The organism is Hominimerdicola aceti (genome assembly GCF_025567495.1).
Classification (GTDB): domain Bacteria; phylum Bacillota; class Clostridia; order Oscillospirales; family Ruminococcaceae; genus Hominimerdicola; species Hominimerdicola aceti.
Map to the genome: position 1 here is coordinate 114,754 of NZ_JAOQJZ010000005.1, position 55,215 is coordinate 169,968.

Here is a 55,215-nt window from a genome sequence, read left to right on the forward strand (position 1 = left end):
AATGGTGAAACGCCTTGTGCGGCATCGGCAAAGATGCTTTCCACTCTTGAGCCGCTTCGTGTTATGCCCCATGCGGTGAAAACTTTTCTCATGAAAAGCTTCTCGCTTATTGGTGCTTCGACAGCGATTATCTTTTCGGCTGTTTCCCTTATTTTCTGCTTGTTTTCGGGCTTATAAAAGTCATCAGATGTACCCATTATGCCAATATCTGCGGTCACATAGGGCTGTGCAAAGGCTGATGTGAGGGCGGAAGCTTCTTCTCTTTCAAACTGCGATGTGGAATAGACGGCAGGCTTTGAGGTGGGAACGGTTTCGGCTTCATGCTTTGGTGCGCTGTCTATGGCGGCTTTTATGTTTCCCAGAACTCGGTCCTTATCGTCAAACCAATCGAGCGTCCACACTCTCAGGATATTCCAGCCAAGACCGTTAAGCACGCTTGGCTGTAGGATAAATCTATCCTGTGCGGTTGAGCTGTGGAGAGTGTTTTCACCATCAAGGAGTATGCCCAAGAGATACTCCTTTTCGTTGTCAGGGTCGATTATGCCGATATCAACTTTGAACTCGGAGCTTCCGATGTTGCATTTCACCCCATAGCCAAGCTCTTTTATGGCTTTTGCGATACACTCTGTTACAGTGCTGTCGCTTGTGCTTTTTGTGGTGCTGTGGGCTGTTACGGCAAGCTTTCCACGCTCGGCAAACTCCAGAAAGCCTTTAAGTCCTGCAACGCCCTCGGAACGTGTCCTTGAAAGGTCTATCTGCTCAGGTCGGAGGACAGAGTAGACTATCATGGCTTTTCTTGCACGGGATATTGCTACATTAAGTCTTCGCCAGCCGCCGTCACGGTTGAGAGGACCGAAGTTCATTGAAACTTGTCCCTTTTCGTCAGGACCATAGCCGACGGAGAAGAGTATAACGTCACGTTCGTCGCCCTGGACGTTTTCAAGGTTTTTGATGAAGACCGGCTCTGGTGACTTTCTGTCAAGCTCTTCAAGCTCAGGGTGGTTTGCCCACTCTTCGCAGAGCATATCGTCAATGAGATTTTGCTGAACGGAGCTGAATGTTACAACACCTATGCTGTCATTGCGGAGTTTATCATCGCTCATTCGTCTTATTATCTCGTCAACAACAGCTCTTGCTTCCGCCTTGTTCTGCTTTGTTCTGCCCTTGTCATAGTGACCCTCGGGGTGGATAATGCTCACCTTTGAAATGAGGTCGTTATGGGACGGGAATGTGAGAAGCTTATTGTCATAGTATTTCATGTTGCTGTAGGCAATAAGGCTCTCGTGGCGTGAACGATAATGCCATTTGAGATATTGCTGCGGCATGGAGATAGCAAGGCAATCGTCAAGGAGGCTTTCAAGGTCTTCTTTTTCGCTGTTTTCTTCGTCTATCCGATTTGAGGAGAAGAAGTTTGTTGGTGGGAGCTGTTTAGGGTCGCCCACAATAACAACGTTCTCGCCCCTTGCGATAGTGCCTGCGGCTTCGGCTGTTGGCAGCTGTGAAGCTTCGTCAAAGATAACAAGGTCGAATTTCGGGAATGACGGGTCTATATACTGTGCAACTGATATGGGGCTCATGAGCATACAAGGGCAGAGCTTGCGGAGAAGATTTGGTATCTTATCGAAAAGGCTTCTAAGTGACATCATTCTGCCGTTGCTCTTTATGGCACGTTTGAGTATGCCCATTTCAGAGGTGGAAGCGCAGGCTGAGCCTTGGGCAGGTATTTTTGCGGAAAGACGAGCCAAAAGCTCCTGTATAGTCAGGCGTGAGAATTTATCGAGAGTGTCTTTGAACTGTGTGATAAGGTCGTTTGCACTGTTACTGCTGAACTGGCTAAGACGTTTATCGCTGTTTATTATCATAAGTGCAAGCTGATAATTTACTGTGCAGGAGAATGCTTTTTCTACGTTTTCGCTGTCAACATTGCCTGTGCGGTAGCTTTCGCTGACACCTGAAAGTCCGTTGTCTGAAAGCTCTTTGTCAACGCTGTTGAACTGTGCGGCGTATCTAAGCTTATCGGCGTTTTCGGCATAGGTATTAAGCTTTTCTGTAGATAAGCCAAGCCAATCTGCACTTGCTTCTATGGCGGTCATGTTGGCTGAGAAGCTGTCCTCAAAGGCTGAAAGCTTTTCAAGGAACGAGGAGAGAGCCTGTCCTTCAGAAGTGCAGTTTGCTTTTCCGATAGTCTGAGCCATTTGTGCAGGGTCAGCACCCGCTTTCTGCTTAATGGCATTCATAATGCTGTCGGTTTTTGAAACGGCTTTTTCAAGGACATTCCAATCGGTCTGCTCGTTCATGTAAATACCTGTGAGAAGCGCTGTTACATCTGACGGCAGGCTTCGCAGGAAGTCTTTCTTTTCGCTTATGGTGCAAAGCTTATCGAGAATTTCACCAAGGTTTGCTTTTGTAACGGAAGCAGGGTCTTTGGCGTGGAGCTTTAGGCTTTTTACAAGCTTGCCAAGTTTCATGGCTTTTGGCAAAAACCAGCTTTGCTCTGCCTGCTTATAGAGCATTTTCGATTCTGACGCAGGAAAGTCAAAAATGCTTTTTTCAAAATGGCTGAGGATATCGGTGCAGAGAGCGGTATACTCTTTTCCTATGGCAAGAGTATCTTTGATCTTTTGCAAGGTGATATCATAGTGAGGTGCGCAGAGAAGTCCGTCAAGAAGTTCACCGTCAGCGGTGGAAGCTTTGTATATGTCAGAAAGCATTTTTACTGCTGTCTTGTCAAGGTCGCCGCTGTAGCTATAAGCCTGTGCGAGAGTTTGTGCGCACTTAGAGGAAGCGGTGGCTTTTTGGGCAAGGTCGGCGGCTTCAGTGTGGAACTTGTCACGCTGTTCCATAGAATATGATGTAATGCCGATATCTTTAAGTGGGAAGTCGGCAAAGTCGCCTGTTTCGGCTATGGCTATTGAATATCTATGCACAAGGTCGCTGAAGCGGTCGAGAGTTTCTTTTGCCAGGTTTGCAAAGATATCTTTTGAAACTGATATTTTGTCTTTTTCGGATATACTGCGCTCATAGGCTGATATAGCTTCATAAAGGGTCACACCACAGTTACGCTTTTCGTGAAGTGCGGTTATGGTATCGTTGAGCTGGGCTTTCTGAGCTTTGAGCCTTGCGGCTTCGGCTGAATACTCCTCGGGAGATTTTATTTTGCCCACTTCAAGGGCTTTGTCAAGCGCTGCAAGGACAGTGGTCTTGTTTGTTTTATTTGAGTGGAGTTCAAGGCAGAACGGGTCAAGCCCTAGGTTTGCAAGACGTTTCTGCACCACGTTGAGGGCTGCCATTTTTTCGGCAACGAACAGCACAGACTTGTCATTGTAGAGGGCGTTTGCTATCATGTTGGTGATAGTCTGAGATTTTCCTGTTCCCGGAGGGCCGTGGAGGACAAAGCTTTGTCCGCTTCCTGCTGCGGCAATGGCGGCAAGCTGTGAGGAGTCTGCGCTCATTGGCACTGCCATGTTTTCAAGGTCAAGGTCGGAATCTATATTCTCGGGGGTTATGCTTATATCCTCTGGGGCATAGGTGAGAGAGCCAGCCATAAGGCTGGACACCACCTTGTTTTGGCTTATCTCCTCTGAGCGGTTGCGAAGGTCGTTCCACATTACGAACTGGCTGAACGAGAACAGACCGATGAAGGCATATTCCTCGATGTTCCAACGCTTTTTGCCCATGACCGCCTGACGGATAGTATTGAAAACAAGTGGCAGGTCTATGCCGTGTTCGTCAAGTGGGAGAGGGTCAAGACCTGTGATACTGATGCCGTGGTCTTGGCGGAGATATTCAAGAAGCGTGACGTTTATCTGAGTTTCTTCCTGTCTGCTCCTTATTATATAGCCCTTATTGCGTGTGTTGCGGACGATATCTATAGGAATAAGCACCAAAGGGGCATAGCGTGGCTTTTCGGAAAGGTCGCTTTCATACCAGCGGAGAAGTCCCAGAGCGAGGAAAAGGGTGTTGCTGCCGTTTTCCTCCATGCTCACCTTTGCGGAGCGGTAGAGGCTTTTAAGGGCGGCGTCAAGGTCGGATTCATTAAGGAACGTTCTTATGCGGTTGTTTTTGAACTCGTTCTCGGCGATATTTGTCACAAGGTCCTTTTCGTTCTCGATAGCGAATATTTTTGCGTCACGAGTGGAAACTGTCCACTCGGTAGGTATTTCCATGATACGGAAGTCACTTCCGCTTGCAAGCTCGTCCTCAAGCTTTCCAAGGTCGGCGGTCATAAGCTGCATGGTGTTCTTTGTGACACGGAAGTTCAAAAGAGAATTTCGCAGGCTGAAATCAAGGAGCTTTCTTTCCCATATGCGCATTTTTGTGACGGGTTTATCGTTGCCCTCTGCCACTTTGCCAAGAAGCGAGCTGTTAAGCTCGGAGGGGGCGAGCATCTCTTTTGGCTTGTCGGATTCTTCTGCAAGCTGCATACCTGAATAGGTTTGCTCGGGACGCAGAGGGATAGGTCTTATGCCACTTCCACGGGTGCGGATAATGTCTATGACGCATTGGAATTCCATGTTGCTTATATGGTCTTTGCCGTGTTTCATGGCATGGTCGAAACGCTCGACATCGTGAACATTGCTGTCAACCAAATCTGTACACTCCACAAGGAGCATTTCTTCGGCATTTTCTGCAATGCGCTTTTCAATGGCGGAAACATCGTCAACGCAACAATCTGCGAAAGTTTCGTTTTCAAGCCAACAGCCGCAGAATGCGTGACCTGTCATGAAAAACAGCAGAGGGTGAAGTCCCACCGCTTCAAGGCAGGCGGCATAAAGCACCGCAAGGTCAAGACAAGTACCCATTTTTTGCTCCAAGACCTTATGCGGCAGGCGTATCCTCTGACCTATGACCTCATAGCTTGCAGGGGGATCGTTGTAGACTATTTTCTGCTGAACAAGGGCGGCAAAAATTGCTGCCATTTGAAGCTTCACGTTGTTTGGGTTGTTGGTCTGATAGCCTGTGAAAGAGGGGTCGCCTTTCCACTTTTTCAGGAACGTGGAAGCGTCATGAATAACTGGGGAGAGCGCAGGGTGATTTGGCGTAACAAATGCGGCTATCATCTCAGGCATTATGTTCAAACCGCTCCACTGATCGCAGGCGAGAAGCTCTATAGTGTTCTGATAGGTGAAGATATTTTCACCATTTTGAAGCACCTCAATGGTGATATTGCCCACCATTTTTTCTGTAAGAGAGAAAAGAAGATCTGTGTTGGTAGATATTCTCACGGGGGATATTTCGGCAGAACTTTTTGCGGGGATAGAGCCGATATGATATGTAAATTCCTTTGCAAACTCAGGCTCAAAGGTTATTTTAAGTCCGATATTCTCAAGGGTTTCCTCTGAGTTGTTATTTACTACAAGGCTTCTTATGACAGGGACATAGTTTTGCTGCATGGCAAAGTTTATAGATGCGTTTATGTGTCCGCCGACAGTGACGATATTATCCACTTTTACCCCTCCGACAATAATTTTTTTAATAAGGAACACCGAACAAGAAGCGTGCGGTGCAGTCATATATACTCATTATAGCACAAATAAACACATTGTGCAATATTTTTCCTTAGGACAGGATATGCTATATAAAAAGTAAACCCATTGTTCATAGTATCTTTATTGAATAGGTGGGAGGGTTGTGCTATAATACACTTTGAAATTCAATAGAAAATTTGGAAAGGTGAAAGCTATGGAAAGAATACTTGATTGGAACAAATATCTTGATACTGCGGCGAAAATGGTTTCTGAGGGAATCGTTATGCTCAAAAATGAAAATAATGCTCTGCCACTTGATACAGACAAAGAGGTGGCTGTTTTCGGACGCATACAGTTTCATTATTATAAAAGCGGAACAGGCTCGGGAGGAATGGTGAACGTTACTAAGGTCGTGAACATTCTGGACGGGCTTATTGATAACGGCATAAAGGTCAATGAGAAACTTCTTGACACATACAGAAAATGGGACAAGGAAAACCCATTCGACTTAGGCGAGGGCTGGGGTGGAGAGCCTTGGTCGCAGAAAGAGATGCCACTTGACGAGGGGCTTGTCAAAGAAACTGCAAAAAGCTGTGAAACTGCCATTGTGATAATAGGCAGGACGGCAGGCGAGGAGCAGGACAACAGGCTGGAGGCAGGCTCTTATTTGCTAAGCGATGACGAGATAGAAATGCTCACGGTGGTGAGGGAGCATTTCAAAAAAGTTGTTTTGCTTCTCAACGTGGGAAATATCATTGATATGAATGACATAAACAGAATTGCTCCTGACTCTGTGCTTTATGTTTGGCAGGGGGGAATGACAGGCGGAAAGGGTACAGCAGACGTTTTGACCGGAAAGGTCAGCCCAAGCGGAAAGCTTCCTGACACTATCGCATACAAGGCGTCGGACTACCCTTCGGACGCTAATTTCGGCAGGGAGGAAAACAGGGATATTTACGCTGAGGATATTTATGTGGGATATCGCTATTTTGAGACTTTTGCTAAAGACAAGGTGCTTTATCCGTTCGGATTTGGTCTTTCATACACTGAGTTTGAGATAAAGACGGAAAAGGCTGAGATAACAGAGGGGGCTGTGAAGCTTTCTGTATCGGTGAAAAATATCGGTTCTTACAAGGGCAAAGAGGTAATAGAGGTCTACTGCGAAGCTCCGCAGGGAAGGCTCGGCAAGGCGGCGAGAGTGCTTTGCGGCTTTGAAAAGACCAGGGAGCTTGTACCACAGGAAGAGCAGGTGGTTGAGATAGCAGTGGATATCGCAAAGCTTGCTTCTTATGACGATTCGGGTGTGACGGGCAACAAGTCATGCTATGTGCTTGAAGCAGGGGAATATAAATTCTATGTGGGCAGTGACGTGAGAAGTGCGGAATATGCTTGCAGTTTTGAGCAAGGTGAGGATCTGGTAACAGAAAGGCTCACTCAGTCGCTTGCTCCTGTGGAGAGTTTTGAGAGGATAAAGCCTGTTTGCGAGGGCGGAGCTTTCAGCATTGGCAGAGAGGCTGTGCCTTTATCAAAGATTGACGAGAGTGCAAGGCGTTTGGAGAAGCTTCCGAAAGAGATAGCATACACTGGTGACAAGGGCATAAAGCTTTGGGACGTTAAGAACGGCAAGAACACAATGGACGAATTTATTGCACAGCTTTCAGACTATGACCTTTCCTGCATTATAAGGGGCGAGGGCATGGGAAGCCCCAGGGTCACGGCTGGTACGGCTTCGGCGTTCGGGGGAGTGTCGGAAAATCTCAATGGCTTTGGCATACCTGCTGGCTGCTGTTCTGACGGTCCGTCGGGCATGAGACTTGACTGCGGCACAAAGGCTTTCAGCCTGCCGAACGGCACTATGATAGCTTCTTCGTTCAACAAGGAGCTTACAAGTGAGCTTTTCGCTTTTATGGGGCTTGAAATGGCGGCTAACAAGGTGGATTGTCTGCTTGGCCCTGGAATGAACATTCACAGACACCCTTTGAACGGCAGAAACTTTGAGTATTTCTCGGAAGATCCTTTTCTTACGGGCAAAATGGCGGCGGCTGAGTTAAAGGGCATGGCTGGTGCAGGGGTGACAGGTACGATAAAGCACTTCTGTGCGAACAATCGTGAGACAAACAGGCATTTTATCGACTCGGTGGTATCGGAAAGAGCACTCAGGGAGATATATCTAAAGGGTTTTGAGATAGCGGTAAAAGAGGGAGGAGCTTCCTCTGTTATGACCACATATGGCAGAGTAAACGGCTTGTGGACGGCAGGAAACTTTGACCTTAACACAGTGATACTTCGTGAGGAATGGGGCTTCAAGGGCTTCACCATGACGGACTGGTGGGCGAACATAAACGTTCGTGGAAAAGAGCCTGACAAGACGGATCTTGCAGCTATGGCTAGGGCGCAGAACGATGTTTACATGGTTTGTCCTGACGGAGAAAAGAATGACGACAACACGCTTGTTGCCCTTGAAAATGGCGGTATAGAGAGGTGTGAGCTTCAGAGAAATGCGGCGAACATATGCGGATTTCTTCTTCACACTAATGCTCTTAAGCGTGCGGAGGGTACAGGAGATACTGTCAAGGTGATAAACCGAGAGGACGAGGAGCAGGAGGACGACAAGCCTGTACAGTTTTACAAGGTAGACCGTGACATAACTCTTGACCTTAGTGATGTTGACACAAAGAAAGGCACTTCTTATAGCTTTGCTCTTGACCTATCAAACTTCGGTATTTACAGGGTGATAGTTACGGCAAGCTCTACACAGAGTGAACTTGCGCAGATACCTATGACGCTGTTCAGCATGGGAACTGCGGTGGGTACGTTCACGTTCAACGGCACTGGTGGCAAGGCTGTTTCAATGGAAAAGGAAACGCCTATGTTCTCACGCTTCACAACCTTCAGGATATACTTTGCGCAGAATGGGCTTGACCTGCACAGTATCAGGTTTGAGCTGACGGACAAGGAACGTTGATTTAAGGCTGGCGTTACGTTTTGTGCAAGTGAATAAACAGCAAGATCGGTCAGTAGATCCCAAATGGGATTACTGACCGATCTTTTTGTGGTATTTGTGGGTGATCTGGGCATGAAAAAAGGACTATCAAACGATAGTCCTGAAATTGTATAATTGCTATCAAATTTGCATATTAGTTTATCACCGATATAGACCTGATTGCTTTCACAGAACTAGGTCCCAGTTTCTCAGCGGCATCGTACAGAAAAATGTACAGCATCAATAAATATAATGGAATAAACTTCGTTAAGAGGACGTTTCTGCCAGTCCTCTATCTGCGGAAGGAGGCGGTCTGTGATATCGGATACCATACTCCTCGAGCAGCATTCCGATGATGTTCTTTTTTCCTTCGCTCATTGGTTCTCTTTTTCTTCTTCCCATAAAAAATCAGCCTCCTGTGTTATTTTTATTATATCACAGTTGACTGACTTTTTACAGACTTTTCTTCAGAGGGTCTGTTTAAGTGGGAAATGAGATCACTTTATGAGTAAAAATATGTTCATTTGTAATAATACTTTATATTTGATTGTTTTTGCTTACTATTTTTTTATAAATATACACCTGTTTCTTCATCCCAATATCCAGTTACAGTATATGTTTTAGAAGACATAAAATTATTATTTTCAGCAGTAAGATAAACATTTATATGATCGCCATTATCATTTGCTCTCTTATATCGTGCAGAATCTCCTTGTTTTATAGAATATTCTGAACTTGCACTTCTACCATTTTTGTTTACTATCCAAAAATTTGTAATAGTATGTTGACCTTCACCAGATTTACTCATTTGTACTTTCCAACTATTAGAGTTATCACTTGTATTCCTGAATTCTGACTTAGGAGCTTGTGCATTATCTACACTACCCTGAATTCTAAAAGAAAAACCTATATTATTATCTTTATATGCTGCAAATACACTTGGAATCATTAAAGTTGATACTGCAACAACTCACATACTAATGCTTATAACTTTCTTCTTTAAACTATTTTTCATTTTAAAAGCCTCCCAATTTATTACAAAAACATATTATTACTTACGCTGAAATCTACCATTGGAAACTGATATAACTGTATCGGACAAAAGCGAAATATCCTCTTTATTATGACTTGCAATGATTATAAGCTTGTTTTTTTTCTTTTGTTCTAACAGGATTCTTCTGACATCATTGACACCATCTTCATCCAGAGCGTTTGTAGGCTCATCCAAAAGGAGAATGTCAGGATCTTCAAATAATGCCTGAGCAATACTTAATCGTTGTTTCATTCCCAGTGAAAAAGTTTTTACTTTTTTCTTGCTGTCGGGGTCGAGTCCTACTGATTTTATTGCAGATTTTATCATATTATCATTAGCTGTATTTTTTATTTCTGAAAGCATTTTCAGGTTATCAAAAGCTGAAAAATTAGGCAAAAGGTCTGTATTTTCTATAATTATGCCACAGCTTTCAGGGAAAGAAATATCCTTATGCAACTGCTTGCCATCAATTATTACTTTGCCGCTGTCAGGAAAAATCAAGCCGCAAATGGCACGCAAAAGCATAGTTTTTCCACTGCCGTTTCTGCCAACAAGTCCGTAAACATGACCACTTTCAAAAGTCAGATTTACATTATCAAGAATCTTATTATTCTTTATTGTTTTGGATAAATTCTCTATAATTATTTCAGACATTGCATATCCTCCTAAAAGATATCTTTTTGTTTTATGATTTTCCTGCATAAAAAAATACATACAATAATTGCAAAAGCCAAAATTAAATATAAAATGTATAAATCTACAAAATCAGCTGATATTAAATCTGTCCGGTTTTTCATTGAAAAGTTTGTAGTTAAAAACAGTAACGGAAAATATTGCTCCTTTTCAATAAAGTATCCACCCAGAATTGTGGAAACTATGTAGTATGAAAAAGCTGTAATTACGCCTGCAAATGATGAAAACTTCAGTTCAACCAATATTTGCAGTATACTGATAAAGAACAATGATAAAATGCTTGTGAAAATATAATTTGAAATATCTGCAACTGTAAAATCAATAATTTTTTCGTTGCGGATAAATAATAAAAAAGCATAGATAATTATCCGGGTCAGGCAAAATACACATACTGACAAGAATGATTTCAGAATTATTTTCCCAAGGATTAAAGTTCTTTTTTTATATCGCAAAAGCTCATACTTTCCATAACCATAAAGGTATTTTTCACAATTGCCAAATAAATTGAAAACAACCAGTGAAATAAACAGAAAATCCGATGCAACAAGCATATTGCTGTTTCTGATATTTACCCCTTCAATTAAACCTAAAAGACCTCTGCTGGGAAGAGAGTTTTGCATAAAAAGTGCCGAAAGAAAAATTATCGGAATATATAATAACATTTTTTTAACATAGTGTGAGTCCCCTGCTTCATTGAAACGTCAGAAGTGGGCATATATCTCTCACTGACAAGAAGCAATCCATAAGTATTGAAATTTCAAATAGTGATGAGATTTACTTATCATTAGATCAGATACTTCTGTTCTTATTTAAATAATTACAAAACATCTCTATTCTTTATTTTGATTTTATTCAGAATTACAAACACAATTATTATTGGAACAAACATCAGAACATCTGAAACTATATTCAAATTTTTCATATCTGTATTATAATATTTGGTGCAGACAAGTGTAAAAAATATAGGTGTATTAAGATGCAGTAGTTTATAAATAAACATCATAACAGAATTAACTATAAATACAAGAATACCGCTTAAAATAGAATTTAATGTAATGTAGTACAGAAATATCATAATTTGACTTGTCAACAGATAATAAAGAACATATGCTGAAAATTGCAGAGCAAAAATATCAAAAAAGTTTATTTGAAATAGTATATTTTTACTAAAATTCACACACATAAAAATCAAATGTGGCAGGCAAAAGGCAACTGAAAACATAACAGAGCAAAAAATTGAATTTATCAGATTTTTATTTCCAATCTTTTCTCTTGAAATTCGAATAACATTCTGACAATTAAGCTTCAAGAGAGTACTACCAAACAGAAATGCAAACAATAATGTATAAATTGTTGCTGTGTTGTTATACCACAAATATCCGGCAGTGTTCACTGTATTATCAATTGCATCTTTAATTAAATTATCTCCATTTGCCATGGATATATATTTGTTTTTCCTTTCAACAGTAAAGTGATAGAACAAAAAGAAAATAAATGTCAGTAAAAAATATATGTAATGTTTTTTCTTATATTTCATCTTTGTTTCTTAACCCCATAAAATAAGTAACTATAAAAACCATCAATACAGTAGCTGAAAATATAATTAAGCCTGAAAGATAATGATTAAATCCGTACTCAGTAAAAGGTTGTATGGAATTTCCGACACCGTAGGGAAAAATTGCCTGAATTATCCAAACAAAAAATGAAACAGGGTAAGCTATATAATGATTTCTGAAAATAATTGAAAAGCATAATCCTAAAACACTACAAAGACCACAGACGAAGCAGTAGGTTATTATATAAATAAAATAGTAAATATATGGGTGGTTATAGCCAAATATAAACCATTTATTCATATCATGATAGTATTCCTCCATGCCTCCGAACGAACTTCCGCTATGAAAAAAAATTATGCACAATAAGAAATTCAAAAGCAGAGAGAAAAACATTATTACAGACGGAACAATTGCTGCAATTTTAAATTTTGTTTTGTAATACTCTTTTTTTCCTACTCTCATTATCAGACATTTTAAATAGCCACTGTTTCTATCGGTTGTATAACTATCCGCATATAAAAGCAAGAAATATAATGGCAATATAAAAGAAAGCAGTATTTGTGTAAAATGCCCCATTGTTGAACCTGACAAAAAGCTTGTAAAAGCAGGGTGATTTTCAGGGTCAAAAGAACCAAATAAAATAATGTCATTATAAATATGTTGAATAAAATCTATTAATGGCAGCAAAAACATCAATAAAATAATTAATCTGCCCTTTGTACTTTTGAAAATTCGCATTAATTCACATTTTACCATTTTATCACCTTTAAAACAGAATAAGCATTAAATGAGACACGATATTGTCTAACTCATTAAGTATATTCCAAAAGTCGGCAATTGTCAATGGTGTTTTTTACAAATAAGCAAACAAATTATTTGTATTTTTGGGACATTATGTGTTGATTTTATGTAAGCGTAAAATAAATCCACGACTTCCAAACAATTGAACTTTGGTGTATAATAAAGTCCAAGCAACTCTATAGAGCGGATGAGAAAATCTAAGTTAGTCTATAGAGTGCATTGTGTACTGTAAAAAAATTAGAGTGGCAAATTTTATGCCATTCCCAACTAACGTTTTTATCACAGTTGATTAATTTACAGAGATTTTTTCGCAGAGCCATCTCGCACTGTCGTTACCCTACCCTCAGATCATCAAATACCGCAATGCCTTTTGCATTGGTTTTATCAGTTTCGGCAAGAGATTTTCCGTTATAGGTATAGGATATATTGAACTCCCTGCCGCTGATTATGCCATCCTCGGCAGTTTTGTTAATTTTGATTGTTCCTGTTTCATAGTCCTCTTTCACCTTGTTTTTTCCTGCTTTGATTGTATATACGGTCGGATCAACTGAATAACCTGTTGGAGCCTTCAATTCTTTTGCGTAATAAGTCTTGCTTGGCAGCTTTACAGAGCCTTTTCCATTGCTGCCGATTTTGATTTCGGCAACCTTGTTTTTGCAGGACTTATCATGATAGATTCCATATACCGCTGTAGAATTATCAACGCTTGATTTTCCCACAAGATCACCATTTGTATTATACTTATCTATCTCAAAAGTCACGTCGGTCTTTGTGATCCTGAACGCCGACATATTCATAGCAGTTGCAGTTTTACCGTCGGTCTTGTTGTTGATCACAACACCCTCCGAACCGTTGGACTCTATTCTCCAATGCCTGCCGCCTGCGCCTTTTCCGTCGCCGACTGTTTTGGAATTTATGAGGCTTTCGGATACACCGATAGATTTCAGATATGAAACAACATCGTTTTTTGAATCAAATTCACCCATGTAAATCCACGCATGATCTTCGCCATATGGATTCTGAGCCACCACTACAGAACCGGGAGTAATATTTGAACCGTCGGCACACTCCCAATACGGACGGTCCGTGGTCTTAATATTCTGCTTTTCAACATCGACTTTTGAAGTCACACCGTCATAAGTGATTGTGCAGTTATCGCTGACTGTCAGCCAGTGATCGGTATCAACGGGAACAGGATTATTCCATGAAAATCCCGATGTTTTGTATCCAAGCTGCGTCAGCGTATAGTACACAAGTCCCGAACAGTCGATGCCGAGATTATTTATCGTCTGCACCGACAGAGGAGTATACTGTCCCTGATTGTATGCGTACCAGTACCCCTTATTCCCAAATGTATACGGTGTTCCGAGCAAAGTTGCCGCCTTTGCGATCACCGTATCGGAAGACGGAAACGCAGAGTTTTCGGTCGAAGTACTTGCGGCATTTGCTGTTATCGCTCCGCTCACAGATGAACCGAGCATAGAAAAAGCGCAGAGGCCTGCCATAAACCCTGCGCCAAGCTTCTTTAATATTTTGGATTTTTTAAACATAAAATGCATTTCTCCTTTGATTTTAAATTACAACACTTTACTTTTTATTACATCGTTATTTCCGGCTCAGGTTCATCCGCCATTTCCTCATCGGGAGTATTTTCTACCTCAATTTCCGTAGCCTGCATTTGCTCCAATACGATAATGGGAGTTTCAAACATTTCGGAATATTTCTTGATCTGATCATCGGTAAGTGAACAGCTGTCCCATTCGCCGTATTCGTTCATATAATTTCCTGAAACAAAGAAAGTTCCATGTACAAGAACATTTCCCACAATACGATTAGGCTGTGAACCGTTAAGCAGGAATTCATCGTTGCACCAAGCAATCGCAGTTTCTTTCGGCTCAAAATATATAGGTTCGATACACCCTCCGACTATTGCCTGCATATCGTGAATATCATCGCCGATTTCCTTTTCATACGGCGCTTTTTCAGGCTCAATAACAAGTATTTTCATTTACAAAACCTCCTCATCTTCATTGCAATAATCCCACAGTGGACACTCGTTACAGTCATCATACATTGAACACGTCCTCTCTATTTCTTCCTCCGAGATGCCGCAGTCGGGACGTTCTGTTTCAGGAGCATTGCGCCATATCGTAAGCGTCACTCCGTTATCATCGCACTCCATTTCTACAACAACAGGATTTCCGTTTTCATCATAAAGTCCCGAAAATACGGTAGTTCCGTTGGTTGTGAGTACCTGTGCAAAAATAATCTTTCTCATAAAATTATACCTCCAAATTGTCTGTTTCATCGTCAAACAGCGAAAGCTGGCGAACCGCCTGTAATCTCTCGCTTGTATCGTAATTGGATATGAGCAGCTCCGCATACTGACAGCCGCCGTCGTATCTCTGCGCCAGATTATTCAGTCTGCTGATCTCCTCAATGTGAATATTAGGCTTATCCCAAAGTTCACGGATTTCAGGACAGTCATTGTAGGAAACAAGAAACTTGCCCTTGATATCCATTAGCGAATCCCTGAGCCTAATATGATCCTTGGTTTTAAAACCAACGTCTTTGTAGTAGTTTTCGGTTGCAAAGTACGGTGGATCGCAATAAAAAAAGCTGACAGGGCGGTCGTACTGCCGTATCAGTTTTTCAAAGTCTTTATTCTCAACTACTACCTTCTGCAATCTCCTTGCTGCCAAGTCTATCATCGGGAAATCCGACCATATTGAATGCGGCTGACTGCCGAAGCTGTCAAGTCCACTTGCGTAGCTGTAACGGATAAGCTGATAAAACTTCGCCGCCCTGTCAACATCACGAAATCTGCTGAACAGACCTCGCTTGTGAAGACTAGCAATCCAGTCGAAATCTTCACGAGAATCGAGGACATAACGAAGCTTGTACTTCAGCTTATTCGGGTTATCCCTGACACAGCGATAAAGATTTGCAAGATTTCCGTTAAAATCGTTGTATACCTCAAAATCCATACCGGGCGGTTTATGGAATAAAACCCAGCCTGCACCTCCGAAAACCTCGATATATCGTTCATAGTAAGGCGGAAATCTTGCAAGTACTGCGTCACGCAATGCCTTTTTACCGCCTAACCATGACATAAAACTGTTCATGAAATTCCTTTCCGTCGTTTAAAGCCAATGACAGAAAGAAAGTCGCTTTGCTAATTACAGAAGTTTTCTGTCATTGGCAAAACGACTTTAGTTGTTATTTAATTGTGTTTACTTCAACCCTTGATTATAGGGTCAACATATGAAAAAATAATACGTTTCTGTTCAAGATAGCCGTCAGCTTTATTGACCTCGTTACACAGCTCCTTGTACTGCCTTTCCGAAAGTACGGGCTTTGTGGCTCTCAGCATTGCTGGAATACTGCCGAGGCAGAACTTGAAGTCCACTTTAGCTTTAATTCTGTTTGTGTGCATTATCCCATCTCCTTGCCATAATATTTTCTCAGCAGAGTGATCACAAATCTTTGCCCTTTTCCTGTCACAAACGTCTGCTGATAGGTCTTTGTCATAGTCGGAGTTTCAAAAACCGACTCCTTTACGGAAAAATATCCTCGGTCGATAAACGCCTGATAGGGGAGATTATTCGCCATAAGAACGCCTTTTCCTTTGAGCCAGCCGTAAAGCTTGTTTCTGCCGACGGGGATATTTTCCGCTCTCGCAAGCTTTGCCATTGCGTTCATGTCGATAAGATTATCGGTATTTGACACCTGATTCGCAAACTCCACCAGCGGCTGATCGTGGCGGATACGTTCATTCAGCTTGTTGATAATGGTCATTTGAAGTCGGAACAGGTCACGGTATGGCTCGTCGAGAAAGGGGAGATAGTTTTTGATGAACATATCCTCGTTGGAAACGTAGCCGCCGGTGCGTCTGATGGTGGGGAGGACTTCGGCGGTCACCCAACGCCTGAACTCTTTGGCTCTCGGCATTTTGCTTGAGAGAACTAAGCTGTAAAAGCCGCTTTCATTGATAATAGTGGTCTTGCTCTTGTAATTTGAACCACTGTCGGAAATCACGACGGTGGTTTTATCCTCGGTATCCACATGACGTGAAAGAGCGTCCCTTGTGTTGGAATACCCTAAAATTTCCGCAACATCTTTTCCTACAAGCCACGGTTCGCCGTCCTTAATGACTGTTCTCACTTTTCCGAATTCGTCATTTTCAAATATTTTTATCATATTCTTCATTTGCGTTTTCCTCCTCGTCAAATTTCAGTAAATTTCTTGCAATAGCTTCAACCACATTTACCGTAATTGAATTTCCTGCCTGCTTGTAAAGCTGTGCGTCGGACATACCTGCTTCAGCGACTTTTTCAAACTGCTCTTTTGTAAATCCCTGCAATTTCCAGCACTCCACAGGCATAAGCCTGCGGATTCTGCCTTTGTGTACTATTCCGTGTCTGTCCGTAACCGTGAGCGTAAACATCGGTTCATTAGGTTCTTTTATTCTGCGACCGTTCTGTCGGGTAGTTTCCTTAAATGGGTTGATTATCGCCCTAGGAGCTTCTTCAAGCACTCCCGAACGTTCGCCTTTGTGAGTTTCGTTTGTTACTCCCAAATCCATTCTTGTATGCAGACATCGGGCATTTTCTGTAATCTGCGGATTTTCGTTCAAATCACAAAAAACAGCGGAATGTTCTCCTCTATGATGAGATACTCCGCTGTTCTGACGTGCGGTAACACATCTTGCAATGTCTGTCATCTGAGGATCGGGATTGCAGTCTATGAAATAAAGTCCCGTTTTACCGCCCATGCCGCCCGAACCGCTGCATTGCGTAACAGCCGTGCCGTCTGTGGAATAAACTCTCGAACCCTGACTGCCGCCTATCAGCTGTTCAGGTTTTCTTTTTTCGCAATTTTCCTCATCATTTCCTCCGAAAGCCAGTATTTCTGAGGGACATTTGTCTCCAAGATATCCGATAAGGAACAGCCTTCTTCTTGACTGCGGTATTCCGAATCCGGCAGAGTTAAGCACGCGCCAGCACATACTATACCCCAGTTCAGAAATCTTTTCAAGGATGATTCTGAAACATTCCCCCTGCGATATACCAAGCAGGTTGGGTACGTTTTCAGCGATAAAGTAACGGGGGCGCTTGGCTTCAAGGATTTGGATATAGTTAAAAAACAGGTTTCCTCTATCGTCCTCAAAAGCGAGTCTGCGCCCCGCGACACTGAACGATTGGCAGCACGGGCCTCCAACGAGCAGATCAAAATCCGGCATATTTCCGTAATCGATTTTTGTGATGTCCTCATAAAAAATTTCCCCTTTTGTGTCATACAGCGTTCTGTAGGCTTTCTGTGCGAATCTGTCAATTTCACACCATCCGACGCACTCAAACCCGCCTACTTTTTCAAAAGCCGAACGGAACGCTCCTATTCCTGCAAACGCTTCGAAATATTTTATCATTTATCACCGTTCCTTTCCTTTTTGTAATAAAAAAACGGCTAAGTCTTTTTCAAAACTTAACCGTTACATTGACATATTCATTTCTTCGTTTTCTTCAAGATCTTCCGTTTCTGTAATTTCCTCGCACTCAATATTTTCCTCTGTTTGCTTATCAATCTGACTCTGTTCCTGAGCGATTTTATGGAACTTATCCACATCGGGGATAACCCCAAGCGTTCTTCCGTTATCAAATTTACAGTGCAGAGTACCCGCATCGTCCACAAATTGAACTATGCCTTTAGTACCTGGTGGAATCGGACGGGGATCGTTATCCATACTGTCAAGGCATATCCGAGTTCCTTCGGGATATCTCTGCCTGAGCATTTCTACCTTCTTTTCGTTGTAAATCATATAACACCTCACATCGTCATTCCCATATCGGGTTCTTCGGTCATGTCCTCGGTCTGACTGCTGTTCATTTTTTACTTGATCACCTCCAGTCGTTTTAGATTCCCTTTTTATAGTATATTTGTTATCAAGCCTCCTTTGAAATAAAAAAAGACCGCTTTGTCGTTTATCACATTTCGTGATATTTGACAAAACAGCCTTCTAAACTTTGTGAATGTTTTTTCATAAAAAATCGGCAGGCTTAGAGCAAAATATACTCAAAGTCTGCCGTTATGTTCGATATTTTTTGTTGTGTAGGGTTCGACTCCCTTTTTTTCGTGAAAACTGGTGAAAAGCATCCACGGTTTTACATTAAAATTTTTTGTTTTCTAAATATCAAAAAAGCCCGTAAACACGGGCTTTTTAAGGTGAGTATCCATTTGGTATCACCAATATGGTTGCGGGAGCTGGATTTGAACCAACGACCTTCGGGTTATGAGAACTAGCAGGCAACAAACAGCATGAGTGAAGCCCCTCGCAAAAGTAACTATAAGCCCCGTGGAGAAGTGATAAGCAACGAGGGAAAACTACTCACGGAAGCAGTCACAAGCCCTCACATTGAGCGACAAGCGACACAAGGCAAGCTCCACAAGAGCAAAAATAAAAAAAAACACGGAAAAAGAAAACAAAAACACAAACAAACAGCGGACAAAACCACAAAGAAAAAGCCCCGAGAAAAGCAACGCACATTCAAAGAAAAGAAAAAGAGCTGAGCGATATATCTGTGAAATCTATCATGCGAGCGGCTAGGGGGTGAATTTTTGGGGTGTTGGAAGTGTTGGAAATGTTGGGAGTGTTGGAAAATCTATGATTTTTCAACACTCTCAATGTTTTCAATGCTTTCAATGCTCCAAAAAGAGGGGAACGCCGCTCAAGAATCCCCCTTTATTGCGAACGCAGTTCGCACCAAACACAGCGCAGGGAGCGCACAAGTTCCACAAGGGAGAAACAGCACGGCAGGTGCGACAGCACAGTGCAGGGGGAGCGCACAAACTCCACAAGGGCGACACAGCACGGCAGGGGCGACAGCACAGCACAGGGGGAGCGCACAAACTCCACGAGGGCGACACAGCACGGCAGGTGCGACAGCACAGTGCAGGGGAGCGCACAAGCTCCGCAGGGCGGCAAGACACGGCAAGAGCGACAGTTCAGGAAAGCAGGAACGAGGGCGGCAGGCTCTCAGAAGTTGCGGCTTTGGCGGTCGTTGTTCTGAAAACCTATAATCAAGTTGTCATTGAGCGTTGCAAGGTATGCGTTGACCTGCTCCAGTTCCTTGCGCATTTCACGTGCTTCAAACCATGTTCCAATGATTGATATGATTATCAGTATAAATACGATTAGCCCGGCTATAAACCAAAATGTTAAGGTTGTTAATACCGCTTCCATTTACTTTTCCTCCTTGATTTTGATAACAGCCTTAGGGCTGTTTTTCTGTGTTATGTTGTATTTTCCGTTGCTTTGCTCCTTGTATCCTCTGCCGCGCTTGTCATTTGTCAATCCTGCTATATAGTCAATGCTCACATCATAAAAAAGCGCAAGCTTTATTACTCTTTCAAATGGGATTGGTCTTACGCCGTTTTCATATTTGGCATAATATGATTGCTCTGTCCCTAGTATTCTTGCCACATCTTCTTGGCTTAAATCTTTGTCCTCTCTGAGGTCTTTCAACCTTGGATAATAATTTGTACTAATTTTTGTCACTCCTTTGTTGTTACACTTTTGGTAATTTATCATAATTTAATCGCCTTAATTTTGTTTAAGTAAACAAATTATATCACAAGTGACCTTAAAAGTCTTGACAATAGGCTATATGTGACCTATAATGCTAATTGTAGGTTACATATGACCTAAACATAAAGTAAAGGTGAGCGGATAACCTCAACCGCAGAAAGGAAAAAACATGAGAGGAATACTTATAGGAGCAATCCACAAGAAAGGCACATTTACGGACGATAACGGAAAATCAATCGACTATGACAACTTGGTGCTACAGGTGCAAAAGCCTATAGAAAACAAGTTGGCAGATGATTCAAATTTCGTTCAGGGTGTCGGTTACACTATCGCCAATGACTGCAAGTGTGCTTGGAGCGAAAGAGGAAACGTGTTCGGTAAAGATGTGTCTATGAAAGATATCGGAGCACTTGTCGGAACGGAAATCCAGTATTTCTACAACGATAAGAAGAAGCTTGAAGCGGTCATTATCTAAGGGGGCTTGAACATGACAGTATACGCACTTTATTTTTGCTTGGTGGTGGCGCTTGCCCTGTTTTATTGCCTTACTCGTTGCTTTAAGGCAATTGATAAGAAAAATAAAGAAATTTCTAAACTGCAGTTCCGTGTTAAAGAACTGGAGCGACAGGCTCAGGGAATTGAGGTTGTGGGCGTTGAATGATGTCACTTCTTCACAAATTGATGTATCGTCTGTTTCTACCTCTGAGCAGACTGATGAATATACTATGTCGGCTGTTATCGAAAATCAGCACACTATAATTAATAATCAAAATATTACAATTTCATATTTAGGCACTATATGCTTTTTGATAACAATATCTATCGGTATTTATCTTGTCATCAAGTTTGGCAAGTGGATATATAGCTTAATTAATTAAGAAAGGAGAATGTGTTAATGAATCCTGTTTCTACAACTGCAGAAAGTGGCAATACTCTCGTAAATATCGGTGAACTTATGACACAGTTCGCTAACTCTGCTATTCAGGGCGTTTCCGATTCTATTGTCGCTCTTATCCCTGTGATAACTCTGACAACTGTAATCGGCATTGCTATCAGAATGTTCAAAAAGTACGTAAAGGCGTAAGCCTGACAGCAACGAGGGCAGTTCATTCAGTGAACTGCCCTTTTATTATGCCAATTTTTAAGGGGGAATTATGATAAATAGAAAACTTAAAGCAACGCTGTCATTAGTGCTTGCCCTTATCGTGATGTGTTCGGCTTGCGTGTTGCCTGTGTTTGCACTTGATGATGTTAGCGGTGGTGGTTCGTCTAGTAACGTTATTCGTGTGAAACGATTTTCACAAATGATTGATTATGCAAAAAATAACAATATTGATATTGAAAATTCTCATTATATTATGACATATTCTGAGGATAGTTCACAGTATTATTGGTGGTATTACATTTTCTTTATTCCTGATGATATTTTGGTTAATGATACATTAATTCTTACACATGGTCGCTATTCATCATCTTTTACTAATTCTTTTATTAAGGCTCGTGTTTCTGACTATGGTAACTCTGACATAGATGATTTAGAATATCGTGCTAATGTTGATGTATCTTCTTTTTCTTTATATGTTGATGATGATGAACAATCACATTCTAATCTTAATCACATTTATGCTACAAATGTTAACATTACCAATAATGGAGATAAACTTGATGTATCAAGTCCATTTGCGAAACCATATAAAGCTTCTATTACTTATGATGATGATAGCAAAAACTTTTTGTTTAATTTTGAACCGAAAAATGATAATGATGTATACAACGTAAACATTGCCGTGTCTAATCAATCAGAATGGGATTATCCTAACTCTGACGGCTGGTACTATCTCCCTATGGACACTTCGGGAGATTTCACGAAAGAAAACCCTTTGCATGGCTCAATCCCTCTGAATGTTATGCGTGACGGCATTATGCGGTATAACAGTAACAAAGATATTGAAAATACGGGCAAGCTTTATTTCTTCCTCATAGCGGCTAAGGGTAAGGGTGATGAAGCGTTATATAAGGATAGATTTTGTGCCGCAAGTTATGAGTACAGTCTTGTTGATACTGTAGATAGTCACAAGAAAGAGCCTTTCAGCGAGAAGAAAGACTATGAAGAATTTCCGTCATTGTCTGATTATATAGATACTGATTTTCCTGATATAAGAGATTACGTTAATTTTGATATGTTTCATGACTTGGACGGCATAGCAGACTTTGTAAAAGCTGTTGTTGAATTTCTTTGGAATGCTTTTACAGGCTTCTTCCGTTGGCTGTGGGCGGCTTTGAAATTTGTATTCTTTAACTTCTTAGGCATTTTTGAGTGGCTCGGCAAGTGTTTGTGGACTATTGTTAAAAATATCGGCATTGCACTGTATAATCTCGTGGTCGACTTGAAGAAGCTCGTGACCTATCTTTTTGTACCTAACTCAAAAGATTTGAATGTTGCTATAGAAAGCAAGTTTCCTGCTTATGCAAAGTTGAGAAAAGCTTTTCAGCAGGGTAAGCAATCATCATCAAATTCAGTTACGTTTACACTTTTCGGAAAGGACTTTGATTTTAATATGAACTCCGCTCCGAACGAGCTTAAGAGTGCGCTGTTCAATGCTTCAACTATAGCAATGTACGCTATCTGTATCTATGCGACAATTAAGGCTTTGTTCCGTTGCTTCGGAATACAGCTTCATGAATCAAGTGAAAGTGAGGGAGAATAATGATAACTGCGAAAATAGTAGAGCTGTTCTTTAGTCTGCCGTTCTTTAAGTCATTCTCAATAAGTGATGAAGCTTATTCGGCTCTTAGGGGTATGATTTCTTTTCTTTATCAGCTTGACCAATTCTTAAATCTTGAATTGATGTTTGAGAGCATTTTCTTTGTTCTCGGACTTCTGCTTGTATCTGCACTTGTGAACTTTGTAAGGGGGCTTTTATAATGTGGTCGGCATTTGCTAATATCAATTGGAAAGCTATGCTTATACCTCTCGCCTTGGGAAGCGTTGTGGTGGGTGTTATCGTGCTTCTTATGCTGTTTGGTACGCCTGTGCTTCATGCGTTCCCTCTGTCGGTAAAGGACACTTTCAAGACTATTAGAAAGCGGCTTAAAGGTGAAGAAGTTCCGTTCAATATGTATGGACTGTATCTCTATAACGGCTTGGGCGGTCGAGGTAAAACTATAAGCATGGTGAAACGTGCGCAAGAGGTCAAGAGTAGATTTCCGAAAGTGCTTATCTGTGCTAACTTTCATACGGAAGTGGCTGACAGATTTTTTGATTGTTGGGAAGATATCTTGAACGTTGAGAATATTGACGAAAACGGTGTTAATCAAGGCGTGCTGTTTCTGTTCGATGAAATGCACCTGACTCTTAATTCTCAATCATGGAAAGATGCTCCGGACGAACTTCTCGAATATATCTCACTGCAACGGCATTTACACAAGTGTATATGGGGGTCGGCTCAGGAGTGGAAAAGGTGTACAAAAATAATTCGTGAGCAGGTCAATTATATCATAGATTGTAAGGCGTATTTTAATTCACGTCTTATCGTCAATAAGTGCTATACAAAAGAAAACTATCTCATTAACGGAGAGCAGGGCAGTGCAGGAACGAGGAAACGTCCGAAAGAATGGAAAGAAACATTCTGTGCTACTGATGAATTAAGGTCGCTTTATGACACAGAAGAAATTGTTAAGGGGCTGAAAATCGGTCGGACGAGTGAGCAAGAGAAAATAGCAAGCAGAATTTTAAAAGCTATGCAAGATTGATTCAGCCACGTGCGCACGCTCCTGCGTGCGCCGTGGCGAACAGCTTGCAAGCTTAGAAATTTGCGGTTATATACTTGATAATAACCGCAAATTTCCGTCAAAAACTAAAATGGCGGTGGGAAAATGGCAAATTTTTATGATTTACCCCCTGAGGTCGTTTTAAAAAATACTAAAACAAAAATCTATGCTGACGGCTCTTCAACAACAACTTATTGCAACAATTACATATTCGTTGACAAAAACCTTGAAGAATATCAGCAAAATCAGAAAATATTACAGCTTAAACGAAAATGGGAGAAATTTGAGAAATCTCAGCAGGAAGAAGATGTTCAAACAGATATGTTTGAGATAATCAAAAAGCCTGCAAAGGTTTCAAAAGAGGAAAGAGGGGAACGGACAGATATATTAAAGCGTGCAAAAGACAAGGTCTTTGATATAGCCTTTTCAAATGAGTGGGCGTATTTTCTCACTATCACTTTCAATGGTAGTGAATACGATTTTTCTAATGCTGATTTTGTTAAGAAAAAACTTAGGCGGTGGCTTGAAAATCAGGTCAAGCGGAAAGATATGAAATACTTGCTCATTCCTGAAAGGCATAAGAACGGCGGTATACATTGCCACGCTCTTATCAATGATTGCTTTGATATGGTCGATTCAGGCACAAGGCTCGTAACTGGATATAACAAGCCTGTGACATTAAAGACTATTGAGGAAAAAAACTTGCACGTTAGAAACGTTGTATATAATATCCCTGAATGGAAATACGGCTTTTCCACGGCTATTCCTGTGGAAAATAATTCGGCGGCTCTTGCGTTCTATATCACAAAATATATAACAAAGGGCAATAATAAGATATTCGGCAAGTATTATTGGAGTAGTCGAAATTGTAATCGTGACCCTCAGATCATATACAGTAATACCGATTTTGATAGCGTTTCAAAGTTGGCTATCACAAAACCTTATACCTCTAATCAGTATAAATACAATACAAATGTAAATATTATTCCGAACTTTGAAGAAGTTTCAGCTAGGTTTGATAATATTGCAGATTTCCTTGATTATATTTACTCTGACGAATACCGCAAGGAATATGATGATTATTTTGAAAGGAGTGAACTAAATGAATGATGAAATGCTTATTGCTTTTCAACGTTTTCTATCTGATACTTGCAGGATTAGTTATAATCATTATTTGTCATTGTCTGAAAATGTTCAGCAACAAATACTTGAAAGCTTTTATAATAACGATTGCAATTCTGATATTGTTAGGGCTTTACGTAATACTTCGCCTGCAACTGAATCAAAAAGTTTCCTTGAATATCTCCGCAAGCACAGGCTTTCAAGAGCCGTCTTTCATCAGCTTGATAACGTGACAAAGGTAAAAATCTATAACAACTATCATCAGGAAAGGACCTTGGCAAAATGATAATGAGCATTGAAAACATTGACACGGATAAAATTTTGTTCTGTGACTATATCATAGTATGGAATAATGAAACGTGTTACAGAAAATCTCCGTCAACTTATGATGGCTATGTAGGTATCATAACAAAATACCTTTACCCTTATTTCAAGAGCAAAGGATTTAGACTTGTTGATGTCAAGCCTATGCACATAGAGGGCTATCAAAGGCACATACTGCATGATACAAGGCTTTCTGTGAATACGCTCCGTAAACATCATGAAGTCATGCGTGCGTGTCTGAATTACGCATATAAGAACGATTTTATAAGCAAAAATCCTTACACGGCTTTTTCACTTCCTCGAAAGGTGGAAAATGAAATGTCATATTATACAGAAGAACAGCTCTTGAAGCTCCTGCGTGTGGCTTATGGTACTCAGATAGAAAGCTTTGTGTATCTCGCTGTGTGGTTTGGACTTCGCAAGTCTGAGATACTCGGTTTGCGGTGGGAGAATGTTGACTTCCTCGGGCGTTGTCTTTATATCCGTGAAACAAGAACGAGGATAAAAGACTATAAGTCAGGGCATTGGGTCGAAAGTCAAAACAAGAGAATGAAAACTGTAAAATCTCGCCGTGAATTTCCTCTAAGTGATGAACAACTTGACTACTTGCATAAGCTTTATAGCAGACAAGCTCCACTGTGCAAGGCAAGGAATTATGTGTGTGTGAACGCTGAGGGGGTACCGCTTCACTATGATTATGTATTGCACGCCTTTCAAGACTTGCTCCGCAAGAATGATTTACCGAAAATTCGTATACATGACCTTAGACACAGCAATGCAACGCTTATGCTTAATAGCGGTTTCAGTATGAAAGAGGTTTCGGAGTGGCTCGGTCACAGTACATACAAGCTTACGGCTGATACATATACTCATGTATCTGCTGAGAATAAAGCTCAGATGTCGAAAACGATAGGCTATAAGCTTTCACCTTACAAGGGTGATAACTTATGAGGGTAGTGCTTACGGCTCATATAGGGGTGTTTTTGCTTTATGTGAGCTATGTTCTTGAAATGATTATTGAGAATTTTGAAAGGAATGTTGAAAATGAAAGAGTTTAATTTTTGGTGCAAGGAAAATACTGATTTCGGTAAGTGTGATAATAAGAAATGCGGTTTTTTTGAGTGCGGCTGTTATGGTTACTGTGAGGAATGTGTTTATCATTTTACGGATTCAACTGTTTGTGAAAATTGTTCCGCCCCTCAATTTATGAGAGATTATTCAAAACAGCAGGAAAATGATTAATAAAAAAATGCAGGGGCTTAATGCTCCTGCATATCTTTTTCGAGTAGTTCAATTATAAGGGCGTTCAGGCTCTTGCCTTGCCGTTCTGCATGGGCTTTGTAGACTTCACGCTTGCCCTTTGGCACTCGCACCTTGATATCGTCAAGCTTATTTTTCATGTACTTTGCAGTTGCTTTTTTTTGTGCTTCTGAATATGCCATAATATCACCGCCTTTACTGATATTATACTACATTTTATATATGTGTACAATATACATAATGCACAATATGTACCCTATATATTTGTTTATTTTATCAATTGATATATTGTACCCGATATGCTATAATATATATAGTGAAAGAGATAAAGGGAACTTTCACAGCGGAGGAAATTGAAAGGAGTGAGGATAATGCAGAACATGCCTACAGCTACAGAACTTGCGATAAAGTATGCAAAGCGTGAACAGCTTAGAATTATAATAGACAAGGCTCAGAATATTCATGCTGATTGCGAATATGAAGCTTTATCAAAGCTGATTAACGAACTCAAACAAATGCTTGAAGAAGCATAAAAAATGTAGTCGGCTATCCGTCAAAACACACCGACTACATAATCACACACAAACTCGGATATCCTCCGCTTTGTAAATCCGAGTATAACACAAATTTTACTAAATGTCAAGTTGAAAGGTTTATTAAAATGAAAAAATTTGATACTGTTGATAATTATTATATTCTTGCTTTTGCGTATCGTGTTTATAATGCAAAGTGGCAAAATATTATTTTAAATTTAGATAATGATGTTGAAGAAGAAAGACTAAGTAGGATATGCTTTCAGCTTATGTTTGCAATGGATTCGTACTATGAAAAAGGGTTGATTACTCTTACTGCTATATCCGATTATGAAATTTATAAAGCTGCTTATAGTTATACCCTTGATTTACTCAAAAAAAATCAATCGAATTTAATTTGGTCTAAGTCTGCTCTTGAAAAATTCGCTTCTGAATTACATGAAAAAATTCTTGCGTTTGAAAATCTTTAGCACTATTCAACAAAAAAAAATAGGCTGTCGCAATTGCAACAGCCTTCTCTCTGGTTGCGGGAGCTGGATTTGAACCAACGACCTTCGGGTTATGAGCCCGACGAGCTACCGAACTGCTCCATCCCGCGATATTTACTGCTTTTTTACTGCTCTCTCCTGAGTGCTTATTTATTATATCACAAATGAATGTGAATGTCAATACCTTTTTTGCAATTTTTTTATTTTGACTGAAAACTCTTGACTATTGTATCCAAATCGGGTATAATATATACGTTGTCGGGGTGTGGCGCAGATTGGTAGCGCGCTACCTTGGGGTGGTAGAGGTCGCCTGTTCAAATCAGGTCACTCCGACCAAAAGCCCTCGGTGCGGTTGTTAAATTAATTATCTAATTGTATCTTATCGACCGCCTGACGGCGTAAATCATCATAAGAGTGCAAATAAATATTTGTGGTGTCAAGCTTTGTGTGCCCGAGCAGGTCGGCAACTGTCTTGACATCAGCTCCATTAGAAGTAAGCAGACTTGCGAAAGTGTGACGGAATTTGTGCGGCGTGAGGTGTGGCAAGCCCTCTGAGTGTGTCTTTTTCCATTCCTCATTCTTGCGAATAAACATTGTGTTATATTCCTCATGATAACGGCGAGGGCTGAGAAAATTCTTTGAACGTGGATTGCCAAAAACGAAATCACAGGTAACAGGCAGTGTAAGAAGAAGTTTATAAGCCGTTTCGTTAAGTTCAACGTAGCGGAACTTGTGATTTTTAGTATCATCGACCAATCTTGCACGCCCTTTGAGAACAACTACAGTTTGACAAACAAAGATACGGCGTGCCTTTAAATCAACGTTTTCCCAACGCAAGGCGAGTATTTCCTCACGGCGTAGACCTGTCAAGCACTCAAAGCGGAACATCTTCATTATAGTGCTATCGCCCGAAGTCAGAAAGGCGGCTTGTTCTGCCGTAAATGATAGCTGTTGCACTGTTTCAGGGCGTTTTCTGCACCGCCTTAACTCGAATGCAGATAGGTCAATAGGCGTATAACGGCAAGCGTAAGCGTAACGCATGATACGTTTAAGGACACTGCGGAGCTTTTTCACTCTGTCAATGCAGTATGTATCATCACATATCTTGATAAGGTTATTGAGATCAGAAAGACCGATTTCTGAAAGTTCCTTGCCGTTAATCGGCTTGCAATTCTGCTCAATTACATAATCGGTTTGCTCAGGGTAGCGGACAACGCCCTCTAAATAAGAGGGGCGAAAGTCCTTGTAATAAAAATCTTTAAATTTCATGGTAATAACTCCTTTTGCGTGGGTGTTATTTGGGTGTAGTCATTCCATGTATTGGCGTACATGGGTTTATAATGACTACACTCTTTTTGTTGTAATAATGCGTGTGGTAGGCTTGAAAGCCTTTTTAAATGCACTGTAGCGGTGCTGTGCGTTGTATTCTTCAAGAAACGTTCTGAGGAGCGTATCACGCTCAGCAGGACAGCACAGATACACAATCCTTTTATCCTCTCCTTTCTCCTTGCCTATCGTGCCACAGAGCCACAAATAGAACAGGTTAATTTCTTCCTTGCAAATTTCTTTTTGCTTCATGGTGTACCTCCTGATTTATTTATACCATATTTTTACGGCGTTGTAAAATTGCCGTTTTCTTACATTAAATATTTTTACTTTATTTTGTTTGGCTTGTTTTGCTTTTTCGGCTTTTGAGTTGGCTTTTCTTTATCGTGTCACTTATGCCACGGCTGACGCTGTGGCGGAACGGCAAGCGACCGATTTTACTTTGCTCAATCGTTCCATTGCCTAAATTTTTAACCTCTTACAGTCGCTTTGCTCCTTTCAGAGTTTAAAAATTTTCCTCGTGACACTAACTTTGCGATTTATTTTCAACAAATTTTGACGTTAAGCCGTCCATAAGTGTGAACAATCCCATTTGTGAAACCTCGTGACGAACGTGTGAACACTGTTCACGGATAGCGTGGCTATCACAATGCAGGTCAAAATCAACGTTGTATTTACAATAAAATGTGCCGCTATTGTTCTCGGCGGTATATTTGAAACAATACACTATATCATCAATACGCCTTGTAAGCTGTTCAAGCTTGTCTATGCCGTCATTACGTTCAGCCGCCTTTTGATAGAGTTCTGTAGGCAGGAACGGCGAGGTTATATATACTTCCGTCCATAACGTCATTTTATTGCTGTATCGTGCAGATACCTGAGAGCGGTACTTGTCAAGCAGAATGAGCAAGTAGCTGTATGAGATACGCCCACGGAACTCATCAAGAATAAGTATCGGTTCGCCTTGGTAGCCGTCAAAAGGGTGGTCATAGTCGGTCACACGATAGATATTTACATCACCATGCTTTTCACAAAGTTCAATGTATGTGTATGATTTTCCGCACCCAGTACCGCCAAACAGCCAATGTACTTTGACATCACGTTCGGGCGGTGTGTTGTCCTTACGATACAAATAAAATAACTCTTCTGTTGCAGTTTTGGACTTGATAGCCTGCGGAAACTGTCGGTAAATATCGTTTGGAGTTTGTCCGCTGTAAATAAGGTCACGGATATCAGACATTGAAATCAAATCGTTACGCTTGCCTTGACAGCCTTTAATCTCACCGACCTGCGATTTTGCTATAATCTTTTCGCCCTTTTCCTCGAACTTGCCAACCTTGTTTATATAATCCTCGACTTGCTTTTTGTTTCCTTTGGTTATCTCAATATGTACTTTAGGAAAAAGCTTTTTCAAGGCAGACAGCGGGCGGAACGTCTTCTCACTTTCAAACACACAATGCAAGTGTTCAAGACCGAGGGCAGACACGCAGAATAAAACCGCTCCTGTTCGCTTATCATCATCACCGACCCATTTATTAAGAACATCATCACATATCTGTTGTTCTGTCAATGAGTGATACTCCGTAGGCTCTTGCTTTAATATAACCGCCTTGCCGTTCTCGTCTTTGATTATCTCCCCCTCTTCATTGTGCTTGTATGTAATATCGTAGCGAGGGTTATTTATAACACAGAAAGCAGAGCGGCAATTAAACTCCGCCATATATAGAAACACCACCTTATCTTGTATCAGAAGTTGTCACAAAATTTTGTGACATGGGAAAACACGCATTTACGCTGTTTAAACTACTTTGTATCATGTATCAGAAGTCGGGGGTAATACTAACCCCGACTTTTTCCGAGGGGTTGAGAGATTCCAAAAGAAAAACCCAACAAGTGAAAGAGCTGCACATTCGTGCAGTTTTCGGCTCTTTACCTTTGTCTAAGTCGAAAGTTCGCAAGCCGAAAATCTCCAGAGCCGACGGCTCCGACAGCTACGCCGTCTGAAACGGTCGCAGACCGACCGCCCCGCAGGAGCGGGGTTTGGTTGAGAAGGACATAAGTAGGTATTGACAAAGGGGAAATTGTTCTCCCTATCAAAGTTTCGAGATTTAATCGTCATCATCTTTCCAAAAAAGAAAAAATATTAACCAATGTCAAAATCAACACGATATAAAATTAGTTTTTTCATTTTAAACACCCTTTCATATTCTAAGTTTTATGTTTCTTCAAGCATTTGCTTAAGTTCTGCAATCAGCTTTGATAAAGCTTCATATTCGCAATCAGCATGAATATTATAAGCCTTTTCGATAATAATTCTAAGCTGTTCACGCTTTGCATACTTAATTGCAAGCTCTGTTGCAGTTGGTATTGTTGGCATAATATTTTTCATTATAATCAATCCTTTCTGCGGTTTGTGGGTTATCCGCTTTCCCTTTGTCTGTATATATTATACTACGGGATACCGTAGAGATATACATATATATAGTAAACTATTTGTAAAGAAACTGTTACGGGATACCGTAGAAATAATTGTTGACATTTACTAAATTATGATGTATAATAATAGCAAGGTGGTGATTTAATGGCAGTATCAGAAGCACAAAGAAAAGCCCGTGATAAATGGGATAAGGAAAACACAGAGAAAGTGCAATTTAAAGCACCTAAAGGGTTTAACAGAATGATAGAGGACAGAGCAAAAGAACTAGGAATGTCAAAGGCAGGGTATTTGAAATATGCTGTCAGACAGGAGATAAAATCAGCAGAGGACAGCCACATTGTAATAAAGACACATACAGACGAGGGGTGAGAACATGGGTTTAATTGAAATGAGCGAAACAGCAGTTGCAACGGCTGTTGTGATAGCAATAGTTGCTATCATAATCAACATAATATTGTTTGTTGCGATAATCTGCACAGCAGGCAACACAGAAAAGACCTACAAGGAATTACAGGAAACAAACAAGCGACTTGAAATGATGAACAAGAACTTGTTAGACACTAATATGATACTGATTAATAGATTTAGTCAGGGCAATAATTACAACAAAGACAACAACTCGCAGTGAGCCTAACGGCAACCACTGCGAGTTGTTTCATTTACCAAGCATTTTTCCGCTTACGAATAGATTTCTTTTGCTTTCGGTCAAGTGGCTGTGTGTTAGGCTCTATGCCCTCACGATTGGCGAGTATTTCTTCATCACTGAGATACTCTTTAGCAAGCATATTTGTGACAAGCTGTGATGTATCGTAGAGCTGACGGCGTTTATTTGTTTGTAAGTATGTGCGGTTATACATCTGAGCAGGAGTATAAGCCTTATTTTCCGAATAGAGTTCGTATTCCTCTATATCATAGGTGTAACCTGTCTGTATACGGCAGAATGGGTGCTTGAAGTGCGTATGGCAAGCGGTCACATCTGCGGTGATATCTCTTATTTGTTTGTCAAGCAAGTTGAAACGTTGCACTGTTGCATATATCATCATACGCCGTTTACGGCATTGGCACAAATGCTGAAATAAAGGTTTAGGAACGGCACATTTACCGCCCGAGAAGTCACGGCTATTGAATATAGTACCTATTTCATCAATAAGTACAAGCGTGTTTTTAGGGGCGTTGAGGATATCTTGTGCAGTGTTCAAGGGGATTATCTCAGTATAATCGGGGAAGTTTTTGATATTGATATTTGTCAAGATATGAAGTTGCGGATATTTGCGACAGAGTTCATAAGCTTCAGCGACCATAAGCGAGGTTTTACCTGCTCCGAATTTACCGACAAATAAGTGTATGCCCCAACCATTGAATATTTGCGACCAATTAAAATATAAAGCTGTAGCCTTATCATAGGCAGTATAAGCCGCCAAGGACGGCAGACGTACAAAGTAATCGAATAGAACCATTTAATCACCTTTCAGAAAGAATATTATAAGTATTATGCACTCGACAGTGAGTGCGATATAAAGCGGTAAAAAGAACATTGCTACCTCCGAGGATTGAAAAAGCGTATCATAGCATTGTAAAGCATTTTCCAAAGCAGGAAAAGCATTAAGCAAGCGAACACAAATTCAATGCACAACACACCGAATTGTTTCCACGTTTTAATAACGTCAATAGCGGCTAAGTCACAGCCGAGGAGCTTTAGCAACTGATAACAGGCGTTTTGAACATCATATAACACATTTACCACCCCTCTTTCTCAGGCTCTTGATTGTCGCTCTGTGGCGTGTCCTGTGGCTGTTCAGCCGATTGCTTTTTTAACTCCTGTTCCTGGTATAGTGCTTCTATAAGCCGTTTACGAGGAAGCAACAAGTCTTTTTCAGATTTAAAGGCGTGCAAGTCCATAAAGAACGCAACCACGCCAAGAACTGCACTGATAGCAAGAATTACTATCAGTGACAGGACGAATAATTTTAATATTGCAACCATTTTAACAACTCCTTATGTATTGTGGAAAAGATAACGTAACAGGGCAACGGAGCAGGATATAACAAACAATCCTATAATCATTGCACCTACTGTAAAACTAAATTCACCGAAACGAATACGCAAGCACATTAAGTGTTGAATTGAAACAAAAAGCGACTTCATAAGTGAAAACCAATCCATTTTGCACCCCCTATTTCAAGACCCATTTAACAACGCATATTGCTAACATGACAACAAAGAAAGAGATGAGGATAGTTAAAAACGTTGTGGGCAAAATGCCGATACTTGCAGTTAAGAACTTGAAAAAGTCGGACGAGCCGTCAAAAACTGATTTAATGCTGTCAAGTCCGAAATCAACAGAACCGAAATTTTTATCAAGATTTTTTTGTTCCTCATACTTCTCGAAATCGTCAGGAGCAAGACCGCTTTCTCCGTTTTTATCCATATCATAATCATACATATAATCAGGAGTCAACTTCTTATCAAGGTAATCAGTAAACGGCTTGTTTGTATCCATTTCAGCACCATTCTTGAAGATTTTCGGCTTATATTCAGGATAATCTTTATAATTAAATGCCGTTGACGTTACACAATAGTAATCAGGCATTACAACGTCTGTTCCCTCGCCTGTTTCGGGGTCAGCATTTACTGTTACAATCTGCTTTGTATTCAAAGAACCTTGATTGCACAAATAACCTTGATTGTCAAGGTCAAAGTAATCAGGAGTAGGAACTGAAAGAGAGGTCAAGCGACCATATACCACGATATAAAGCTTTGTATCGGCTGTGAACTGTGAACTATCAAGATTTTCAAGATTGATAGTAACATTCTTGACAGAGCCACCCTTACCAATAATGTAACCTGCATTTATGCCCTCTGCCTTTATCCATTCTGCAGGCTCTTTATTGTCGTCCGTAACATCATCAACAACGCCGCTTGTAGTATACATATATTTGCCATAGTCCAAAGAAGTATAAACAGCGTTTTTAACGCTTTCTTCATAAGACGACTTTTCAGGCGGGGAAGTAGTAATATAACATACAAATTCATATGTATAATCTTTAAGTTCATCATAGCTGTCACGGAGTTTTAAAAATTCGTCCGTTAGTGTGACACGGACGTTAAGACCATTGCTTTCAATTTCCTGTCCGTCATTACTTGCACCCGGAGCGACAAGAGTTCCCTTGCGGCTCATGCCCTCAGAGAGAGCAGGGGAATAATCGACAGTAAAGGGAACTGGTGGGGCGGAAGGCTCTAATTTATTATCAAAATTATCCCAATCATACAATTTTGAATGTATATAAACCTTTGCCGAAGAAATATCAAAGCCGTCTACGCCAAAATGGTAAAGAATACCCGAATATTTGTAGTCAGGTGTGGGAGAATTATCAAAGCGAAAGGATGAATAAAAAGATTTATAATTATTACCATTTGCATAAAAATACATAGAAACACGAGAAATATCAAAATCAGAATGAGACAAATAACGAAACTGATTATCAGTAAAATAATAACACATCAACGCATCATCAGGTAGCCAAATCATAGAAGTATTAACATCGCCTGAAGAGTTTTTTGTATAAATCAAAGCATAATTTTGAGGGAGAGTGTCAAAATGTTCAGAATAATAAGAAATAACATCAGAAGAATGAGGAATATCAGAAGTACTATTAACGACAGACCATTTAACTTTTGAAAAATCATTTTTTTCAACAGTATCAACAGCAAACGCAGGAACGGCACAACATATCATTAACACCATAGCGGAGAGGATTGACACGAACCGCCGAAGTTTTATTTTCATATTTTTTTCTCCTTTCTAAAATAAAAAATGCGGAGCGGATTAACCGCCCCGCACAAGCGAGATATACGGCTTACTTATGTGTAAGCTTTCTGATAACGCCAATTGCAACGCCGAGGAGCGATGCACCTACAAAAACCATAACAAGCGGATTGCTTGTCATAAGTGTCCAAACCTGTGACACAAGATCAGTAATAGTTGTTACTCCCGAAGTAATGGAAGCTGTTTCACCTGTAAGAACAGTAATAGGCATAATTTAATCTCCTTTCTTAATCGATTATGTCTATACTTTCAACAAAAAGCTTTTCAGCACCGCCGAAAGTACGAACGCCATAATTAATATTTACATGGCTATCAATGATAGCCGCAGAGTTAGGAAAAGTTTCCTGCAAGACCTTTGTTGAAACTTTAGCGATATGTATTTCATATCCTATCACTTTCTCGTCCTTACTTTCCTTTAGGCAAAAAAGCGTGTAGTTTTCCCACTCCTTGCCAGTTTCCTTAACAACTCCACTGTTTTTCTTAAAACCTTTGACAATATACATCTTGTCATACCTCCAAATCAATTAATATTTTTTTGTAGTTCTCTTGACTACAGTTATATTATATAACATTAAGCAAATGGCGTAAATGCTTGTAATATTTCGTGTCAATGTATAAATTGTTAAAATAACGCACTAACAAGCTGAACTTTTTGTAATATTTCTATGCACAATAAAACCGCCGATATTTAAACAAAATACGGCGGTTTATATCCTAAAATTTTCTATTTGTGTTTGGGGTGGTAGAGGTCGCCTGTTCAAATCAGGTCACTCCGACCAAAAGCCCTCGGTGCGGTTGTTAAATTAATTATCTAATTGTATCTTATCGACCGCCTGACGGCGTAAATCATCATAAGAGTGCAAATAAATATTTGTGGTGTCAAGCTTTGTGTGCCCGAGCAGGTCGGCAACTGTCTTGACATCAGCTCCATTAGAAGTAAGCAGACTTGCGAAAGTGTGACGGAATTTGTGCGGCGTGAGGTGTGGCAAGCCCTCTGAGTGTGTCTTTTTCCATTCCTCATTCTTGCGAATAAACATTGTGTTATATTCCTCATGATAACGGACAATATACATCTTGTCATACCTCCAAATCAATTAATATTTTTTTGTAGTTCTCTTGACTACAGTTATATTATATAACATTAAGCAAATGGCGTAAATGCTTGTAATATTTCGTGTCAATGTATAAATTGTTAAAATAACGCACTAACAAGCTGAACTTTTTGTAATATTTCTATGCACAATAAAACCGCCGATATTTAAACAAAATACGGCGGTTTATATCCTAAAATTTTCTATTTGTGTTTGGGGTGGTAGAGGTCGCCTGTTCAAATCAGGTCACTCCGACCAATATGTAAAAACGGCTTTCCGCTATTGTGGAGAGCCGTTTTTTTTTAGTTGAATAGTGCTAAAGATTTTCACAAGCAAATATTAATCATCATAACAAGGTACAGAACAATTATCACAAGAAGGGGAATCTGTAAGATAAAATATACATTCCTCACAGTGAGCATAACAGCAACAGTTATCATAATCGCATACCTTATCAGCACATTCGCCATGGTCGGTATTTTCTTTACACCAAAAATTAAACTCTTTCATTTTAAAAAATCCTTTATTATTCAAATTTGAGATTATTCACAGCTTTGCACATTTGGTTGAAATTGCTATGTACATAACGCTGGGTAGTTGTTATATCAACGTGTCCGAGCAATGCTCTGAGAGTTTCGATATCTGCACCACACTGAATAAGATACGTTGCATAGCTATGTCTAAGCTTGTGCGGGGTGAGATACTGTAAATCAGGGTACTTTGTTTTCTGTTGTTCATAGAACGCTCTGTAGAGCCTGTTATAACGTCTAAGGGATATAACTGTATGAGTTATAGGCGAAACGAACAGAAAGCCGTTTGAGACGTCCTGAGAGCGTATCTGATTAAGAATAGCTATTGCATTACTATGCAAGGGGATAAGCCTATCACGGCGAGATTTTGTGGTCTGTACAATCCTATCACCGCATGAAGTATGTACGAGTGTCTGACAGACTTTAAGATATCTATTATCAAGGTCAATGTTATCCCAACTAAGGGCGAGAAGTTCACCACGGCGGAGACCTGTCCACAAGTCAAGCTGAAACATTCTGCAAACGCTGCTATCATCATCAAAGAGATGTACGAGATTATCGGGGCTAAAATATTCAGCTTCTTTTTTTATACGTTTTGGAGGTTTAACATAGTCGCAAGGGTTTTTGTCACAATAACCATTAACTATAGCTTCACGGAATACACGTTTAAGTAAGAAATATGAACGTCTTTGGCGGTCATTACTGTAAGATAGGGTGGATTTAAGACAATTCTGAATATCAATAGGCTTTACGCTCAGAAGCTCCATATCGGCTATATAACCGAAGTGTTTTTGATTTATATAGTAATAGTCCTTATAGCAATCATAGGCTATCACATCAACGCAGTATGCGTTATAGAACATCTCAAACCATTCTTTAAAAATCATAGGACATCATCATTTCCATTCTCTTTAAGATATTGAAGTATATCATTGCAGTTCTTTTCGACTTGACTTGAAAAGGTGAAACTACTTTCATACTGATAAAAGACATTAGCACGAGGGGGAGAAACTATCGGCAAATCGTCTTTAAAGTCTGAATTGCAATAGATTTCTTTAGTTTTGCGGACTATGTTCTTGCTACTCCAGAAGAACTTGCCAAAAATCTTTTTTACGTCCTTTGTTATGTACTTTGTGACGTAAAAAGCTAGATTAGACATCTGTCCGTAAGTCTGAATAGCTGTTGAGAAACCATAGCGCCAATCAGACACGTTATATACAACAGGCAAATCAGATATATCACAGCCGAGCTTATCACATATATGCAGGCGCTTTATAGTATCTATTTTAAGGGGCTTGTCATGACCCTTAACAAGACGTGTACCACTATCAACGAACTTAAAGTCACAATCGTTTATAAGAGCGTGACAATGTATACCGCCTTTTTTGTGAAACTCAGGAACAAGGACATAACGCAAGCCTTTACGTTGAACAGCATTATCAAACCAACGTTTCAAGGGCTTAAAGACTTCCCGAGGGTCGGAGCGGTCAAAATCTTTACCGCTGAATGTTATAGTAAGAAAGTACTTCCAATCATTCTGATAAACAATATCAAAGATACTTTGCTTTGCTCTTTGAACACTATCGGAACGAACTTCACCGCTTTGTGACTGCTTATCTTTAAACTTGCGAGTGTCAAGCATATCAAACGTTATGTTTCCGTTTTCGTCCTCATACTCAAAATAACATATGTAATTTTCACGAGCCTTTTTAAGTTGCTCTTGTCTTGAACGTTCGTCAATACTATGCTCATGCTTGCAGTGATACTCAAATGCAGGGTCTTTAAAAATGTGTCGTTCAGAACGTGTTATAGTATAACTGCCGTCACGATATTCCTTTATCTTTGTATTACACTTGACCTCTTTAGAGGACGTTTTTAGGGGCATTTTTAACACCTCATTTTTAAAAGTGAGTACTTTTTGTGGCTAATATCAAGTAATAGCCACACGCACCGCAGGGCGGCGCAAGCGCTCGCCCCTGCGGTCGCTCGTGGCTATACGCCACGCCTTTTTCGCAGACTTCTGCTTGTCTTTCTATCGTGCATAATGTCACTTGTAACATCTACTCCACGATTGGCAAGTATTTCCGTGTCGCTGATGTACTCCTTATCAAGCATATTATCTACAAGCTGAGAAGTATCATAAAGCTGTCGGCTCTGATTAGTCTGCAAATACAAACGGCTGTAAAGCTTTTTCGGCATATATGACTTATTCTCAGTATATGCCTCATACTCGTCTATATCGTAGGTTTTGACCTTAATAAGGCGTGTATAAGGGTGACGGAATGTAGCACGGCACGTTGACACTGTAGCCGTTATATCTCGTATCTGCTTATCAAGCAGATTGAAGCGTTGCACTGTAGCAAGTATCATCATTTTGCGCTTTCTACATTGACAAAGGTGCTGAAAAAGCGGTTTAGGAACGGCTCTTTTACCACCTGAAAAATCTCGTGAATTGAAGATAGTGCCTATCTCATCAATCACCACAATGCAATTTTTAGGAGCGTGCAGGATATCTTGTGCGGAATTAAGCTTGTATATATTCGTCCACTCAGGGAAGTTTTGAAGATTGATATTTGTAAGTATAGACAACTGAGGATAACGCACGCAATAGTTATATGCTATCTGAGCGAGGGTTGACGTTTTACCAGTGCCGAATTTACCAGTATAAAGGTGTATGCCCCAACCTTGAAAGATAGCGGAATTATTGAAGTATGCACCGAAAAGGTGGTCATACACCTCATAGGTAATAAAGGGCGGTATTTGTTTTATGTAATCAAATATAATCATAACAAATCACCTACACAGCACTTGCACAACGTGTCATGCGTATCATCACATTATAGAAAAACTTGCAGAAGATACAGAGCATAACCACAGCGAATATAAAAGCCATGCCGAGAAGCAAAGCGTCATATCTATTCATGACTTCTTGCGAAAGATCACAGCCCATTAACTTCAAAAGCTGAAAAAATGGATTGTTTTCATCAAACACTATGTGTACTTTCATCATCACTCACCTCACTATCATTAGTTTCAACCGCAGGAACGGCTTTTATTTCAACATCTTCACCGAACATAAGATATTCAATAAGCTGTTTTCTGTTTCCGCTGAATTCATGTTCAGCTTTAAAGTTTCTAAGGTCAGTGAAGAAACCTATAACACCGCTTATAGTACAAACCATAAAGCAGATAACGAGTATAAACAAAACCAAGTTAAGCATTTTTCTACCTCCTAACGAGCCATACAAGAGAAAAGACCATAAGAGCAACGAGGACAACTAAAACAATATTTACTAACATAATAAACCTACTTTCTAAGCATAAAATATAATAACGTCAAGCTGATTGATAAAAGCATACCACCTATAATAGCCGAACCGAGAGTAAAGCTGTATTTCCCAAATGGAAACGTATAAGACATACAGTTCATCAGAAATTTAAAAACTAATTCAATACCATGTATTATATCCATAATTCACCTCACGAAGGTATAACAAGCTTGATAAGCGCAATAGCTAAGAACAGCACAAACCATGCAGAAAACACAGCATAAAACCATGAGGGCAAGCAAGAAAGTGCGGCGGTAAGAAAGTCCCAATATGTGCCCGTTGTACTAAATATAGATTTTATATCCGTGAAATCAACAGAGCCAAAATTAGCATTAATTTTCTTTTTATCAAGATACTTGTTATAATCATCAGGTTGCATATATGAACCATCATTTATAACACCGTCTGAACCTTTGGCAAGGTCAACGTCAGTAACCTTTGAAGGCGGTATATTACACAAGTCTTTGAGCTTTGTAGTCGAGGGATTATAAGTATTTCCGTCCTTATCTTTATATACTTTTGGTACATAATCAGGAAACTTCTCATAAGAGAAAGAATCTGAAATAACAGAATAAACACGATAAGCCTTGAATGTTTCGGGCTTGCCTGTTTCTTCATCAACGGACCTTACAAAATCATCAATCTTCTCACACGTCTTAAGGTTTGTAAAATCTTCTTGATAGGCATACGAGCCGAGCCACGTTGAAGAATTTGTATCTTCTGTTTTTTCACCATTCTGAGGAGTAACATGACCGTTATTCTTTACAAATACACCGATAACATTAACATAAAGCTTGCTATCATCAGTAAGACCATGTGTTTTATAATCAATAGAAGTGAGGTCAAAAGATACAGTAAGCTTGCCGTCACGAGGAATAGTATAAATAGGTGTTCGGCCTTGATATAATGTTAAATACGGCTCAAAAGTATCAACAGTATCATTACTATTCAAATCGTCAGAAGAAGAGCCGTCAGACTTAATTTTTTCATCATCTTGACCCTTGTAGTAATTACCGTCATGGTTCATTGCATAAAGCACAACATCTTCATCAAAGAAACGTTGCAAATCATCACCAGCGTTAAGAAGATTTTTTGAAAGACAACATAAAACGGCATAAGTACCAGAGCCGTAAGATTTTCCTAAGTCTTTTTCATTGAACGTTTTTAAAAACTCAGGTGTAAGCTTTATATCAAGGTTTATATTATTATTTTCAGCCGCTACAAGTCCATTTTCATCAGCATTAGCACCGCCTTTTGACGGATAATAAATTTTATTTTGCATATTCAATGAAAGTTCGGGGGTATATGTCACAGTAAACGGAGCAGGAACAGCGTTAGGGTCAGTAGGTGTTATATCATCGCCGTTGTTAGTTATTTTAATATTAGATTTAAAGATGTGATTAGGATAAGAATGTGATTGTTCATCATCATCAACATATAAAGAAAAAGAAGATACATCAACATTAGCACGATATTCTAAAACATCTATGTCAGAGTTACCATAGTTAGAAACACGAGCATTAATAAAAGAAATAGTAAAAGATGATGAATAGCGACCATGTGTAAGAATTAATGTATCATTAACCAAAATATCATCAGGAATAAAGAAAATGTAATACCACCAATAATATTGTGAACTATCCTCAGAATATGTCATAATATAATGAGAATTTTCAATATCAATATTGTTATTTTTTGCATAGTCAATCATTTGTGAAAATCGTTTCTCACGATTAACGTTACTAGACGAAACGACACTGCTAACGTCATCAGCGAATGCAGGAACGGCACAGCATATCATCACAACAAGTGCAGAGAACATACACAACACTTGCTTAATCTTATTTCTCAATTTATCAACTTCCTTTCAAAAAAATTAAGCGGAGCAATTTGAATTACTCCGCTTATGTAAATGGTTTTGCTTATACAGCGTGTCTGAACTTTGCGAAAAGTCCTGCACCTGAGCCGAGAAGAGACAGACCTACAAGAATTGCAATAGGTACGTTGCTTGTCATAGCGTCCCAACAAGAACCAAAAACAGTAACGGCATTACTAAGCATTGTTGTTACAGCTTCCATTATTAGCAAAACTCCTTTCTTATTAAATTTTTATAACAGCGGTTTCACCGCTAATTATTTTGTGTTGCGGTGAAGTGTTCCGTCTGCATTGATAACGGTGATATCAACAAGCTGAGAACGTCCGTTAAAAATCTGATAGTTCAGCATTACATCACAGCCGAGAAGCTTATTGAAATCCTCAGAATTTCCGTTAAGTCTGATTGCATTTTCGGTCGGAATTTTCAGCGTATCGACCATTTTTCCGTGACAATCGGGGTTATCAACTTCCTGCAGAAGCTGAAATACTACCTTTTCGGGGCTGTTTATCTGCTTGCCCTCTATTACTCCGTTAAATGCTTTCTTTTTTGTCCAGCCTACAATAGTTGTTTTCATGTTTTTTCCTTTCTGAGGTTTTTCGGCTTTTCCTCGTGCCTTTAAATTTGTGATAATAAACATAAGATAAACAGATGCTTACCCGGTGGCTTCTTTAGTGCCAAAACTCTAAGAAAGTTTCATAGAGTGCTACCTATTATGCACACGTTCACGGCTACTACCTACCATTCGAGACTTTTCCGTTTCAGGCTGTCGTCATTCACCGATTTAATCGTAGTTATCTTTATGTTCAAGTACTTAGTACAATAATGTACTACCAGCATATATAATATACCCCATTTTTGTACTATTGTCAATAGAACAATTATGTACTATGATATAATTTGTATGAATAAACAAATAAGTGAGGTGATTTTTATTAATTATTATCAAAGACTTAGAGATTTAAGAGAGGATATGGAACTAAATCAAAGCATGATAGCGAAAATTCTTGACACTTCTCAAAAGCAATATAGTAGGTGGGAAACAGGTGAATATCCTATCCCATTTGAAAAAGTTATACAGTTAGCAAAATTTTATAAAGTGAGTATTGATTATATAGCAGGACTTACGAATGATAAAAGAGGAATAGGCTATAAAGCCGACAGCAACAGTAAATACAATATAACACAGCAGAACAATAATAGCGCTGTTGTAAAAATTAAGGAGAAATAAATGTTAGGTTTAGACAAGACTTTAGCATATATACTTATAGGACGAATTATCATAGATGCGTTAATCTTTTTGCTTATTATTTATCTAATCTGCAAATTTCTTGACCTTTGCAAAACTGTTAATGATCTTTCAAAGAGGAACAAGGAGCAAGCGGAACTATTGAAACAGCAAAATGAAACGCTTGTGAAAATAGGACAGATAATAATAAAAATTAATCAGGATAAAGAGGGGTAATCATGCTAGAGGAATTATTTCAAAACGCAGAAACAGCAACAGCAATATTCATAGGGTTGAATATAATTTGGCTAGTAATTGTTATTGCTTTAATTATTTGTGTTTTCAACATATCCATAAGACAATCACATCAGGACAGAGGACAAGACACCATAATCAAGCTACTGCAAAACATATCCGACCAACAAGAGGACATACTTGACGAGCTGAAATACCTCAATGACAGCAATGACGTAGACCGACAGGAGCAAGAGGACTACACAGAGCCGAATGACTATCAAGACTTCTGAGTGTCGCCTATCGGCGAGAATACAAAGTGCTGACCACTACGGATTAAAGTTGAGAAGCGGTGCTTGTTTGTAGCTCCGATATGACACAATCAGAACAAAGGGAACGCACAGCCTTGCGACAGTGTGCAGACCTGCACCCCAGAGGTGGGCGCGTGGCGATGTCACACAAAGTTTTTCACTGCGTTCAAAACTTTGGCGACCGCCACTCAGGCAGGGGGCAGGCAAGGCGCACAGCACAGCTTTGTGCGCCCTGCACCCTCAACATTTAATGCTTCGGACATAAAAAACGCCCTGCGCACTTCGTGCGTGGGCTTGGGGTGGTAGAGGTCGCCTGTTCAAATCAGGTCACTCCGACCAATATGTAAAAACGGCTTTCCGCTATTGTGGAGAGCCATTTTTTAGTTGTCGAAATATTCTAACACAAAAAAAGCTCCGACGGCAAATCGGAGCTTTTGGTTTTATATTACATCTTCGCAAGCTTTGCAAATTCTGCTTTCAGTGCAGGATAGATCTCTGTGTAAAGCTTGTAGTATTTCTCATACTCAGGTGCTCGCTCTGCTTCAGGCTGCTGTACCTTGTCGGTCTTTACTACTGCCTTACAAGCTTCCGGTACTGATGAGTAAATGCCTGCGCCTGTTGCTGCAAGAAGTGCTACGCCAAGGGCTGGACCTTCTTTCGATGAAGCTGTTTTTACAGGGCAGTTGTAAAGATCTGCGAGCATTGATCTCCACAGCGGTGAGCTTCCGCCGCCTCCGCATGCCATCATGTCGGATACGTTGATATCCATTTCTCTGAATACCTCAACACAATCTCTCAGGGAGTATGATACGCCCTCCATTACTGCTCTCAGCATATCACGCTTAGTGTGCATTGCGGAAAGTCCGAAGAATACTCCTCTTGCGTCAGGGTCAAGATGCGGTGTTCTTTCGCCCATGAGATATGGCAGATAGAGAAGTCTGTTTGCACCAACAGGCACTTTCTCTGCTTCCTTATCCATGAGATAATATTCGTCAACGCCCATGCACTTTGCTGTTTCTTTCTCTGCATTGCAGAAATTATCCCTGAACCATTTCAGCGAAAGTCCTGCGCCTTGTGTAACACCCATAACGTGCCATGCGTTCGGTACTGCTGCACAGCAGGTGTGAACTCTGCCCTTTGGGTCGATAGAGATAGAAGAAGTGTGTGCAAATACGACGCCTGATGTTCCGATAGTTGTGAACGCCTTACCGTCCTCTGCAACGCCTGTTCCGATAGCCGCAGCGGCATTGTCGCCTGCTCCGCCTACTACTATAGTACCCTCTTTAAGTCCTGTAAGCTCAGCCATTTTCTTTGTGACCTTGCCTGTTACCTCGCATGACTCGTACACCTTGCCCAGCATTGACATATCAATGCCAAGCGTATCGCAGACTTCCTTTGACCAGCAGCGGTTTGGCACGTCAAGAAGCTGCATACCGCTTGCGTCGGAAACCTCTGTTGCATATTCGCCTGTGAGGATAAATCTCAGATAGTCCTTTGGAAGAAGAATGTGTCTGCACTTTTCATATATATCAGGCTCGTTGTTCTTTACCCAAAGGATTTTCGCAGCCGTCCAGCCTGTGAGGGCAGGGTTTGCTGTTATCTTGATGAGCTTTTCTCTGCCTAGCTTTTCGTTCATTTCTTCAACTTCTGCGGCAGTTCTCTGATCGCACCATATTATGGACTTTCTAAGCACGTTGTTGTCCTTATCCAGCATAACAAGTCCGTGCATCTGTCCAGAGATACCAACACCTGCAACGTCCTCTTTATTTACGCCGCTTTTGGTCATAACAGCCTTGATAGTGTTTATCATTGCGTTTGCCCAGTCAGCAGGGTCCTGTTCTGCATAGCCATTTTTAGGCTGATACATAGGATATTCAATAGTTACAGAAGAAATAACAGTGCCCTTTTCGTCAAAAAGCACCGTCTTAGTGCCACTTGTGCCGCAGTCTACGCCGATTACATAAGCCATATTTTTTTACTCCTTTATAATATGTATAGTATCATTTGTGTTCATTAAAACGATTACATTAATTATACAATATTTCTCTCTGAAATGCAATACCCATAAAACGTTTTCGCAAAATTTATCTGCACAAAAAAAGGACGGTGGGGCTGCCGTCCTATAAATTTGTTGAAAAAGCTGGTGAGTGGGCGGGACGTCGAGGGCGCCGTCCCCTACAAAACAACGTGTCTGTGTTATTGACAGGATACGGCTCGATATCGTCCATTTTAAGTCTAGTCTGCTTTCTCAAGCACAAAGAATGTGCTGTTGTTTTCGCTTTTCATTTCCTTTATAGCCCAGCCTGCCGCGATCAGACTGTTGAGCTTTTCAACTCGCTGAAATCTGTCCATATCCGGGGCTTTTCCATCATGGGCTTTGTCCTCATTTCTTGAAACATAAAATATCTTTTGCATATATATCCTCTTTCCCTGAGAGTGACAATTGTTCCCCGATTTTTTTACAACTGTCGCATTTTATTGATTACATTATACTACACAAATATGGAGATTTCAAGGAATACCAAAAATTTTAACCTCTTTTTAACGCTTTAGTATTATTCTGATTTTTCATGCTTTTCAGTGCTTATTATATATAACGGCATAGGTAAGGTGAAAAAATGCACGTTTTCAGGGCTGTTTTATGTGCTGATATGTACAAAAACTTATGACGAGTGAGTATTTTTATATGACAGCCCTTGACTTTTTTTTATAAAAGGCATATAATATTATTATTAATTTATATATTTATAGTCTTTATAAATAATGAAACTAAGAAACTAATTTATATGGAGGGTTTAACAATGGGTAGAGTATATAACTTCAGCGCAGGTCCTGCTGTACTCCCTGAGGAAGTGCTTAAGGAAGCTGCCGATGAAATGCTCGATTATAAGGGCACAGGTATGAGCGTAATGGAGATGAGCCACCGTTCCAAGGCGTTCGATGACATCATCAAGGAAGCTGAAAAGGACATCAGAGATCTTATGGGTATCCCTGATAACTATAAGGTGCTGTTCCTTCAGGGCGGTGCTTCTCAGCAGTTCTCAGCCGTTCCTATGAACCTTATGAAGAACAAGAAAGCGGCTTACATAATCACAGGTCAGTGGGCTAAGAAGGCTTATCAGGAGGCTCAGAAATACGGCGAGGCTGTTGCTGTGGCTTCTTCTGCTGACAAGACTTTCTCTTATATCCCTGATTGTTCAGATCTCGATATTCCTGAGGACGCTGACTATGTTTATATCTGCGAAAACAATACTATCTATGGTACAAAGTACAAGACTCTGCCTAACACAAAGGGTCACACACTTGTTGCAGACGTTTCTTCCTGCTTCTTGTCTGAGCCTGTTGACGTAACAAAGTACGGTGTTATTTACGGCGGCGTTCAGAAGAACGTTGGCCCTGCCGGCGTTGTTATCGCTATCATCAGAGAAGATCTTATCACTGACGATGTTCTCGAGGGAACACCTACAATGCTCAAGTGGAAAACTCAGGCTGACGCTGACTCTCTTTACAATACACCTCCTTGCTATGGCATCTACATCTGCGGCAAGGTATTCAAGTGGATAAAGAAAATGGGCGGTCTTGAGGCTATGAAGGCTCACAACGAGAAGAAGGCTAAGATACTCTATGATTATCTTGACCAGAGCAAGCTCTTCAAGGGCACTGTTGTTCCTGAGGACAGATCTCTTATGAACGTTCCATTCGTAACAGGCGACGCTGAGCTTGACAAGAAGTTCGTTGCTGAGGCTACAGCAGCAGGCTTTGTAAACCTCAAGGGTCACAGAACTGTTGGCGGTATGAGAGCTTCTATCTACAACGCAATGCCTATCGAGGGCGTTGAAAAGCTTGTTGAGTTCATGAAGAAGTTCGAGGCTGAAAACGCTTAATCAGATTTGATCGAGGTGAAATTTCAATGCTTCATCGATTGCTTCATATGATAAGCACTGCTGATTTGATCAAAAACAATCCGGACGATTGGCGTGATAAGCTTAATGAAAGAAGTAAGTCAAAAGGCAAAGTTGTTCTCGTTCTTTTCGCTGTAATACTTGTTCTTTGCCTGTTTGTAAGAATTATCACTTAAATAGATGAAAGAGGTTAGTTTAATGTACAACATATTGACTTTGAATAAGATCGCCGCTTGCGGTACAGATATTTTCGACAAGGCTAAGTACACAGTAAGCGACAATGCTGAAAATCCTACCGCTATAATGGTACGTTCAGCAAAGATGCACGATATGGAAATGCCTGAGAGCCTGCTTGCTATTGCAAGAGCAGGTGCTGGCGTAAACAATATCCCAGTTGAGAAGTGCGCAGAGCAGGGAATCGTTGTATTTAACACACCTGGCGCAAACTCAAACGCTGTTAAGGAACTTGCTATTTGTGCGCTTCTTCTTTCTTCAAGAAAGATAACTGAGGCTGCTGCATGGGCTGCATCACTCAAGGGCACACTTGACGCTCCAAAGACAGTTGAGGGCGGCAAGTCTAAGTTTGCAGGTCCTGAGATATTGGGCAAGACTCTTGGTGTAATCGGTCTTGGTGCTATCGGCGGAAAGATCGCAAACGCAGCCGTTGCACTTGGCATGGACGTTATCGGCTATGACCCATTCCTTTCTGTAAACGCAGCTATCCAGCTTGATCCTGCTGTAAAGGTAACTGCTGATATCAACGATATTTACAAGAACAGTGACTATATCACTATCCACGTTCCTTATACACCTGACACAAAGAACACTATCGACGAAGCTCAGATAGCAATGATGAAGGACGGCGTTCGTCTTATCAACCTTGCAAGAGGCGAGCTTATCAACAGTGCGGCTGTTGTAAAGGCTATCAAGGACGGCAAGGTTGCAAAGTATGTAACAGACTTTGCAGATGATGTTGTTCTTGGCGAGGAGAACGTTATCGTTCTGCCACACCTTGGCGCTTCCACACCTGAGTCTGAGGACAACTGCGCAACAATGGCGGCTCACGAGCTTATCGACTATATCGAGAAGGGAACTATCAAGAATTCTGTAAACTTCCCTAATGCAGAGCTTGCTAAAACAGGCGACCACCTTGTTTGCGTGCTTCACAAGAACGTTCCTGCACTTATTGCACAGATCACATCTGTTGTATCTGACAAGGGCGCAAATATCGAGAACCTTGTAAACAAGTCTAAGAAAGACTGGGCTTACACAATGCTCGATGTTACAGGCGACGTTGACGCTGACGCTTTCAAGTCTATCGAGGGCGTTGTTGGCGTAAGAGTTCTTTAATTGTTGATAAAAGAAATTTTATATGCAGCAATGAGGCTGCCCACGGACGAACTGCGTCTTGGGCAGCCTTTTTTGATACAAAAAAGCTATAATTTAAGTGAAAAATGGAGGAATTTAAAATGGACAAACTTATAACAGCAATTTTATTTATCGGAATACCAATGGCACTGACTCAGCTTATTTACAGGATAATTGACCGCAAGGGTAACAAGACCGCAAAGCTTGCTGAGCGTTTTCCTGTGCTTGTGAAAAGAAAGTTTCTTGTGCAGATAGGCGGAGCAATGGCGTTCGTTATCGTGTTCGGGCTTATCTCGCTTCTGCTTGACCTGCCTATCAAGGTGTTTTTCATTGTGTGCGGAGTTGTAGTGGGCGTGATAAACGGCATGGCGGTCACGCTTATGTACAGAGATTAGTCGGTTGCAACGTGGCAACTGGGGCAAAATAAAAAGCTGTCAGATCTGACAGCTTTTTTTGTATGCTTATTTCTTTCTGAAGACCACAAGCTTGCTGATGACATAGTTAAGTATCAGCACAACAACGTTTGCCACTATCTTTGTTATCCAATAGTTGAAGCTGAGAAGTGAGTAGCCGAGCCACATCATGAACATTTCTACGAGAAGAGTGAATATCCTGCCGCCATAAAATGAAGCCGCTTCGGAGATTATCGCCTTTTTGCCCTCTGCTTCAGACTCGAAAACCCATATCCTGTTGGTTATGTATGCGAATGTTACTGCACATATCCATGATATTACGGTGCTTGTGGTGGAAACACCGCCCTTGCCTATGCCTGCTTGCTCCAAAAGTACTTTTGAGATGCCTGCGGTCACAAAGCTGACTGCGGTGGTGAGTACGCCGAAAAACAGATACAAAAGCATTTCCTTGTTTTTGACGTAAAAGGGTCTGAACCAGCCGAATATCTTCCAGTCCATTATTTTGTCGAAAATGTCTTTATCTTTCTTTGCCATTTCTGTTATCTCCTTTTGTGCATATGAATATTATGAACACAAAGAATATTATAACTCTTTTACATCGTTTTTTCAACAATACTGTTGCAATTGGTTAAAAAATATGTTATGATAACTATATGTAGTCAGTTTTCATGACTGCCTTTAGTGCTATTTTTATAACTAGGGCAGCAAATTTATATTCTGACCTGAAAGGATAATTTTATTTTATGAAAGTTGTTATCATCGCTGTGCTTCTTATGCTGTCTGCTATTTGTTCTGCAACGGAGACAGCATTTTCTTCATGCAACAGGATAAGGCTTAAAAAACTTGCAGACGACGGAAACAAGTCTGCAAAGAAGGCAATGAACATATGCGATAATTTTGATAAGGCACTCACCGCTATACTTGTGGGAAACAATGTTGTGAACATTTCTTCATCTTCACTTGCAACGGTGCTTTTTACGGAGAAGTTCGGAAAGGGAAGCGTGGGTCTTGCTACTGTAGTCATGACGGTGCTTGTGCTTATTTTTGGTGAGATCTTGCCTAAGAGCCTTGCAAAGGAAAATTCCGAGAGGTTTTCTATTCTTATGGCGGCTCCGCTTTCCGCATTCATGTTCATCATCACGCCTATAACGGCTATTTTTATGGGCATAAAAAGCGGTGTTACAAAGCTTGTGGGCAACAAGAACAGCGAGCCGTCTGTTACTGAGGAAGAACTTAAATATATCATAGACGAGATTCAGGACGAGGGTGTACTTGAAGAGCAGGAGTCGGAGCTTGTGCGTTCGGCACTTGATTTTGACGAGATAACCATAAGCGAGATACTTGTTCCGAGAGTAAATATCGAGGGTGTTGAGCTTCATGAGGATATGGAGAGCATAAAAAAACGCTTTGTGCAGACAAAGTTTTCAAGGCTTCCCGTGTATGACAAGGACTTAGACCACATTGTGGGACTTATCCACCAGTCTGACTTTTTTGAAATGTATCTCAAGGGCAAGACGGACATAAGCCTTATAATGAACAAGCCACTTTACATAACCGAAAACCGCAAGATCTCTGAGATCCTGAAGCAAATGCAGCGCAAAAAGGTGCATATGGCGGTGGTGCTCGACCAATACGGCGGTACGGAGGGCATTTGTACCCTTGAGGATATCATAGAGGAGCTTGTGGGCGAGATCTATGATGAAAGCGACGAGGAGGATACCTCCCTTGTGAAAATAAGCGACGGTGTTTACGAAGCGTCGGCGGAGCTTTCGGTATCGGATTTTCTTGACAGGATAGGACTGCCGGAGGACACTATCGAAACCGAAAGAACATCTCTCGGTGGCTGGATAATGGATATGCTTGACAGACTACCTGAGCAGAATGAAGTTATAAGCTGTCCGCCTTTTGAGATGACAGTGAAAATGGAGGACGAGCAGAAAATAGACAGGATACGCTTCAAGATATCCGAAGAGGAGCTTGAAAGCAAGAAGGCGGAGGAAGAAAATGCCTAAGCAGATAAAGAAAGAGCAGATAAAAAAGTCAGAGCTTTTATACAGAAAATGGTCTGTTGCAGGACTTGCGGCAGCGGCTGTGTTCATGGGGTGTATGGCTGGGCTTATGAGCATGATAGTGAAAACCGAGGGAGCAAAAGTGCCAACGATAGTGCTTTTTGCGGCGTTCATTATCTACACGGCAGTGTCGGTGGTATGTGCGGTGCTTGGAGTGAAAAGCTATGTAAAGGACGACTGCGGAGTGTGTCTTTTTCAGGGTATAGTGCATATTTACAGCGTTATAGCCTGCGTAATGAATGTGAGAATGGCATTTATAATACTGTTCTCAGCGTTAGGCTCGCAATCGGGGGTAGATACCCTTATAGGAAGCCAATCGCAGAACGAATTTATACAAAGTCAGTATGCAAGCTGGATATGTCTAGCCATTGCTACTCTGTTCTCAGTGATACTTGGTATTCTTGCGGTCGTTAGGCTTGTGAAAAATAAAAAGGGCTGATAGAATTATCATTTAATGTAGGGGCGAACAGTGTTCGCCCGTAATTTCGTGCTTTTGGGAAAAAATATGTCTTAGAAAATCATAGAGTAAGGAAGAAGAAAAATAATGTTTTTGCTTATACTTGTAGTTGTATGCTACACGATATGTTCCCTTAGTGACAAGTACGCTGTTTCAACGGCAAAATTCAACGGCGATGAGCTTGGATTCTTAATGGCGGCGGCAACGGCTGTTTTCATGGCTTGCTGTCTGCCTTTCCTCGACAGGACTATTACGCTTAGCTGGCAGTCATTTGCGGCGATAGGTCTGCTGTGCTTGTCGAAGATCCTTGAATTTAAGCTTTCGGCTATTATCCTTGATGAAATATCAGCCTTTGAGCTTAAGGCTTGGCTTGGTATCACCCTTTTCATGTCCTATGCAACGGATATTTTCCTTGGTGAAAAGCCGAGCATTTTCAAGTTCCTTTTTATCGTGCTTACTGTTGCAGGACTTGTTTTTATCGCAAAATCAGGCAGAACGGACAGCGGCAATATAAATTACCGCAGGATAGTTGTTCCTCTGGTGTTCTATCTTTTGGCAAGATACGGCTACGGCATAGTTGTAAGAGCGTCGGAGAATTACATATCCTCAACCATGGCGCTGTTCTTTGCGCTTATACTTATGGCTATCATACTTCTGCCAAGGGCGAAGCCTTTGGAGATATTCAAGAAAAATCAAAAGGGCGCATGGGTGGTTGTGCTTACAAAGATTCCGAATGTGGCAGGTCTGCTTGCGGAGAACGCTGTTATTGCTGTGAGCCTTGCGAGTGCGTCATTTATCCAGCCTATGATACTGTGTTCGCTGTTTGTTATAGCGCTCATAAGAAAAGAGCCTATCACAAAGCTGAGATTTATCGGCAGCGTTATTTGTATGGTGGGCATAATAGGATTTCAGGTTTGTTAAAAATAAAACGTCGGGCGTTTCAATTCGTCCGACGTTTTTTGTTATCTTTCGGTATTGTACATTGCGGCAAACCAGTAATCTTCTTCAAGATAGCTTGTGTCTTTCTTGCCCCATGTAATTTTTATTTTCACAAGACAGCCGTCAATATCCTCTTTTGGAAGCTCCAGCTTTTTGGACTCCTTGGCAAGCACCTTTCCGTCATAGCTGTAGACAGTGTAAAGCACGTCACCGAGCCTGTCCCCTGTGACTTCTACGGACATAGGGGTTTTAAGGGTAACATTGCCGTCCTTATCTACATCTGCCTTTACATTAAATGACGGTACGGAGGAGAGCAGATCTTCAAAGCTCTTTTCAGCGGAAAGGCTCTCGCTCTTGCCATTGCAGTATCGTGTCTTTTCAGTGCCGGGAAGCTCATATTTGCTTCCGTCACAGGTCAGCACAACTGAACCTTTCTCCACCTTTGGGGTTATATTTATCACAAGGGCGCAAGCCAAAAAGATAACGGCGGTAAGCAGGCCTACAAGTATTTTCCTTTTCATTATTATCACCAATGCTATTATAGCACCTTTTGGAATAATAATCAAGGGCAGTGTTTTAGTCTTTGAGCTTTATCTCACGTTTTATCCTGCCCATTATCACAATGGCGGCGACAGTGCCTACAAGCTCGCCGAACGGAACGGCTGCCCATACTATCTTGCCTGCTGAGGAGGTAAGGGTGAGAAGATAAGCCGTGGGGAGAGGGATAACTAAAAGTCTGATAAGGAAAAGCACAAGGGAAGCTATGCCATGGTCGAGTGCCTGAAAAATTCCCTGATAGGCTATGTTTGCACCTGCAAAAAGATAGCCTAAAGTGATTATCCTTATGGCGTAGGTGGCGAATATCTCCGTATCCGCTGACAGTGAGAATACATGGCATATCTGAGAAGCAAAAAGCTGCAAGCCTATAATGCCAAGGAGCATGAGTCCCAACGTGTAGAGCATACCGTATTTTATGCCTGAACGAACTCTTGTTTTGTCCCCTTTGCCGTAGTTGTATGATACAACCGGAATGATAGTATTGTTCATGCCGAATGACGCAAAGAATACGAACTGCTGTATTTTATAATAGATACCATAGGCTGTTACGGCGGATTGACCTATCCTGTTGAGTATGACATTAAGACCGTAGGTCATGACGGACATAAGAGCCTGTATTATTATGGCAGGAACGCCTATTCTATAAATGTTTGTTATCATTTTGCGCTGGGGTATAAAATACCTCATGCCGCTTGGTATCTCTTTGTTGCACACAAAATGAAGCACGCCGCCTATGACCATTGTGAGTACCTGACCGATGACAGTGGCATATGCGGCACCTTTTACTCCAAGCTCTGGGAAAGGGCCAAGCCCGAAAATCAAAACAGGGTCAAGGACGATGTTGGCTATTGCGCCTACAAGCTGAGCAATGGTGGAATGGATAGTTTTGCCTGTCGCCTGCAAAAGCTTTTCAAATATCATTGAACCTACTGCACCGAATGACAACACACAGCATATGCCTAGATATTCGCCCCCAAGCTTTAGAGCAAGACTATCATGGGTCTGTGTTTTCAAAAATGCGTCAGTGCCGAAAAATCCGAACAGCATGAACACGATGTAGGTGCAAAGACCTATGAAAATGGCGTTGCCTGCTATTTTGCCTGCACGCTCAAAATTCTTTTCTCCAAGGCTTCTGGAGAGCAAGGCATTTATTCCAACGCCTGTGCCTACGCCTACAGCGATTATCAAAAGCTGGACAGGGTATGCAAGGGTTAGGGCGTTTACGGCATATTCGCCTATGTGCTCAACTGTATCATCTGTTATCCTGCTTACGAAATAGCTGTCAACGATATTGTAAAAAGCCTGAACTATCATTGAAATTATCATAGGCAGACCCATGCTCAGCATGAGTTTCGGCATGGGCATAACGCCCATCTTGTTTTCTTTCAGAGCTTTTTCGCTCATATTTTATTACCTCCCGTTTTTTGCGCATAAAAAAACAGCGCAGGTCCGAATACAATCGGACTTACGCTGTCGCTGCTCATTGTTATAATTATTATACCATATATTTTTTCATATGTCCAAGGACTTTTTATACAAAAGTCAGGCTTCAAAGACTCACTTTTTTGATGATATGAAGCGTTGCGAATTTACAATAAAATATATAAAAATGTAGGTTTGTCAATCATATTGGACACTATTATTAAGAAATTCGATAGGCGAAAACCATTTGAGGGGACGCATAGGACGGTTGTTTGTTCGACTTAA

64 protein-coding genes, 2 tRNA genes and 1 pseudogene (1 of these 67 only partly in view) are annotated in these 55,215 nt (G+C 40.7%); 27 read left to right on the forward strand and 40 right to left on the reverse strand.

Features of this window, described 5'->3' with window-relative positions; genetic code table 11:
• Positions 1 to 5,447: the 5' portion of an anti-phage protein ProA gene (locus tag OCV57_RS06625; RefSeq protein ID WP_267300893.1), read on the reverse strand. It extends 322 nt beyond the left edge of the window; only the first 5,447 of its 5,769 coding nucleotides appear in the window; it begins with the start codon at positions 5,445 to 5,447; the stop codon falls past the left edge of the window.
• A gap of 235 nt (positions 5,448 to 5,682) precedes the next feature.
• Here OCV57_RS06625 and OCV57_RS06630 point away from each other — a divergent pair, with 235 nt between their 5' ends.
• Positions 5,683 to 8,433 (forward strand): glycoside hydrolase family 3 protein, encoded by a 2,751-nt coding sequence (locus OCV57_RS06630; protein WP_267300894.1) that lies wholly within the window; start codon positions 5,683 to 5,685, stop codon positions 8,431 to 8,433.
• Positions 8,434 to 8,669: 236 nt separating this feature from the next.
• Here OCV57_RS06630 and OCV57_RS06635 read toward each other — a convergent pair.
• From OCV57_RS06635 to OCV57_RS06695, 13 genes and pseudogenes are all read right to left on the reverse strand, one after another.
• Positions 8,670 to 8,792: pseudogene (locus OCV57_RS06635) on the reverse strand (transposase); the annotation flags it as partial.
• Between the two features lie 227 nt (positions 8,793 to 9,019).
• Complete coding sequence (locus tag OCV57_RS06640; protein ID WP_267300895.1) at positions 9,020 to 9,400, reverse strand: DUF2712 domain-containing protein; 381 nt, start codon at positions 9,398 to 9,400, stop codon at positions 9,020 to 9,022.
• Between the two features lie 102 nt (positions 9,401 to 9,502).
• On the reverse strand, positions 9,503 to 10,138 hold the full coding sequence (locus tag OCV57_RS06645) for an ABC transporter ATP-binding protein (protein ID WP_117858032.1): 636 nt from the start codon (positions 10,136 to 10,138) through the stop codon (positions 9,503 to 9,505).
• A gap of 11 nt (positions 10,139 to 10,149) precedes the next feature.
• Positions 10,150 to 10,839, reverse strand: coding sequence for a DUF2705 family protein (locus tag OCV57_RS06650; protein WP_267300896.1), 690 nt, complete (start codon positions 10,837 to 10,839; stop codon positions 10,150 to 10,152).
• Positions 10,840 to 11,703: 864 nt separating this feature from the next.
• Positions 11,704 to 12,489 (reverse strand): hypothetical protein, encoded by a 786-nt coding sequence (locus tag OCV57_RS06655; RefSeq protein WP_267300897.1) that lies wholly within the window; start codon positions 12,487 to 12,489, stop codon positions 11,704 to 11,706.
• Positions 12,490 to 12,866: 377 nt separating this feature from the next.
• On the reverse strand, positions 12,867 to 14,084 hold the full coding sequence (locus tag OCV57_RS06660) for a SpaA isopeptide-forming pilin-related protein (protein WP_256320828.1): 1,218 nt from the start codon (positions 14,082 to 14,084) through the stop codon (positions 12,867 to 12,869).
• A 47-nt stretch (positions 14,085 to 14,131) separates the two neighbouring features.
• Entirely contained in the window at positions 14,132 to 14,542 is a 411-nt protein-coding gene (locus tag OCV57_RS06665) for a DUF3846 domain-containing protein (RefSeq protein WP_117563482.1), read from the reverse strand.
• Positions 14,543 to 14,812, reverse strand: a complete 270-nt coding sequence (locus tag OCV57_RS06670; RefSeq protein ID WP_267300900.1) for a hypothetical protein — start codon at positions 14,810 to 14,812, stop codon at positions 14,543 to 14,545.
• A 4-nt stretch (positions 14,813 to 14,816) separates the two neighbouring features.
• Positions 14,817 to 15,647, reverse strand: coding sequence for a DNA adenine methylase (locus OCV57_RS06675; protein ID WP_267300937.1), 831 nt, complete (start codon positions 15,645 to 15,647; stop codon positions 14,817 to 14,819).
• Positions 15,648 to 15,772: 125 nt separating this feature from the next.
• Positions 15,773 to 15,970: a hypothetical protein gene (locus OCV57_RS06680; RefSeq protein WP_117858018.1), complete on the reverse strand. Its 198-nt coding sequence runs from the start codon at positions 15,968 to 15,970 to the stop codon at positions 15,773 to 15,775.
• Positions 15,970 to 16,743 (reverse strand): BRO family protein, encoded by a 774-nt coding sequence (locus OCV57_RS06685; protein WP_267300902.1) that lies wholly within the window; start codon positions 16,741 to 16,743, stop codon positions 15,970 to 15,972. The genes OCV57_RS06680 and OCV57_RS06685 overlap by 1 nt, the downstream gene beginning before the upstream one ends.
• Entirely contained in the window at positions 16,718 to 17,962 is a 1,245-nt protein-coding gene (gene dcm, locus OCV57_RS06690; RefSeq protein ID WP_267300903.1) for a DNA (cytosine-5-)-methyltransferase, read from the reverse strand. The genes OCV57_RS06685 and dcm overlap by 26 nt, the downstream gene beginning before the upstream one ends.
• Before the next feature lie 63 nt (positions 17,963 to 18,025).
• A complete protein-coding gene (locus OCV57_RS06695; protein WP_046441724.1) occupies positions 18,026 to 18,352 on the reverse strand; it encodes a DUF4314 domain-containing protein in 327 nt (108 codons plus the stop codon).
• A gap of 996 nt (positions 18,353 to 19,348) precedes the next feature.
• Between OCV57_RS06695 and OCV57_RS06700 the strand changes: the two genes are divergently transcribed.
• A complete protein-coding gene (locus tag OCV57_RS06700) occupies positions 19,349 to 19,702 on the forward strand; it encodes a hypothetical protein (RefSeq protein ID WP_267300906.1) in 354 nt (117 codons plus the stop codon).
• Between the two features lie 72 nt (positions 19,703 to 19,774).
• Here OCV57_RS06700 and OCV57_RS06705 read toward each other — a convergent pair whose 3' ends face one another.
• Positions 19,775 to 20,122, reverse strand: coding sequence for a helix-turn-helix domain-containing protein (locus OCV57_RS06705; protein WP_117863340.1), 348 nt, complete (start codon positions 20,120 to 20,122; stop codon positions 19,775 to 19,777).
• Between the two features lie 166 nt (positions 20,123 to 20,288).
• On the opposite strand from OCV57_RS06705, the gene OCV57_RS06710 reads away from it, so the two are divergent.
• From OCV57_RS06710 to OCV57_RS06755, 10 genes are all read left to right on the forward strand, one after another.
• Positions 20,289 to 20,594 carry a hypothetical protein gene (locus OCV57_RS06710; protein WP_267300907.1) on the forward strand — a complete coding sequence of 102 codons (306 nt, stop codon included), beginning with the start codon at positions 20,289 to 20,291 and terminating at the stop codon, positions 20,592 to 20,594.
• A gap of 12 nt (positions 20,595 to 20,606) precedes the next feature.
• Positions 20,607 to 20,780 (forward strand): hypothetical protein, encoded by a 174-nt coding sequence (locus OCV57_RS06715; protein ID WP_181982590.1) that lies wholly within the window; start codon positions 20,607 to 20,609, stop codon positions 20,778 to 20,780.
• A 234-nt stretch (positions 20,781 to 21,014) separates the two neighbouring features.
• Positions 21,015 to 21,203 carry a hypothetical protein gene (locus OCV57_RS06720; protein WP_267300908.1) on the forward strand — a complete coding sequence of 63 codons (189 nt, stop codon included), beginning with the start codon at positions 21,015 to 21,017 and terminating at the stop codon, positions 21,201 to 21,203.
• A 70-nt stretch (positions 21,204 to 21,273) separates the two neighbouring features.
• Complete coding sequence (locus tag OCV57_RS06725) at positions 21,274 to 22,827, forward strand: hypothetical protein (RefSeq protein WP_267300910.1); 1,554 nt, start codon at positions 21,274 to 21,276, stop codon at positions 22,825 to 22,827.
• Complete coding sequence (locus tag OCV57_RS06730) at positions 22,827 to 23,045, forward strand: hypothetical protein (protein ID WP_267300912.1); 219 nt, start codon at positions 22,827 to 22,829, stop codon at positions 23,043 to 23,045. Before OCV57_RS06725 ends, OCV57_RS06730 begins: the two co-directional genes overlap by 1 nt.
• Entirely contained in the window at positions 23,045 to 23,872 is an 828-nt protein-coding gene (locus OCV57_RS06735) for a hypothetical protein (protein WP_117863335.1), read from the forward strand. The genes OCV57_RS06730 and OCV57_RS06735 overlap by 1 nt, the downstream gene beginning before the upstream one ends.
• A gap of 123 nt (positions 23,873 to 23,995) precedes the next feature.
• On the forward strand, positions 23,996 to 25,000 hold the full coding sequence (locus OCV57_RS06740; protein ID WP_267300914.1) for a rolling circle replication-associated protein: 1,005 nt from the start codon (positions 23,996 to 23,998) through the stop codon (positions 24,998 to 25,000).
• Positions 24,993 to 25,298, forward strand: a complete 306-nt coding sequence (locus tag OCV57_RS06745) for a hypothetical protein (RefSeq protein ID WP_117863333.1) — start codon at positions 24,993 to 24,995, stop codon at positions 25,296 to 25,298. The genes OCV57_RS06740 and OCV57_RS06745 overlap by 8 nt, the downstream gene beginning before the upstream one ends.
• A gap of 2 nt (positions 25,299 to 25,300) precedes the next feature.
• Complete coding sequence (locus OCV57_RS06750; protein WP_267300916.1) at positions 25,301 to 26,287, forward strand: tyrosine-type recombinase/integrase; 987 nt, start codon at positions 25,301 to 25,303, stop codon at positions 26,285 to 26,287.
• 93 nt (positions 26,288 to 26,380) lie between these two features.
• The gene (locus OCV57_RS06755; protein WP_267300917.1) at positions 26,381 to 26,578 is read left to right on the forward strand and encodes a hypothetical protein; all 198 of its coding nucleotides are present in this window, start codon (positions 26,381 to 26,383) and stop codon (positions 26,576 to 26,578) included.
• A 17-nt stretch (positions 26,579 to 26,595) separates the two neighbouring features.
• Here the strand turns inward: OCV57_RS06755 and OCV57_RS06760 are convergent, their stop codons facing one another.
• Positions 26,596 to 26,778, reverse strand: a complete 183-nt coding sequence (locus OCV57_RS06760; protein ID WP_267300919.1) for a hypothetical protein — start codon at positions 26,776 to 26,778, stop codon at positions 26,596 to 26,598.
• Between the two features lie 189 nt (positions 26,779 to 26,967).
• Between OCV57_RS06760 and OCV57_RS06765 the strand changes: the two genes are divergently transcribed.
• Together OCV57_RS06765 and OCV57_RS06770 are read left to right on the forward strand one after the other, a co-directional pair.
• Entirely contained in the window at positions 26,968 to 27,129 is a 162-nt protein-coding gene (locus OCV57_RS06765) for a hypothetical protein (RefSeq protein WP_267300920.1), read from the forward strand.
• Positions 27,130 to 27,257: 128 nt separating this feature from the next.
• Positions 27,258 to 27,599 (forward strand): hypothetical protein, encoded by a 342-nt coding sequence (locus tag OCV57_RS06770; RefSeq protein WP_117863329.1) that lies wholly within the window; start codon positions 27,258 to 27,260, stop codon positions 27,597 to 27,599.
• A gap of 51 nt (positions 27,600 to 27,650) precedes the next feature.
• On the opposite strand, the gene OCV57_RS06775 is transcribed toward OCV57_RS06770, so the two are convergent.
• Positions 27,651 to 27,727: transfer RNA gene (locus OCV57_RS06775), tRNA-Met, on the reverse strand.
• 149 nt (positions 27,728 to 27,876) lie between these two features.
• On the opposite strand from OCV57_RS06775, the gene OCV57_RS06780 reads away from it, so the two are divergent.
• A tRNA-Pro gene (locus tag OCV57_RS06780) sits at positions 27,877 to 27,953 on the forward strand.
• A gap of 24 nt (positions 27,954 to 27,977) precedes the next feature.
• Here OCV57_RS06780 and OCV57_RS06785 read toward each other — a convergent pair.
• The 4 genes from OCV57_RS06785 to OCV57_RS06800 all read right to left on the reverse strand — a co-directional run bounded on the left by OCV57_RS06785 (position 27,978) and on the right by OCV57_RS06800 (position 31,332).
• Complete coding sequence (locus OCV57_RS06785; RefSeq protein ID WP_265290579.1) at positions 27,978 to 28,886, reverse strand: tyrosine-type recombinase/integrase; 909 nt, start codon at positions 28,884 to 28,886, stop codon at positions 27,978 to 27,980.
• A 75-nt stretch (positions 28,887 to 28,961) separates the two neighbouring features.
• A complete protein-coding gene (locus tag OCV57_RS06790; RefSeq protein WP_216553666.1) occupies positions 28,962 to 29,195 on the reverse strand; it encodes a hypothetical protein in 234 nt (77 codons plus the stop codon).
• A 274-nt stretch (positions 29,196 to 29,469) separates the two neighbouring features.
• Positions 29,470 to 30,663 (reverse strand): RNA helicase domain-containing protein, encoded by a 1,194-nt coding sequence (locus OCV57_RS06795; RefSeq protein ID WP_265290580.1) that lies wholly within the window; start codon positions 30,661 to 30,663, stop codon positions 29,470 to 29,472.
• 495 nt (positions 30,664 to 31,158) lie between these two features.
• Complete coding sequence (locus OCV57_RS06800; protein WP_265290581.1) at positions 31,159 to 31,332, reverse strand: hypothetical protein; 174 nt, start codon at positions 31,330 to 31,332, stop codon at positions 31,159 to 31,161.
• 192 nt (positions 31,333 to 31,524) lie between these two features.
• Here OCV57_RS06800 and OCV57_RS06805 point away from each other — a divergent pair, with 192 nt between their 5' ends.
• Together OCV57_RS06805 and OCV57_RS06810 are read left to right on the forward strand one after the other, a co-directional pair.
• The gene (locus OCV57_RS06805) at positions 31,525 to 31,749 is read left to right on the forward strand and encodes a hypothetical protein (protein ID WP_265290582.1); all 225 of its coding nucleotides are present in this window, start codon (positions 31,525 to 31,527) and stop codon (positions 31,747 to 31,749) included.
• Positions 31,750 to 31,753: 4 nt separating this feature from the next.
• Positions 31,754 to 32,008 carry a hypothetical protein gene (locus OCV57_RS06810; RefSeq protein ID WP_265290583.1) on the forward strand — a complete coding sequence of 85 codons (255 nt, stop codon included), beginning with the start codon at positions 31,754 to 31,756 and terminating at the stop codon, positions 32,006 to 32,008.
• Positions 32,009 to 32,039: 31 nt separating this feature from the next.
• On the opposite strand, the gene OCV57_RS06815 is transcribed toward OCV57_RS06810, so the two are convergent.
• The 14 genes from OCV57_RS06815 to OCV57_RS06880 all read right to left on the reverse strand — a co-directional run bounded on the left by OCV57_RS06815 (position 32,040) and on the right by OCV57_RS06880 (position 42,606).
• The gene (locus tag OCV57_RS06815; RefSeq protein ID WP_265290584.1) at positions 32,040 to 32,837 is read right to left on the reverse strand and encodes a zonular occludens toxin domain-containing protein; all 798 of its coding nucleotides are present in this window, start codon (positions 32,835 to 32,837) and stop codon (positions 32,040 to 32,042) included.
• Positions 32,838 to 33,117: 280 nt separating this feature from the next.
• Positions 33,118 to 33,363, reverse strand: coding sequence for a hypothetical protein (locus tag OCV57_RS06820; RefSeq protein ID WP_265290585.1), 246 nt, complete (start codon positions 33,361 to 33,363; stop codon positions 33,118 to 33,120).
• Positions 33,364 to 33,553: 190 nt separating this feature from the next.
• Positions 33,554 to 35,167 carry a hypothetical protein gene (locus OCV57_RS06825; protein ID WP_265290586.1) on the reverse strand — a complete coding sequence of 538 codons (1,614 nt, stop codon included), beginning with the start codon at positions 35,165 to 35,167 and terminating at the stop codon, positions 33,554 to 33,556.
• Between the two features lie 70 nt (positions 35,168 to 35,237).
• Positions 35,238 to 35,417 carry a hypothetical protein gene (locus tag OCV57_RS06830; protein ID WP_265290587.1) on the reverse strand — a complete coding sequence of 60 codons (180 nt, stop codon included), beginning with the start codon at positions 35,415 to 35,417 and terminating at the stop codon, positions 35,238 to 35,240.
• 16 nt (positions 35,418 to 35,433) lie between these two features.
• Positions 35,434 to 35,709 (reverse strand): hypothetical protein, encoded by a 276-nt coding sequence (locus tag OCV57_RS06835; protein ID WP_267300922.1) that lies wholly within the window; start codon positions 35,707 to 35,709, stop codon positions 35,434 to 35,436.
• 300 nt (positions 35,710 to 36,009) lie between these two features.
• On the reverse strand, positions 36,010 to 36,279 hold the full coding sequence (locus tag OCV57_RS06840; RefSeq protein ID WP_267300924.1) for a tyrosine-type recombinase/integrase: 270 nt from the start codon (positions 36,277 to 36,279) through the stop codon (positions 36,010 to 36,012).
• Positions 36,280 to 36,823: 544 nt separating this feature from the next.
• Positions 36,824 to 37,714: a site-specific integrase gene (locus OCV57_RS14260; RefSeq protein WP_317245168.1), complete on the reverse strand. Its 891-nt coding sequence runs from the start codon at positions 37,712 to 37,714 to the stop codon at positions 36,824 to 36,826.
• Positions 37,711 to 38,712 carry a rolling circle replication-associated protein gene (locus OCV57_RS06850; protein WP_267300925.1) on the reverse strand — a complete coding sequence of 334 codons (1,002 nt, stop codon included), beginning with the start codon at positions 38,710 to 38,712 and terminating at the stop codon, positions 37,711 to 37,713. The genes OCV57_RS14260 and OCV57_RS06850 overlap by 4 nt, the downstream gene beginning before the upstream one ends.
• A gap of 107 nt (positions 38,713 to 38,819) precedes the next feature.
• Positions 38,820 to 39,614: a zonular occludens toxin domain-containing protein gene (locus tag OCV57_RS06855; protein WP_117863324.1), complete on the reverse strand. Its 795-nt coding sequence runs from the start codon at positions 39,612 to 39,614 to the stop codon at positions 38,820 to 38,822.
• Between the two features lie 10 nt (positions 39,615 to 39,624).
• A complete protein-coding gene (locus OCV57_RS06860; RefSeq protein WP_147340718.1) occupies positions 39,625 to 39,837 on the reverse strand; it encodes a hypothetical protein in 213 nt (70 codons plus the stop codon).
• Entirely contained in the window at positions 39,812 to 40,048 is a 237-nt protein-coding gene (locus OCV57_RS06865) for a hypothetical protein (protein ID WP_117863322.1), read from the reverse strand. The genes OCV57_RS06860 and OCV57_RS06865 overlap by 26 nt, the downstream gene beginning before the upstream one ends.
• A 259-nt stretch (positions 40,049 to 40,307) precedes the next feature.
• The gene (locus OCV57_RS06870) at positions 40,308 to 42,008 is read right to left on the reverse strand and encodes a hypothetical protein (RefSeq protein ID WP_267300926.1); all 1,701 of its coding nucleotides are present in this window, start codon (positions 42,006 to 42,008) and stop codon (positions 40,308 to 40,310) included.
• Between the two features lie 70 nt (positions 42,009 to 42,078).
• A complete protein-coding gene (locus OCV57_RS06875) occupies positions 42,079 to 42,234 on the reverse strand; it encodes a hypothetical protein (protein WP_181979762.1) in 156 nt (51 codons plus the stop codon).
• Positions 42,235 to 42,288: 54 nt separating this feature from the next.
• Positions 42,289 to 42,606 (reverse strand): hypothetical protein, encoded by a 318-nt coding sequence (locus OCV57_RS06880; RefSeq protein WP_117859490.1) that lies wholly within the window; start codon positions 42,604 to 42,606, stop codon positions 42,289 to 42,291.
• Positions 42,607 to 42,933: 327 nt separating this feature from the next.
• Here OCV57_RS06880 and OCV57_RS06885 point away from each other — a divergent pair, with 327 nt between their 5' ends.
• From OCV57_RS06885 to OCV57_RS06895, 3 genes are read left to right on the forward strand one after another with little or no spacing between them, the layout of a single operon-like run.
• Positions 42,934 to 43,260 carry a helix-turn-helix domain-containing protein gene (locus tag OCV57_RS06885; protein WP_317245173.1) on the forward strand — a complete coding sequence of 109 codons (327 nt, stop codon included), beginning with the start codon at positions 42,934 to 42,936 and terminating at the stop codon, positions 43,258 to 43,260.
• On the forward strand, positions 43,261 to 43,494 hold the full coding sequence (locus tag OCV57_RS06890; RefSeq protein ID WP_267300927.1) for a hypothetical protein: 234 nt from the start codon (positions 43,261 to 43,263) through the stop codon (positions 43,492 to 43,494).
• 2 nt (positions 43,495 to 43,496) lie between these two features.
• Positions 43,497 to 43,784 (forward strand): hypothetical protein, encoded by a 288-nt coding sequence (locus OCV57_RS06895; RefSeq protein ID WP_267300928.1) that lies wholly within the window; start codon positions 43,497 to 43,499, stop codon positions 43,782 to 43,784.
• Positions 43,785 to 44,247: 463 nt separating this feature from the next.
• Here the strand turns inward: OCV57_RS06895 and xylB are convergent, their stop codons facing one another.
• Together xylB and OCV57_RS06905 are read right to left on the reverse strand one after the other, a co-directional pair.
• Entirely contained in the window at positions 44,248 to 45,771 is a 1,524-nt protein-coding gene (gene xylB / locus OCV57_RS06900) for a xylulokinase (protein ID WP_267300929.1), read from the reverse strand.
• 266 nt (positions 45,772 to 46,037) lie between these two features.
• The gene (locus tag OCV57_RS06905; protein ID WP_022288558.1) at positions 46,038 to 46,217 is read right to left on the reverse strand and encodes a hypothetical protein; all 180 of its coding nucleotides are present in this window, start codon (positions 46,215 to 46,217) and stop codon (positions 46,038 to 46,040) included.
• A gap of 386 nt (positions 46,218 to 46,603) precedes the next feature.
• Between OCV57_RS06905 and serC the strand changes: the two genes are divergently transcribed.
• From serC to OCV57_RS06925, 4 genes are all read left to right on the forward strand, one after another.
• The gene (serC, locus tag OCV57_RS06910; RefSeq protein WP_117859494.1) at positions 46,604 to 47,686 is read left to right on the forward strand and encodes a 3-phosphoserine/phosphohydroxythreonine transaminase; all 1,083 of its coding nucleotides are present in this window, start codon (positions 46,604 to 46,606) and stop codon (positions 47,684 to 47,686) included.
• Positions 47,687 to 47,712: 26 nt separating this feature from the next.
• Positions 47,713 to 47,880 (forward strand): hypothetical protein, encoded by a 168-nt coding sequence (locus tag OCV57_RS06915; RefSeq protein ID WP_022288560.1) that lies wholly within the window; start codon positions 47,713 to 47,715, stop codon positions 47,878 to 47,880.
• Between the two features lie 22 nt (positions 47,881 to 47,902).
• The gene (locus OCV57_RS06920; RefSeq protein ID WP_267300930.1) at positions 47,903 to 49,054 is read left to right on the forward strand and encodes a 3-phosphoglycerate dehydrogenase family protein; all 1,152 of its coding nucleotides are present in this window, start codon (positions 47,903 to 47,905) and stop codon (positions 49,052 to 49,054) included.
• Positions 49,055 to 49,173: 119 nt separating this feature from the next.
• Positions 49,174 to 49,467, forward strand: coding sequence for a hypothetical protein (locus OCV57_RS06925; protein WP_117859496.1), 294 nt, complete (start codon positions 49,174 to 49,176; stop codon positions 49,465 to 49,467).
• Positions 49,468 to 49,533: 66 nt separating this feature from the next.
• Here OCV57_RS06925 and OCV57_RS06930 read toward each other — a convergent pair whose 3' ends face one another.
• Positions 49,534 to 50,019, reverse strand: a complete 486-nt coding sequence (locus OCV57_RS06930) for a GtrA family protein (protein WP_267300931.1) — start codon at positions 50,017 to 50,019, stop codon at positions 49,534 to 49,536.
• Positions 50,020 to 50,228: 209 nt separating this feature from the next.
• On the opposite strand from OCV57_RS06930, the gene OCV57_RS06935 reads away from it, so the two are divergent.
• From OCV57_RS06935 to OCV57_RS06945, 3 genes are all read left to right on the forward strand, one after another.
• Positions 50,229 to 51,497: a hemolysin family protein gene (locus OCV57_RS06935; protein WP_267300932.1), complete on the forward strand. Its 1,269-nt coding sequence runs from the start codon at positions 50,229 to 50,231 to the stop codon at positions 51,495 to 51,497.
• Complete coding sequence (locus OCV57_RS06940; RefSeq protein ID WP_267300933.1) at positions 51,490 to 51,993, forward strand: hypothetical protein; 504 nt, start codon at positions 51,490 to 51,492, stop codon at positions 51,991 to 51,993. The genes OCV57_RS06935 and OCV57_RS06940 overlap by 8 nt, the downstream gene beginning before the upstream one ends.
• A gap of 105 nt (positions 51,994 to 52,098) precedes the next feature.
• On the forward strand, positions 52,099 to 52,932 hold the full coding sequence (locus OCV57_RS06945; RefSeq protein WP_038672398.1) for a hypothetical protein: 834 nt from the start codon (positions 52,099 to 52,101) through the stop codon (positions 52,930 to 52,932).
• Positions 52,933 to 52,973: 41 nt separating this feature from the next.
• Here OCV57_RS06945 and OCV57_RS06950 read toward each other — a convergent pair whose 3' ends face one another.
• Both OCV57_RS06950 and OCV57_RS06955 read right to left on the reverse strand, forming a co-directional pair.
• Positions 52,974 to 53,471, reverse strand: a complete 498-nt coding sequence (locus OCV57_RS06950) for a hypothetical protein (protein WP_038672396.1) — start codon at positions 53,469 to 53,471, stop codon at positions 52,974 to 52,976.
• Positions 53,472 to 53,526: 55 nt separating this feature from the next.
• Positions 53,527 to 54,912: an MATE family efflux transporter gene (locus OCV57_RS06955; RefSeq protein ID WP_267300934.1), complete on the reverse strand. Its 1,386-nt coding sequence runs from the start codon at positions 54,910 to 54,912 to the stop codon at positions 53,527 to 53,529.
• Positions 54,913 to 55,215: the final 303 nt, after the last annotated feature.

Bases quoted from the DNA above. Each gene is read 5' to 3' on its own strand.
- OCV57_RS06715 (WP_181982590.1), top strand. From the start codon at position 20,607: ATGACAGTATACGCACTTTATTTTTGCTTGGTGGTGGCGCTTGCCCTG.
- OCV57_RS06885 (WP_317245173.1), top strand. From the start codon at position 42,934: ATGAATAAACAAATAAGTGAGGTGATTTTTATTAATTATTATCAAAGA.
- OCV57_RS06665 (WP_117563482.1), bottom strand. From the start codon at position 14,542: ATGAAAATACTTGTTATTGAGCCTGAAAAAGCGCCGTATGAAAAGGAA.
- OCV57_RS06645 (WP_117858032.1), bottom strand. From the start codon at position 10,138: ATGTCTGAAATAATTATAGAGAATTTATCCAAAACAATAAAGAATAAT.
- OCV57_RS06765 (WP_267300920.1), top strand. From the start codon at position 26,968: ATGCAGAACATGCCTACAGCTACAGAACTTGCGATAAAGTATGCAAAG.
- OCV57_RS06935 (WP_267300932.1), top strand. From the start codon at position 50,229: ATGAAAGTTGTTATCATCGCTGTGCTTCTTATGCTGTCTGCTATTTGT.
- OCV57_RS06695 (WP_046441724.1), bottom strand. From the start codon at position 18,352: ATGATTTACAACGAAAAGAAGGTAGAAATGCTCAGGCAGAGATATCCC.
- OCV57_RS06880 (WP_117859490.1), bottom strand. From the start codon at position 42,606: ATGAAAACAACTATTGTAGGCTGGACAAAAAAGAAAGCATTTAACGGA.
- OCV57_RS06630 (WP_267300894.1), top strand. From the start codon at position 5,683: ATGGAAAGAATACTTGATTGGAACAAATATCTTGATACTGCGGCGAAA.
- OCV57_RS06670 (WP_267300900.1), bottom strand. From the start codon at position 14,812: ATGAGAAAGATTATTTTTGCACAGGTACTCACAACCAACGGAACTACC.
- OCV57_RS06655 (WP_267300897.1), bottom strand. From the start codon at position 12,489: ATGGTAAAATGTGAATTAATGCGAATTTTCAAAAGTACAAAGGGCAGA.
- OCV57_RS06905 (WP_022288558.1), bottom strand. From the start codon at position 46,217: ATGCAAAAGATATTTTATGTTTCAAGAAATGAGGACAAAGCCCATGAT.
- OCV57_RS06660 (WP_256320828.1), bottom strand. From the start codon at position 14,084: ATGTTTAAAAAATCCAAAATATTAAAGAAGCTTGGCGCAGGGTTTATG.
- OCV57_RS06800 (WP_265290581.1), bottom strand. From the start codon at position 31,332: ATGAAAAATATTATGCCAACAATACCAACTGCAACAGAGCTTGCAATT.
- OCV57_RS06945 (WP_038672398.1), top strand. From the start codon at position 52,099: ATGTTTTTGCTTATACTTGTAGTTGTATGCTACACGATATGTTCCCTT.
- OCV57_RS06725 (WP_267300910.1), top strand. From the start codon at position 21,274: ATGATAAATAGAAAACTTAAAGCAACGCTGTCATTAGTGCTTGCCCTT.
- OCV57_RS06835 (WP_267300922.1), bottom strand. From the start codon at position 35,709: ATGTATATTGTCAAAGGTTTTAAGAAAAACAGTGGAGTTGTTAAGGAA.
- OCV57_RS06955 (WP_267300934.1), bottom strand. From the start codon at position 54,912: ATGAGCGAAAAAGCTCTGAAAGAAAACAAGATGGGCGTTATGCCCATG.
- OCV57_RS06710 (WP_267300907.1), top strand. From the start codon at position 20,289: ATGAGAGGAATACTTATAGGAGCAATCCACAAGAAAGGCACATTTACG.
- dcm (WP_267300903.1), bottom strand. From the start codon at position 17,962: ATGATAAAATATTTCGAAGCGTTTGCAGGAATAGGAGCGTTCCGTTCG.
- OCV57_RS06930 (WP_267300931.1), bottom strand. From the start codon at position 50,019: ATGGCAAAGAAAGATAAAGACATTTTCGACAAAATAATGGACTGGAAG.
- OCV57_RS06675 (WP_267300937.1), bottom strand. From the start codon at position 15,647: ATGTCATGGTTAGGCGGTAAAAAGGCATTGCGTGACGCAGTACTTGCA.
- OCV57_RS06640 (WP_267300895.1), bottom strand. From the start codon at position 9,400: ATGATTCCAAGTGTATTTGCAGCATATAAAGATAATAATATAGGTTTT.
- OCV57_RS06705 (WP_117863340.1), bottom strand. From the start codon at position 20,122: ATGATAAATTACCAAAAGTGTAACAACAAAGGAGTGACAAAAATTAGT.
- OCV57_RS06745 (WP_117863333.1), top strand. From the start codon at position 24,993: ATGAATGATGAAATGCTTATTGCTTTTCAACGTTTTCTATCTGATACT.
- serC (WP_117859494.1), top strand. From the start codon at position 46,604: ATGGGTAGAGTATATAACTTCAGCGCAGGTCCTGCTGTACTCCCTGAG.
- OCV57_RS06950 (WP_038672396.1), bottom strand. From the start codon at position 53,471: ATGAAAAGGAAAATACTTGTAGGCCTGCTTACCGCCGTTATCTTTTTG.
- OCV57_RS06825 (WP_265290586.1), bottom strand. From the start codon at position 35,167: ATGAAAATAAAACTTCGGCGGTTCGTGTCAATCCTCTCCGCTATGGTG.
- OCV57_RS14260 (WP_317245168.1), bottom strand. From the start codon at position 37,714: ATGATTTTTAAAGAATGGTTTGAGATGTTCTATAACGCATACTGCGTT.
- OCV57_RS06720 (WP_267300908.1), top strand. From the start codon at position 21,015: ATGAATCCTGTTTCTACAACTGCAGAAAGTGGCAATACTCTCGTAAAT.
- OCV57_RS06865 (WP_117863322.1), bottom strand. From the start codon at position 40,048: ATGCTTAACTTGGTTTTGTTTATACTCGTTATCTGCTTTATGGTTTGT.
- OCV57_RS06850 (WP_267300925.1), bottom strand. From the start codon at position 38,712: ATGCCCCTAAAAACGTCCTCTAAAGAGGTCAAGTGTAATACAAAGATA.
- OCV57_RS06680 (WP_117858018.1), bottom strand. From the start codon at position 15,970: ATGCACACAAACAGAATTAAAGCTAAAGTGGACTTCAAGTTCTGCCTC.
- OCV57_RS06750 (WP_267300916.1), top strand. From the start codon at position 25,301: ATGAGCATTGAAAACATTGACACGGATAAAATTTTGTTCTGTGACTAT.
- OCV57_RS06770 (WP_117863329.1), top strand. From the start codon at position 27,258: ATGAAAAAATTTGATACTGTTGATAATTATTATATTCTTGCTTTTGCG.
- OCV57_RS06895 (WP_267300928.1), top strand. From the start codon at position 43,497: ATGCTAGAGGAATTATTTCAAAACGCAGAAACAGCAACAGCAATATTC.
- OCV57_RS06940 (WP_267300933.1), top strand. From the start codon at position 51,490: ATGCCTAAGCAGATAAAGAAAGAGCAGATAAAAAAGTCAGAGCTTTTA.
- xylB (WP_267300929.1), bottom strand. From the start codon at position 45,771: ATGGCTTATGTAATCGGCGTAGACTGCGGCACAAGTGGCACTAAGACG.
- OCV57_RS06795 (WP_265290580.1), bottom strand. From the start codon at position 30,663: ATGGCGGAGTTTAATTGCCGCTCTGCTTTCTGTGTTATAAATAACCCT.
- OCV57_RS06860 (WP_147340718.1), bottom strand. From the start codon at position 39,837: ATGATGAAAGTACACATAGTGTTTGATGAAAACAATCCATTTTTTCAG.
- OCV57_RS06685 (WP_267300902.1), bottom strand. From the start codon at position 16,743: ATGAAGAATATGATAAAAATATTTGAAAATGACGAATTCGGAAAAGTG.
- OCV57_RS06840 (WP_267300924.1), bottom strand. From the start codon at position 36,279: ATGTATATTGTCCGTTATCATGAGGAATATAACACAATGTTTATTCGC.
- OCV57_RS06830 (WP_265290587.1), bottom strand. From the start codon at position 35,417: ATGCCTATTACTGTTCTTACAGGTGAAACAGCTTCCATTACTTCGGGA.
- OCV57_RS06920 (WP_267300930.1), top strand. From the start codon at position 47,903: ATGTACAACATATTGACTTTGAATAAGATCGCCGCTTGCGGTACAGAT.
- OCV57_RS06875 (WP_181979762.1), bottom strand. From the start codon at position 42,234: ATGGAAGCTGTAACAACAATGCTTAGTAATGCCGTTACTGTTTTTGGT.
- OCV57_RS06820 (WP_265290585.1), bottom strand. From the start codon at position 33,363: ATGGTTGCAATATTAAAATTATTCGTCCTGTCACTGATAGTAATTCTT.
- OCV57_RS06785 (WP_265290579.1), bottom strand. From the start codon at position 28,886: ATGAAATTTAAAGATTTTTATTACAAGGACTTTCGCCCCTCTTATTTA.
- OCV57_RS06915 (WP_022288560.1), top strand. From the start codon at position 47,713: ATGCTTCATCGATTGCTTCATATGATAAGCACTGCTGATTTGATCAAA.
- OCV57_RS06790 (WP_216553666.1), bottom strand. From the start codon at position 29,195: ATGAAGCAAAAAGAAATTTGCAAGGAAGAAATTAACCTGTTCTATTTG.
- OCV57_RS06925 (WP_117859496.1), top strand. From the start codon at position 49,174: ATGGACAAACTTATAACAGCAATTTTATTTATCGGAATACCAATGGCA.
- OCV57_RS06805 (WP_265290582.1), top strand. From the start codon at position 31,525: ATGGCAGTATCAGAAGCACAAAGAAAAGCCCGTGATAAATGGGATAAG.
- OCV57_RS06730 (WP_267300912.1), top strand. From the start codon at position 22,827: ATGATAACTGCGAAAATAGTAGAGCTGTTCTTTAGTCTGCCGTTCTTT.
- OCV57_RS06890 (WP_267300927.1), top strand. From the start codon at position 43,261: ATGTTAGGTTTAGACAAGACTTTAGCATATATACTTATAGGACGAATT.
- OCV57_RS06735 (WP_117863335.1), top strand. From the start codon at position 23,045: ATGTGGTCGGCATTTGCTAATATCAATTGGAAAGCTATGCTTATACCT.
- OCV57_RS06815 (WP_265290584.1), bottom strand. From the start codon at position 32,837: ATGGTTCTATTCGATTACTTTGTACGTCTGCCGTCCTTGGCGGCTTAT.
- OCV57_RS06755 (WP_267300917.1), top strand. From the start codon at position 26,381: ATGAAAGAGTTTAATTTTTGGTGCAAGGAAAATACTGATTTCGGTAAG.
- OCV57_RS06760 (WP_267300919.1), bottom strand. From the start codon at position 26,778: ATGGCATATTCAGAAGCACAAAAAAAAGCAACTGCAAAGTACATGAAA.
- OCV57_RS06810 (WP_265290583.1), top strand. From the start codon at position 31,754: ATGGGTTTAATTGAAATGAGCGAAACAGCAGTTGCAACGGCTGTTGTG.
- OCV57_RS06855 (WP_117863324.1), bottom strand. From the start codon at position 39,614: ATGATTATATTTGATTACATAAAACAAATACCGCCCTTTATTACCTAT.
- OCV57_RS06740 (WP_267300914.1), top strand. From the start codon at position 23,996: ATGGCAAATTTTTATGATTTACCCCCTGAGGTCGTTTTAAAAAATACT.
- OCV57_RS06650 (WP_267300896.1), bottom strand. From the start codon at position 10,839: ATGTTATTATATATTCCGATAATTTTTCTTTCGGCACTTTTTATGCAA.